The following is a 57,671-nucleotide window of genomic DNA, read 5'->3' as shown; positions in this document are numbered from 1 at the left end:
TAGCATCCACGCTGTCCTGCCCGGGCGCGTTCGGGACGAGACGATCATTGTCAACACCCACACCGATGGGCCGAATGCGTGCGAGGAGAATGGCGCAGCCGGATTGCTTGCCTTGGCCCAGGCCCATCTGCAGCGGCGGGAGAGACGGCGCTCTGTCGTCTTCGTGTTTTCGACCGGACATTTTCAGATTCCCCAGATCGTAAAAGGACACGGGCAGGCGACGCTGGCCTGGCTGCAGCGCCATCGAGAATTGTGGGACGGAAAGGCGGGGCACGCGCGCGCCGTTGCCGGGCTGACGCTCGAGCATCTGGGATGCCTCGAATGGAAGGACCAGGGTCAAGTGCGGCAACCGCAACCGACTGGACGGTTGGAGCGCGAGATCGTCTATACGACCAACCCGGTCATGGAGCAGATTTACCGGGCGTCGGTGCAGGGGCGCTCTAAGTTGCGCAGCTTGACGGTTGCGCCGCGGCTGAGCAGCGTCTTTCTGGGGGAAGGCGCCCCGCTGTATCAGTGCGGCATACCCTCGATCTCGCTGGTCCCGGGGCCGGACTATCTGTGCCAGGAATTGCCGAATGGCGGCATCAACCGGATCGATCCCGATTTTGCATTTCAGCAAGTGAGCGGTTTTTCGAAGGCCCTGACGATCCTCGATGCCCTTACGACGGAGCAGATCGGCAACATCTCTCCCTCGGTCAATCAGATTGGAAGAAAGGTGCGCGGCCTGCTGGGCCTATGAGCATAGCCGGTTCGCGCTCGATCGGAGCGTGGCGACGACGGCGGGTGCCGTTTGGCTCCAGAGAGGTGCCCCGTCGTCGGTCCTCACGCGCCGGGCAACGATATCGCGTTCGAGGTCCGCGCCTTTTTCAGCGACGCGCATGGTCGGCTGGTCGAGGACCCGATCACCGGCAGCCTCAACGCCTCGATCGGCCAGTGGCTCTTCGACAGCGGTCGGGTGCAGGGCGCCTATATCGCGGCGCAGGGCACGCGACTGGGGCGGATCGGGCGTATCCATGTGTCTCGGGACGAAGAAGGGCAGGTGTGGGTCGCGGGCAACGCACGCACGCTATTTTCCGGCCGAAGCGGCGGGTGATGCAGGCCGTGATCCAGACTTTTGAGGGGTTCAACACATGGGGCTCGTTTGTCGGCGCGACGATCTCCTACGGTCTGTGCCTACAGAGCGGGGCGGCGAAGGCCACCGCGCCCAAGAGAGGTTTCGCCGACGAACGGGGTAATCGTGCGGCGCTGGCGGCCGCTTGATTTCCGGGGGGCGGTCGAGCCTATGCCGATCGGCACAGGCACCCTGGCCCGCAGGGTAGCCGCCGGTGCCACGCTGCTCGCGAGCTTGGACCCGATAGACGAGTCTCCCGCCTGTGCCGAACTTGCGACCATATCCTGGGTTATCGAGGGCGGTGTCACCATGCTCAAGCTGCCCGTCGTGGCCCATGGCAATGTCGTCACGGCGGGCGGTTGGCTTGCAGGTGGATTTTAATCGTCTCGACTTCGCATGTGACGCGTCGATCGCCAAAGTGCAGGAGGTGGGGCATGACGTCGCGCCGGTCGGGTAGAAGGTGGTTCATGGCGGCCACGCGCTTAGCGTGATCGTCGCCCACGCCCTGATCGGACTTGGTCAAGAAAAAGCGGCATGACCCCGTCTGATCATTCGGGCTCATGTCACTGCGGCAGCGTGCGTTTCACCCTGGCCTGCCCCATTGAGGAACTCACCACCTGCGATTGCTCGCTCTGCGTCCAGCGGAATGCAGTGGTGGTAAAGATACCAGAAGCAGCGTTGCTCATCTGTCAGGGGCAAAAGCTGCTGACCCTCTACGAATGGAACAGTCGCCGGGCGAAACACTATTTCTGCCGGTGTTGCGGCATCTATGTCTTCCACCGCAAGCGGGCCGTACCGGATCATTTCGGCGTCAACATTTTCTGCCTCGACGAATTCGATCTCAGTCTTCTTCCGGTCCGTGCGACCGAAGGCGCGAGCTGACCATCGTATGCGACGATGCGCAAGCGGAGTGGCCGGGACCTCGCGCGTAATTCACCGGCGGCGGCTGGCGGAGCGGCCTCTTACCGCCTCGCCAGCCGCTTGACTGCTCACTGCGCTGGCGCGCTTCGCGACGCCGCGTCCATAGGCACGGATTGCCATCCTCCTCCCAGTGCCTTGAACAGATCAACGCGCGCAGAGCCGAGCGTTTGGATCGCCTCGCTCCGCGCACTCTCGTTGCTCACGAGCTGGCGCTGGCTGTCGAGCAGTTCGAGGAAGGAAATCGCCCCGGCCCGATAACGCCGGTCGGCGAGCTGGTAGGCGCTGTCAGCGCGGCGCACGGCTTCGCCCAATGCCTCGGAGCGCTGCCCGGCGGCGGCATAGGCGGCAAGCGCCTGGTCGACCTCCTTGAGCGCGGTCAGCACGACACCATCGAATCGAGCCAGCGAGCTATGCGTCTGCGCCTCCGCTTGCGCGATGCGTGCGCGTGCTACCGCCATATTGGGGAAGCTCCATGAAAGTAGCGGGCCGATGAAGAAGCTGAACGAGTCGCTGCCCTTCACCTGATCGTTACGGAAAAACCCGCCCGATCCACCAAGCGAGATGCGCGGGTACAGATCGGCACTGGCTACCCCGATCCGCGCGGTGTCGGCCGCTAGTTGCCGCTCGGCCTCGCGTACGTCCGGCCGGCGTGCGAGCAGTGCCGCGCCATCACCCACTGGGATGGCGGCGACCGGCGCAGGTGGTGCAACGCACCGCCTCGCATCCTCAGGCACCTGCGCCGGCGGCAGCCCGAGCAGCGCCGCGAGTTCGAACAGACGTATTTGCCGCCTGCCCGTGAGGGCGGGTAGGGTTGCCCGCGCCTCGGCCAGTGCGGTTGCCGATCGCTCGACATCGAACTGGGTCGCGGCACCCGCTCCTTTGCGCGTTTGTGTCAGGTCCAGCCCCTGTTGCGCGATGCCGATCGAACGGCGCGCCACCGCCTCCGCCTGGGCGAGCGCGCAGGCATCGGCATAGGCGCGCGTTGTCTCTGCCGCGATCGTCACCGCGACCCGGTCGCGTGCTGCCTCGCTCGCCTGTGCGTCGCCGCGGGCGGCCTCGATCGAGCGACGGAGACGGCCGGACAGATCGACTTCCCATGCGACGTTCAGCGTCGCATTATACGACCATTGGGCATCGCCACCGCCGCCCTGTCCGGGAACAACATTGCCATGGGAGATGCCCCCGCCCAGGCTTGTAGAGGGAAGGCGGCCAGCTGCCGCTTCTCGCAGAACCGCTTGCGCGCGCGCCAGATTGGCGGCGGCGACCCGCAAGTCGGTATTGGCGGCGAACGCCTGTCCGACCAGGCGGTCGAGTGCCGGATCGTCATAGAGCCGCCACCACCGATCCTGTGCCGGATGGGAATCCGTACCGGATGGGGCCGAGACAAAATTTCCTCCGGCGGAAGCTGTCGGAATGGCGGGCGGGCGATAGTCCGGTCCCACCGCGCAGGCGGCGAGCAACAGCGGCAGGGTCGCCGCGCACGGATTGGCCTTACGCATGTGCGATCCCTCCCTCTTCGATCTGGCCTTCTTCGTTTCGGCGTGCCTGTTCTTCCTCGGTCGCCGCGCCGTGGTCTCGCGCGACGAAGCTGTAGATGGTCGGCAATACGAACAGGGTGAACAGTGTGCCGATCAGCATTCCTATGACCACGACGATGCCGATCGCGAAGCGGCTTGCCGCCCCCGCACCGCTGGCGAACAGCAGAGGCACCAGGCCGGCCACCATCGCCGCAGTGGTCATCAGCACCGGCCGCATACGGATCGCGGCTGCCTTGCGGATCGCGGCGATGCGTTCCAGCCCCTCATGGTGCTGAATCTCGTTGGCGAACGACACCATCAATATGCCGTGTTTCGAGATCAGGCCGATCAGCGTCACCAGTCCGATCTGCGTATAGATGTTGAGGGTCGCATAACCGAGATAGAGGGGCAGCAGCGCACCGCAGATAGCGAGCGGGACCGTCACCAGGATGACCAGCGGATCCCGGAAACTCTCGAACTGCGCGGCCAGCACGAGAAAGATCACGACTAGCGCGAAACCGAAGCTGATCGTCAGCCGGTTGCCCTCGTGAACATATTGCCGACTGTCCGAAAGCCAGTCGATCGTCATACCGGGCGGCAGCGGCTGCGCCTGGAGGAAGGCCACCGCCTCACCCATGGTGACGCCCGGCGCAAGCACCGCCGACAGCGTTGCTGCGTTCATCTGGTTGAACTGCGGCAGCCGGTTGGCCTGCGGGCGCATGTCGATGCTGACCAATGTGGCGAGCGGCACCTGCGCACCGGAAGCGGCCTTCACATAGAAGCGCCCCAGATTGTCGGGCGTCACTCGCCGGTTGCGCGGGACCTGCGCGATTACATCATAGGACCGGTCGTGCCAGTTGAAGCGGTTGACGTAATTCTCTCCGACAAGGGTTGCGAGCGTGTCGGCGATCGCCGCCATGGAGACTCCCATCTGGCCTGCCTTGGCACGGTCGATCGCGATATGCGCCTCCGGGCTGTCGAAGGCGAGGTCGCTGTCGACGAAGACGAACAGGCCGCTGCCCCAAGCCGCGCCCTTGATTCCCTCCAGCGCGCGATAGAGCGCCGGGAAATCGTCTGGTGAGCGGATCACCATCTGCACCGGGAGCCCGCCGCTGCCGGCGGGCAGGGGCGCGGGCTGGAACGCGGTGGCATAGACGCCGGTGATACCGCCGCCCTTTCCATTGAGTTCGGCCTGAATGGCGTCGGCGTTGCGTGCGCGCTTTCCCCACTCCTTCAGGATGACGCCGCCGAACCCGTTGTTCAGCCCGTCCATGCCGTTGCCGAAGAAGGAGCCGGTATATTCGGGCAACGACCGGAACATCGCTTCCACGGCGCGGGCATAGCGCGCCGTATATTCGATGTTGGCATATTGCGGGCCCTTGGTCTGGACATAGACATAGCCCTGATCCTCCTGCGGTGCGAGTTCGCGCCGCGCGCCCGCGAACAACAGGACGATCCCAGCCAGCACCGCCACACCCAGCAGTAAGACCGCGCCGCGCGCCGCGAGGGTACGCCCAAGTAATCGGTCGTAACCCGCTGTGATCCGCGCCATATTGTGCTCGATCGCTTGGGACATCCGCCCTTCGGTCAGTTTAGCGTTGAGCAGATACCGGCTCATCATCGGCGACAGGGTGAGCGCGATCACACCCGAGACGATCACCGATCCCGCCAGCGTGAAGGCGAACTCGCGGAACAATGCCCCGGTGAGCCCGCCCATCAGGCCGATCGGCGTATAGACCGCCGCCAGCGTGATCGTCATTGCGATCACCGGCCCGACGATCTCTCGCGCACCCTGTATCGCCGCCCGGAACGGCGACAGCCCTTCCTCGATATGGCGATGGATATTCTCGACCACGACGATCGCGTCGTCGACGACCAGCCCGATCGCCAGCACCATCGCCAGCAGGGTAAGCAGGTTGAGCGAGAAGCCGAAGGCCAGCATCAGAGCCGCCGTGCCGATCAGCGACAGCGGTATGGTCACGACCGGAATGATGACCGCGCGCAGCGACCCAAGGAACAGGAAGATCACGATCACGACGATGACGATCGCCTCGACCAGCGTGTGGATCACCTCCTCGATCGAGGCGTTGACGAAGTGCGCAACATCGAACTGGTTTACGACAGTGACGCCTGGCGGGGCGACACGCTGGATACGCGGCAGCAAATCGTTCACCGCCTTCACGATCGTCAGCGGGTTGCCGTCCGGTGTCGGAGCGATTGCGACATAGACGGTGGTATGGCCGTTGCGCAGGGCGCTGGCGTCGTAATTCTGGCCGCCCAGTTCCACCGTCGCGACATCCCGCAGTCGGACGATACCGTCGGCGGCGGACTTCAGCACCATGTCGCGGAATTCGTCGACACTTCGCAGATCGCTCGCCGCGGTAATGTTGATGGCGGTGTCACTGCCCTTCAACTGGCCCGGCGCTGACTGCACATTGTTGCTGCGCAACGCCTGCGCCACATCGGCGGCGGACAGGCCGCGCGCGGCGAGCTTGTCGGGATCGAGCCAGATGCGCATCGCCAGCGTCTGGCCGCCCATTATGTTCACCGATGCGACACCGGGTACAGCCGTGATCAGTGGCTGCGCGACACGGGACACGAAATCGGTGATCTGCGGGATTGACAGCGTGTCGCTCGTGAAGGCGACATACTGGATTTCCGAGGCGCCGTCGGTGATCTTGGTGATAACGGGATCTGTGGCGCCGGGCGGCAGGCGGAACTTCACCTGCTGCACCTTGGCCAGCACTTCGGTCATCGATCGGTCGGCATCGGCATTGAGCACCAGCTTGGCCTTGATCTGGCTGCGTCCCTGGGTGGAGGTCGAGGTGAGATATTCGATGCCACTGGCCGTCGCGATCGCCTGCGCGATCGGCGTGGTGACGAAGCCTTGCATCACGTCCTGCGTCGCGCCCGGATAGGCCGTGTCGACGACGATCGTTGCACTCTGCATCTCGGGATACTCGCGCACCTGAAGCAGGACCAGCGAGGCCCCGCCGACCAGCAGGATCAGCAGACTGACGACGGTCGACAGAATCGGGCGGCGGATGAAGAGATCGGTAAAGCGCATGGCAGTTACTCTTCCGTCGCCGGAATCATCGCCGGGACCAGCCGGACGACGCGCACCTGGGCACCTGGCTGCACGCGCAATTGTCCCTCGGTTACAACCACGTCGCCTGGCCTGATGCCTTTGGTCACAATGACGGAATTGCCGATCCTGCGTCCGGTCAAGACCGGTACGATTTCCGCCTTGCCGGCCCTGCTTGGTTCACGGCCCCGGATCACGGTCACGCTGTCACCGGATGCCGATGTCTGGATCGCGGTCGCGGGAACCACGAGCGCATTGGGCTGTGGCGGAAGTTCGAGCGCTGAGGTCACATACATTCCCGGGCGCAGTGTCCCGTCGGCGTTGGTGACGAGCGCCTGCACTAGGACGTTGCGGCTGTCCTCACCGATGCGCGGTTCGATCGTCGTTACCCGACCGGAAAAGGTGCGGCCTGGCCAAGCGTCGGAGGCAAGGCGCACGGTCGCGCCGACTCTGAGCTTGCCCAGGTCCTGCTGGGGAACGGTGAAATCGGCGTGGAGCTGATCGATCGCGGTCAGCGTGGCGACGGGATCGCCGGGGTTGAGATACTGCCCCAGATTGATCCTGCGGACACCGAGCTGCCCACTCAAAGGCGCGATGATGCGCTTTTGCGCGATCCGCGCGTCGAGTTGGCGCACGGCGGCGGCGGCCTGGTCATGCTCGGCTTGACGCTGTTGCAGCACCTCCTGCGATTCCGCGCCGCCGGGTACCAGGAAGCGGGTGCGGGCAAGCTGGGCGGCGGCAAGCCTCACCCGCGCGAGCGCGGCGGCGCGGTCGGCCTGCTCCGGCGCATCGTAGAGCTGTACTAGCGCAGTGCCGCGCGATACGTGCGCACCGGGTCGAAAGGCGATGGCCGTGACGCGACCGGCAACTTCCGGGGCAAGCGTCACTTCCTGCACCGCGCGGAGCGAGCCGATTGCTTCGAGGGCGATTGGCACCTCACGGGGGGTCACCGCCGTAGCGACAACCGCGACCGCCGGTGGTGCCGCCTGGGACGGAATGCTCTCGCGTAGCGAACGCCATCCGAAGAAAAGCCCGAATATCAGGCCGACGATTGCCAGTGCGATCAACGCCTGACGCCATGACAAGAACGGGCTGTCGCCCGTCCTTTCCGTCGCATCGTTCAAGAAACTGCTCCCCGTTATAAATCTGGAAAGCCCCCCCTATAGAACCTCAACCATTGTTGAGGTAAAGGGGTTTTTGAGATTGGTTCTCAAAAAATTTGACGAGGCGGACATGGTCGATCAGCAGCATAGGGAACTGAGCGTGGGGGAAGTGGCGCTACGCGCTGGCGTACCCGTGTCGACGCTGCATTTTTATGAGGCGGAAGGGCTGATCGAAAGCCGTCGCACAAAGGGTAACCAGCGGCGCTATACTCGTTCGGTATTGCGCTTGGTTGCGATTATCCGCGTTGCGCAGCGCGCGGGTATTCCGCTTGCCCGTATTCGTGAACGGCTCAATCAATTGCCGCGGGGACGGCCGGTTACCGGCGCCGACTGGTCGCTGCTGTCGGCAGACTGGCGAGCCGAACTCGACGAGCGGATTAAACTGCTTTCGCGATTACGCGATCAGATGGACTCGTGCATCGGTTGCGGCTGCCTTTCCATCTCGGAGTGCCCTTTACGCAATCCCGAGGATATCGCCGGAGACTATGGGGCCGGCGCAAGGGCATTTGACCTTGGTCAGCCGGTTTGATCAAGTGAGATCCGTCAAGGAACGGCTGCATCTGTATTGCATTGAGACGTCAATTAGGTGTTGTTGGATTCAACTGGTCGTCGGAACACCGGGATTTTCCATTTGTGCGAGGCATTGGGCAAGCGCCTCGATCGGTGTTCTCCAACCAAGCGTCTTGCGCGGCCGACCATTGAGGGTTGCGGCAACGGCCGCGAGTGTGTCGGCGCCATGCGCGCTGAGGTCGGTGCCCTTGTTCGCCCACCGGCGCCATGTCGTAGACCTGCTCGTCGAAGCGGTCGGCAATGCCCTTCTCGTGCAGGAAGATGCGCCGGCGTTGAGGGTTTGGGAAGGCGGAGGGGGATGTGAACAGGCGGAACTTCGGGGACTGCGGGGGTATCTGCCGGCTTAGCTGCTGCCCGGGGTTGCTGGTCGGCAATGGAGATATGGTTGGGGCTGGAACCCGGATTTGCGTCTGCATGGATTTGCTGTGCTAGAAGCCCGGCCATGTCGAAATCCCACACGAATGCCGGAACCGTCAGGGTCGATGGCGTCGCCTATGACTGGCACCTGCACAGCGAACCCCACCAGTCGGATGACGAGGGGTGGAAGGGCATGACGATTGCGCTTCTCCAGCAGGATGCCAAGCGCGAAGCCCTGGTCGAATTTCCCCCGCCCAAGCGGCTGTTGAAGGGATTGCCGCGCGGTCGGCTTCAGCTTGACGAGGCGACGATCGCGCGCTGCGTGCGTTCCGCGCTGTCAGCCGGGTGGGAACCCATGTCGCGCGGCAGGCCGGTCGTGGTCATGGTCGACGCCGAGGGTAATTGAGCCGCGGGGATTTGGCTTGTCAGAAACTGTGGAGCGGTCCAATTTCGTCTTCAGATGAGGAATCCACCAGTTTCCGACGACTATGCACGCGGACGGCGCGATGGATTGCGCCTGGCGCTGTCGATCCTCGAGGCGGAGGAGGCCAAGTGGGAAGCGCTGCTCGGCGAAAGCCCATCCTGGCGGACGAATGCAATGCGGGTCATCCGCCACAAGGCGTATCAGGTTGCGCGCAAACGCGTGCAGACGGCGCTTCATCGGCTGCTGCCCAAGTCGGAGGACACATTGCCGAGCGAAGTCGCGCAAAGGATCGATCAGGCCGGCTTGTAGGCCGATCCGCCACGGTCTTGCGCCGGAATGGAGATGGGGGATGCAGTTATACGGAATGCCGGGCTGGGGATCGGCGATTGTCGAGGTGATGCTGGCCCTGGTCGGCGAGCCCTATGACTTTGTCGATGTCGAAGGCTTTGATCGTCCGGGTGAGGCCCAGGACAGGCTTGCGGCGGTCAATCCGCTGCGGCAGGTCCCGACACTGGTGCTGGACGATGGCGAGGTCCTGACCGAGACCGCCGCGATCGCGTTATGGCTGGCCGATCGACATGCCGGGCTTGCGCCACGACCGGGAACGATCGAACACCGTCGCTTCCTGCGCCTGCTGATCTGGATCGTGGCGAATGTCTATCCGTCCTTCACCTATGGCGATTACCCGGCGCGCTGGGCTCCCTCGGCACCGGACGAACTCGTCGCCGCGACCGGCGCCTATCGCGAACGCCTCTACCGGTGGCTCGAGGATCAGGTCGTCGGACCCTATCTGCTCGGCGAGCAGCCATGTGCCCTGGATTGCTACATGGCGGTGATGATCGACTGGCGTCCGGGCTGCGAATGGTTTGCCCGGAATGCACCACGGCTATTGGTCGCCGCCCGACTGATGCGGCGCGATCCGAAGCTGGCGGCCGTGATGGCGCGCAACAGGCTGGCCGTCGACTGACGCCTGGTCTTGGCCGCTGTTCCGCGCCAGCCCGTCGTCGCGGTCGGACACAACTACCGGCCAATGACGATTGCGGATTGTGCCAATGCACGGCGTGAACCATCCCGGGCAATGGCTTAACCCTGCCGCCAAACTGGGCAGAAAGGCGGGGCCACCCCTGGCACCCGCACAATCCTCCCCATCTCAAAATCGATAGTTCAATCCGATTTTGAGCGTATGGAGTTCGAGATTGTTCAAAGCTCTGCGCCCATTGATGATGCTGGACGTGCCCGCCATGGTTGTTTCCTTGTAGATCGGCGTCGGCTCGCACATGAAGGCGGCCCCGGGTTCGCTGCAAATGGGATCGCCCGGTGGCAGGAGCGGTTCGTCATAGCCTTCCAGTTCCCGCCGGATGTAATCACGGCCGACGCCGGATCCCGCCTCGCGGAACGCGTAGCTCTGTTTGCCAAACCTGTCATAGGCATATTCGACCTTGACCGAAAGCCGCCGGGCCAGCGCGTATTCGGCGCCGGCGCCCAGGGTGAAGCCGGTCCGGGTCGCCGACACCTTCTCCTGGGAAAAGGCGATGGTGGTCGGTCCGTATTGCTCCTCGTCCGACAATGTGATCGCCCGATATTGATCGCGGCGCTGGGTTTCCCGCGCCAGCGCAAGTCCACCGGTCACATATGGCAGAAAGCGGCTGCCGGCAGCGTAGCCGAGGCGGCCCCTGAGACTGGAGGTCCATTTCACGTCATAGGCCGTGCGAGCCGCCAATGCGCTGCCGCCGGCAAAGGGGCCTTCGATGGCTGTTGCGTCCTGTGTGCCGCGAAAGAACGTCTTGGCCCAGTCGACTTCCGCGCCGACCACGACGCCCGAGGCAAGCTGGTGATTCCATCCGACCTGAAGGCCGGGAAGCGGACTGGAGAAACCGCGATCGGCTGCTTCGGACCCGGCAATCGCATCCGGGGTTCCGTCGAGCGCCGTCGTCGTGCCCTTCGTCCGCCCGACGCCCGCCCCGGCGTGTATGCCGGCATAGACGCCGGTCCAATCAAGCGGGCCTTGTGCGGACTCGAAAACGAAGGGGCGGGAAACAAGGTGGGGGCCCGGCTCAGCACCGCCGAACTGGTGGCGCATCCCCAGCACGATGTTCCGCCCGCGCAGTGGCGACTGGTTCTTCACGAATGATGTATGCACGAAGGCAAGCTCGTCGAGCAGGTTGCTGGCGCGGGCGTAAAGCTCCACCGACTTGCCGCTGCCAATGTCGAAACGATATGCCAGCGTCGCGTTGAGCATGTCGTACCCCGGGGTCGTCGTTTCGAAGGCCGCGATCCGATCCTGACCAAAGGTGCGATAATATTCGAGGTCGGCGGAGAACGCGTCCCAATTGCCCTCGTAGCGCGCGCCCAGACGCCCTGGCGGAATGCGCGGCAGGTTGTTGTTTCCCCCCGTGCAGTCATATTTGCGGGTGCCGACCCTGACACATAGATCGGCGACACCGCGCCCCTTCATGCGTGCACGGACATAGTCACCGAAGATGGTGATGCGCGATGCCGCATCGAACTGATGGCTGATCTGGCCATCGATGCCGGTAAAGACCGAGTCGGCGGGCGTGTAGGCCAGATAGCGGAAGACCGCGCCACTGCCGAGTTCGGTGCCCACGATGTCGCGCGCGAAGATGTAGTTGTCGATGTCCTGGTGGAACAGTCCGATCTCGAACTGCGTCGCTCCCCTGGTCTTTCGCAAGGTGAGATTGACGGCCTTGGCGGTTTCGATCGTATCGGGGAAGGTGGGCAGCCCCCGCAAGCCGACGATCAAGCCCACTTCGCGGCTTCCGGTCGCGACATTGTTGGCACTGTTGTAGATTTCCCTCACCGTCGGCGCGCGTTCCGAGCGACTGAGCTGAAGCGTTGCGGAATAGGCGTCATTGATGTTCCAGGCCGCCGAGATCGAGGCGGAGAAGGGATTGACCGCGGTGCTCGGAAACCTCCTGGCATGGGCTGCCCGGTTGTATCGCTCCGACCGATCCAGATCTTCCTGCGAGAGCATTCCTGCCGCCAGCCAGGCTAGGTCGCGAGCGGAACTCTCTCGGCCCTTATAGGCAAAATGGTCGTAGGGGACATGCGTGCGGCGCCAGTCCTTGCGCGCTGCGATCTCCAATTCGACCGCGCCGAATGATCTGCGTTCGTTCAGGAACATGCCAGCCATGGTCGTGAGGAACCTGTTGGGCGCGCGCGGATAACTCGGAGCATAGCCGTCAAGCCCGGTAAAATCGCTTCGCGAATATTGACCGCCCCACGTTCCGGTGAAACCGAAAACGGGTGCGTGGGTCAGTTCCAGGCGGCCATCATACACCTCGTTCGTGAACCGCGCGAAGATCGTCCCGCCATCGATCTCGTCGTGCAGATAATCCGTGTAGGACAATCGCAGCCGCGCATGGGCGAGGCCGGAAAGCAGATCGTCATAATCGCCTCGAATATCCGCGCGCGTGCTGCCGAGCCGGATCGATGCCGTGTCGGTGCGATCCCGATCGGGATCGTAACCGACCACCGGGCAGTCCAGATATCCCTTGCCGTCCGGGCCGCCGGGATGGGTGTGGCAACCCAGTCCCTCATGCGAATGGCCGGGCAGGCCATAATCGGCATCGAAACGGCTATAGGCCGCGCCGAGATATCCCTTTGACGAAATCCACGACGCGCCGAAGCTGTAGCTGGACGTACTGGCGAAGGAATCGCGCAATATGTCGGTGCCGAAGGAGTCCGGCACATGATAGTCACCGCTCCGACGCCGGGCGCCCTCGGCATGGACGGCGAAAGACCCCAGTCCGGCGGTAACCCGGCCGACCATCGTCTTTTCCTCGTCGCCGGTGCCGAAGCGGACCTCGGTCGCGCCGGCCAGGCTGCCGTTGGGGAGAGCCTTGGGCACCTTGCTGTCGATCAGATTGATCGCGCCGTTCATGGCGTTGCCGCCATAACGGGTCGCGGCCGGTCCACGCAGCACCTCGATCCCGTCGAGGAGGAGCGGGTCGGTCGTGATCGCATGGTCGGGCGAAAGCGATGACACGTCGAACACATTGGCGCCGTCGGACAGGATCTCGATCCGCGGCACCGTCTGCCCGCGTATGACGGGGCGCGACGCGCCGCCGCCGAAATTGTCGAGATGGACCCCCGGAAGTCCGGCCAGGGTTTCGCCGAGCCCGCCCTGACGGCGGTGCACAAGCTCATCCCCCGCCAGAACCTGTACTGGCGTCGCGGTCGGTACGTCGGGTGTGCTCAGCGAGCGTGAGCCGGTAACGATGATGTCGTCATCGCCGTGGCGACTGCCTGTTCCGCGCTCCTGGGCCATTGCCGCAGCAGACGATAGCACAAGGGTTGAAGCTGCCGAAAAGAGGACAGCCCCCCTCTTGGCGTGATTTCCTATGATATGAACCATGTTCGATCCCCCTGTGCGGCAAGTATGATATAACATAACATTACGCAAGTGCTGGCGGACGAGCGGTTTGATCGCGGACAGGTCGTCGAACCCTCTGCTTCGCATGGCAAAGGGGAGGCAATACGGCGTCGAAAGCTTTGCCGATCAGGAACGGTCATCGAGACGGCCCGGGTTTTCCTGTCAGGATCCAGAAATGACGCAGGACATCAAAGGCAAAGCTCATCCTGCTCTTGGAAAGGCCATTGGCTATGTCGACTTGCCGATCGCCCGTGCTGCGCCTTCGTTTTAGCTGGCTCGGCAATAGGCGAGCACGGTGGCCACTACCTGTTCGCGTCGGCGGGCGGCGGCGTCCTCGCTGGCGGTGTCGGCCTTGAAGATCGCCGCAAAGGTATAGCGATTGGACACATAGTAGAATGCCAGCGCGCTGATCGTCATGTGCAGGTCGACAGCGTCGATACCCTTGCGAAAGCTGCCATCGGCCTCGCCCCGCGCGATCAGCGCACGGGTGTTGGGCAGCACCATGTCGTTGTGCGCCTCCACCACCTCGCCGACATGCGGGGCGTGGCGCATGTTCTCGTCCATCACCAGGCGCACGAGTTCGGGATGGTGGAAGTGGTAGTCGAAGGTCAGAGCCGTCAGTCGCTCAAGAGCGGCGAGGGGAGGCATGGCGTCCAGCCCCGCATCGAGTTCGGCCGAGCGAATACCCTTGTACGCCTCGGTGAGCACCGCCCGATAGAGTGCGTCCTTGCTGCCGAAATGATAATAGATCATCCGCTTCGACGTGGCCGTCGCCGCTGCGATCTCGTCGACCCGCGCGCCGGCAAAGCCCTTGTCGGCGAAATGGGCGGTGGCGATCGCGATGATCTCGCGGCGGTTGCGTTCGGTGAAGCCTTCGTCCTGCATCGTCCGCCTATGGCCATCCGGGAAGCGCGGATGCAATCCCGCTAGAACTGCACCTTGACCTGGACGCCCAACGCCAGGGCATCGTCGACCTTCCGGTTACTGAACGCACCGGGGTCGGCGATATACTGTACGTCGGGGCGGATGTTCAGCCATCGGTTCAACTGCAAGCCATAGGCCATCTCGATCGCGGTCTCGCCTTCGGGCAGCGCCGTATAGCCGTCGATCAGGCCCTGCGCTTCGGCGTGCAGGGCGCGAAGCCGCTCATTCACCTGAGCATGGATGACGCCGATCGCCAGCGTATCGGCATCGCGACCCTTGAAGGTGCCGGTCTTGAGCAGGCCCGCCGCATACCAGCGGGTGATCTGGGCCGACTGCTCTGGATTCGCCGTGAAATGGCCGAAGACCGACAGACCGCGCGTGCTGCTTGCTCCACCGTCGCGAAGGATCATCTGGTCACCCAGTATGTAGCCGCCGTACCGGCCGCCTACCCGGCCACTGCTTCCCTGCCGGGGGGCGTTGGCGGTATCGGAGTAAAAGCCGATCTTGTAGTGGCCGGGAAGCACTTGGCTACCCGGCGTCGTTCCGGGATCATATTCCAGCTCGACGGGCAGCAGCAGCCCGGTGGTATGCCCTGCAAAGGGCCGGAACGCGTTCCTTTCCAGGCCGAGGTCCGGGTTCACCTGATAGACCCCGGTGCGCAGGATCAAATCCGGCCGCAGCTTGTAGCGTACCGCGAGACCCCAGCGCGCGTTCGGATAGTTGTACCAGCCCGTGTTGCCGCTTTCGGAGAGTGGATGCGCGCAGAAGGCCGCGTTGACGAGGTTGCAGCCGATCGCAAGGCCGCCCAGGTCATTGCCCATCGCGAAGAAGCCCACGCGCAGGTTCAGCTTGCCGCCATCGACGTTCTGTTCCCAGGTCAATTCGCTGAGGCGCGTGTAAGGACCGCCTGCCGCTTCCTGGATCGGCAGGCGGTTGCCCACATTTACGGCAGAGATGCCGTCACCCCGGCGATCGTTGACGGTGAGGTGTACGACGCCGCCGGCAAGCCCGGCAATCTTGCCCATGTCGAGGTCGACGCCTGCGCGCACCTGCTGAACATAGGTGCCGCCCCGGCGCTGCCCGCCGTCGACCGCAGAGAAGGTCTCCGAGACATAGTCCGCGCGCACGCTGATGCCCGCGTCCTTGAGGTGCGTTCGAAGACCGCCCCAGTCGCCGCTCAGCGTCTCGCGCGGGTGTGGTGCGGGAAGCGGCGTGGCGGTGGACGCGCCCTGGGTGGCGCCCGGATGAACCCTTGAGGCATCCGCAGCCTGCTGGGCCTGGGCGGGCCGTGCGACGACGAGCGGGCCGCCTGCGGCAAGGGTGGCAAATATGAGAGCGCGGAGGCTCATGGCCCCTCCTTTTGCGCGCGGTGCGCCGGTACGCTGACGCCGCAGCGGCTATGGTTTTCGGAAGCGGAAGGAAAGGGGAGGGGCAGACTACGGCCCCTCCCGGTCATCTCACGGCAGCTTGTAGGCGATCACATAGTCGCCGCGCTGCGGAGACTGGCGGGCTCCCCCGGCGGTGACGATCACATACTGCTTGCCGGTGCGTGGCGACTTGTAGCTCATCGGTCCGCCCTGGCTGCCAACGGGGAGGCGTGCCTTCCACAGTTCCTTGCCGGTGCCCGAGTTGAAGGCGCGCAGATAGAAATCCTGCGTGCCGGCGATGAACACCAGGCCGCCCTGTGTGGCCAGGGTTCCGCCCAGCGTCGGCATGCCGATCGGGATGGGCATGCCCATGCGGATACCGAGCGGGCCGGTATCCTCGACGGTGCCGACCGGAACCTGCCACTTCACCTTGCGGGTGTTCATGTCGATCGCGGTCAGCGTGCCGAAGGGCGGCGCCTGACAGGGGATGCCCAAGGCCGAAAGGAAGCGGTCCTTGGTCACCGAATAGGGCGTACCCTTCAGCGGAACCGCGCCCATGCCGGTATTGACCGCCTCGCCGCCCGAGGTGGCGAGCGCCTTTTTCTCGTGCGTCTGCGGGAACATCGTCACCCACAGGCCGAGGCGCATGTCGTTGGCGAAGATGGTGTTCGTGGTGGGATCGACCGAGAGGCCGCCCCAGTTCATCCCACCCAGCGAACCGGGGAAGCTCAGCGACTTGTCCAAGCCCGGCGCGGTGTAGAGCCCGTCATAGCGCATACCCTTGAAGGCGATACGGCACAGAAGCTGATCGAACGGCGTGGCGCCCCACATATCCGCTTCCGTCAGCGTCTGCGCGCCGATCTGCGGCATGCCCACCGACCTGGGCTGGGTGCGCGCATAGGGTTCGTTCGGGATGTCGGCGGCCTTCACGGGTGTCTCCACGACCTTGGTCAGCGGCCTGCCGGTCTGGCGGTCGAGCACATAGAGTTGGCCCGCCTTGGTGCCGACGACCAGTGCCGCCACGTTGCCGCGGCCCTTCACCGGGACCGTGATGAAGCTCGGCTGCATCGGTACGTCGAAGTCCCACAGGTCGTTGTGGACGGTCTGGAAGTGCCACTTCTCCTTGCCGGTCGTGGCGTCGAGCGCCAGGATCGAGGCGCCGTATTTGTGGTCGAGCGGGGTGCGCGTCACGCCGAACAGATCGACCGAGGAACTGCCCACCGGCATGAACACGGTGTTGGAGGCGGGATCATAGGACATGGCCGACCACACGTTCGGCGTCGAACGGGTATAGGACTGGCCCTTGGGGGGCATTCCGGTGATCGCCGGATTGCCGGGGTCGAACGCCCAGCGCAGCTTGCCGGTGGCGACATCGAAGCCACGCATCACGCCGCCGGGCATGTCGACCTGGACGTTGTCGGCAACGCGCCCGCCGACGACGATGGTGGTGCCCGCCAGTGTCGGCGCGGCGGTCAACTGGTATTGGGGGTCCGGCGCATCGCCCAGGCCCGCCTTGAGGTCGACGACGCCATTGCTGCCGAAGCCAGGGCAGAATTGGCCGGTATCGGCGTCCATCGCGATCAGGCGCGCGTCGATGGTGTTCATCAGGATGCGGCGCTGGCACGACGCGCCCTCAGGAACCGACACGGCCGTCACCGGGGTCGAGCCGGGCAGGCTGGGCTGCTGCAGCGGAGCCCTGGCGTCGAAATAGGCGAGACCGCGGCAGCGCATCCAGACCGAGGCGTGGGCGTTCACCAGCGTCTTCCACTTCTCCTTGCCGGTATCGGCGTCGAGAGCGATGACGTTGTTGTGCGGGGTGCAGATATAGACCGTGTCGCCCACTTGGAGCGGGGTGTCCTGGTCCTCGGCGCCGTTGCCGTCGCTGGTCGCGATGTCGCCGGTGCGGTAGGTCCAGGCGACCGCAAGATTCTTCACATTGTCGCGGTTGATCTGGTCCAGGGCAACGAAGCGGCTCCCCCCGGTCGTATTGCCATAGGCTTCCCAGTTCTTCTGCTCATGCGCCGGGTCGACCGCGAGCAGGGGCGCCTCGGTGCCGGTGAAGGGGACGGTGGGATGCGGTACGAACATGGCGGCGAAACCGGCGGCCGTTGCAAGCCCGACCACGGCCGCACCGCCAAGGGCGGGGCGCCAGGCCGGTGCCAGACCCTGGGCGCGGCGTAGCAAGGGCCACGACAGGGCGACCACCGTCATGCCGACGCCAAGCGCAAGCAGACGCGAAACCAGCGGCCAGAACGCGATCCCCACGTCCCATAGCGACCACAAGATGGTGGCCGCGAACGTCGCCGCGAATATCGCCGCACCACTGGGCCGTCGCCGCGCGACGAGCACGCCGGACGCCACCAACGCCAGGCCAGCGAGCAGGAAGTAGAAGCTGCCCCCCAGGCTCACGAGTCGGGCGCCGCCGATGACGAAGAACAGGCCTGCGGCCAAGATCACGATGCCAAGCAGCGCCAGCCATATCCGGGCCGGCAGCGTACCCTTTCCAATGGAGCCGGACATGCGGCTTCTCCTTGTTTTCGCACAGGAGCGTAAGTCCATCTCATCGACGGAGAACCCACCGCCATCCTGCAGCGCTGATCAATGCGGGCCGTAACAGGGCGGCCCAATGTATGTACTATCTAGTACATAAGTAGTGTTGCGGCAAGATGCGGCGGGTGAAGGTGTTTGAGACGGAGAATGTCGGGTTCAGCGGCGGGTGGCCGGCCCGACCCTGAGCCGCGGCGCTGGGTTCATCTCGACGGATTACGATCCATGGGCGTGTCGGCATGATCTGGTACCGCCCGCCGCCCAGCGGATAGCGCCATCGAACATATGGCGACCATCCTCGGTCATCGCGCCGAACGTGTTGTTTTCCAGGCCGATGAACACGCGCCGGGCGGGGGCGACGAAGTCATAATCCATGGTCGATCCCGTCTCATAGCCGAACAGCATCGCCTGGTCGGGCTCGCCCGGCCGCACCATGACGATGTCCGCGCCGAGCCCAGGCTTGCCCCAACCAGCCGGTTGCCGTGCTTGTGTCCATGTCGTCATGCCCGCGGGCACGCCGCCGGCCATGGGATGCGACGCACGCACCACCCAGGCATAATGGCCCGTCTCCGCCTCGCCGAAATCGCTGCCGATCCGGCGGCCGGTGAGGCGGAGATCGTCGAGCAGGTCGTTCTCCCAGGTGAGCAATGGCACCCCCATATCCCGCCAGCGGGCGATGGCGGCACGGTCGGCGGTGAAGCGGTTGGACTGGACGGTCGACGACATCACCACCAGATCGAAACCGCATGGATCGGGCACGTTCGTCAGACCATCGCTGGATGTCACCTTGTAGCCCATCTCCTCCAGATGCGTGACGATGGCGGGATCGGCCGATCCGCCGGGGGGATTGGGGCGATGGAGAAACAGGATCTTTCCCGTCTCGATCGATGCGATCGCCGGGGCACCGAGGATGGACGACATGGCGAGCATGGCAACGGCCAGACGTGGGAACAGCATCAGAAATTCCCGGCAAGTCCGATCAGGAAGGTCCGTCCCGCCGCCGGCGTGATCTGGGCGCGCGAGACCGAAGAATCGCTATAATGGTCGTCGTTCAGGTTCTTGACGTTCAGCGTCAGCCGCAACCGCTGATCGACCATGTACCAGAGGCTGGCGTCGACCCGCGTATAGCCGCCCAAGGAAAAGGAATTCTGCAGGTCGCCCTGGCGATCGCTTGCCGCATAGACGCCGCTGCCCAGGCCAAAGCCCTTGAGCGGCCCGGCCACCGGCTCGACGGTCATCCACAGGCTCCCGCTCCAGCGCGGTACGCCGATCAGCCGATTGCCCGCGACATATTCGGTGGATTGGGTGACTTGGGCGTCGGTATAGGTGCCGCTGGCGATCAGTTTGACGCCGGGGCGGATCGCGCCCGCGATATCCGCCTCCACCCCGCGCGATCGCTGCCGCCCCGCATTGAGGTTGAACCCGACATTGTTCGGATCCTGCTGGGTCACGTTGTTCCGTGTCAGTTGATAGACCGCGAGCGTGGCCGACAGCCGGTCTTCGAACGCGCTGGCCTTGACCCCAGCCTCATATTGCGCGCCCGTTTCGGGCGGTAGCGGTCGGCCCGTCAGGGTCGGTTCGGGCTTGGACTGGAAGGATTTGGTGTAGTCGGCGAACAGCGACAGCGTAGACGATGGCTTCAGGACGATCCCGACACGCGGCGACCAGGCCTTGTCGTTCGAGGCATATTGGGTGACGCCCTGATCCGATTGCCGCGCATGGTCGAAACGGATCCCGGCAAGCAGATCGACATGATCGCCGACCGAAATCTGATCCTGCAGATAGGCCGAGTTGGACCGGGCGCGCACGGTCCGATCGGCGCGCGGTACGAATGTTCCGGGACGCGCACCATAGACGGGCCGGTCGATGTCGATCCCCGCCAGCGACGCCTGCCCGAAAGTCCGAAAGCGGAAGGACGTGACCCGCTCACCCCCGAAGACCAGGGTATGGGCAAGCGGCCCGGTTGCGAAACGCGCGACCAGATCGGCCTGGAAATCCCAATTGTGGTTGCGCTCGTCCTGCCGAACGGCAGTGCGGGTGACGGTCCGTCGCCCGGTCGTACGATTGACCGTGACGCTGCTGCCGTAGTTGACGCCGAAGAGGTCGAGCAACCCGCGGTCATGATGCCCGATCTGGCGGATGGTCAGCCAATCGGTCAGTTGGTGTTCGAATCGATAGTTGAACTCGGCCCGGTGCGAGTCCGTCCGGGCGAAGGCCTCGCCCAGAAAGCGCTCGCGGGGCAGATCGATGCGCAGGCCGCCCCGACCATCGGGCGTCGCGACGATCCCGCGATCGGTCTGGTTGTTCTGGTGCGCATAGGTCGCGCTGGCGATCAGGCGCGTGCGGTCGCTGGGCTGCCACAGGAACGCGGCCGAGGCGAACTGCCGCTTGTACGGCACGAAGATGTCGCGGAACGTGTCGCCATATTGCGCGGCGCCGATCACGCGGAACGCCAGGGTATGCGCGGCGTCGATCGGCCCGGTGACGTCCGCCTGTCCGCGCACGAAGCCATCGCTGCCCCCTTGCATCGAGACATTGGCGGCGCGTGTGAACTTCGGCTGCTTGGTGACGATGTTGATGAGGCCGCCGGGGTCGCCGCGCCCGTAGAGCACCGATGCCGGACCTTTCAGGACCTCGATCCGCTCGACATTGGCCAGGTCGCGGAAACTGTCATTGGTCTCGATCGCCGGGCTCAGCATGATGCTGTCGATGGCGTAATAGGAGGAACGGAAACCGCGGATGACGAAGCTTTCGGAGCGATTGCCTGCGGTCGTGCCGGGCTGGATACCGCTGACGTTGAGCAACGCGCCGGTCAGGTCGATCCTCTGCTGGTCGTCGATGACGTCGCGCGTCACGACCTGGATCGATTGCGGCACGTCCATCAGGTCAGTGCCGGTGCGCGTCGCGGTGGTCAGTTCGTCGACCTTATAGCCCTTGCTGCGGGTGCCCAGCACGACGATCTCGGACGACTTGGTGTCCTGGGCCTCGTCCTCAGCGGCGGGCGTCATTGCCGTGGCCGGTGCGGCCAGCGCGGTGAAGAAAGCCGTCAGTCCGGTTGAGACGGCCTTGAACTGATGCACGGTAATGATCCCCCTGGCTGATGCGCAGTCGCGCCGCGGCGGGGACGGTTGTCCTCTTCCCGCGCGGTTTTCCCCACGGGCCTATCCAGCGTCCCGTCACACCGCAGGCGACTAGCGACAATAGCTATTGCTAGTCAATCGCAATTAGGCGTGGATGCTCGTTTGCTCCAGAAGGGCACGATGGCACGGGCGCTAGCCAACCTTGTCGGCGCGCCTGAGTGACGGGAAGGGGGCAGGCATGGCTTGTGCGGCGGATCACGCCTGACAGACGCGGTCCGGCAGCGAGAGGCGCAGGATCGTACCCGACGAAGAACCGCTTTCGATACGAATTTGGGCACCCATCTGCTTGGCCAGGCTTCGCACGAGCTTCAGGCCGAGACTGTCCGAACGTTCGAGGTCGAACCCTGGCGGCAAGCCCGCCCCATTGTCGATCACACACAGCTCGATGACATTGTCTTTCAGGGTCAGGGTGACAACAATCTCGCCAAATTCCCGATCGGCAAAGCCGTGCTCCATCGCATTGGCAATACCTTCGGCCATGATCAGGGCAAGCGGGATCGCCGAATCGGGCGAGAGACGGATCCCGGGAACGGCCTCGATCCGGTGCATGATCCCCGGCTTGTTGTCGGCGGCAAAAAGGTCTGCCATCAAATCCTTGAGGAAGATGTCCAGCGGCATCTGCTCGCCCGTCGTCGAGTAGAGTTGTCGCTGAATGCGGCCGATAAGCTGAAGCTTCGTCGAAGCATCCGCCAGAACCATGTGAGCGATCGGATCGGTGACCTGCCGCTTCTGCAGGGACAGCATGCCGCCGACCATCTGGATATTGTTGGATACCCGGTGCTGCAGTTCGCTGAAAAGCAGCTCCGTTCGTTCGGCGAGCTGCCGTTGCTCGGCCGCCAGACGCGACGAGCGCCGATTGGCGCGCTGCATGGCATCGACCAGGACGATATCGACGGCCACGACTCCGGCGTAGAAACCGATAGCGACGAGGGTGCGCGCGTCGACGCTGAAGCTGTGGGTCGGAGGTATGAAAAAATACCAGGCGAGAAGACCGCAGACGACAGCCGACAGCGTGCCCGGACCGCGTCCGAACAAGAAGGAGGAGATGATGACGGCGGGAAAGAATGTCAGATAGGGAAATCCCGGCGGGAAGGCCGGGTCGAGCGCCCACCGTATCCACCAGGCGACGGCAGAGAGCAGAAGTGCGGCCGAATAGGCCAGGGCTCTGCGCTCACGAAGCAGCGGTAGCTGCTCGAAGACCCGCTGCTGTGCCCGCATGTTCCGTCTAACGCCCCCTTTGTGGCGCCCCCCTTGCGCGATCATGCGAGCGGTTGCAAATCCAGGTTAAGTCTTTCCCGCATTAATATTATTTTGCGGCCCATCAAAGGGATGGTCCGGCGTTGGGCATCGGGGACGGGCCCCGGAATGACTGGTCTGGCGCAAGCGGGTCAAGGCTGAGCATGACAGGCTGTCAGACGTCGGCCGGCTTCCGGTTGGAAAGACCGTGCGCAGGTAGACCGTGCTACGGTGTGCAGGTCGTCCCGTCCTTGCCTCGGCGGCTCGTCATGAGCGGTTGGATGCGCGTCCCGAATGCTTCGACGCCCTCCAGGAAATCGTCGAAGGTCAGCAGGACGCCGCCGGTGTTGGGCACTTCGGCCATTTCATCGAGCATTCGCGCAATGCTGGCATAGCTGCCGACCAGTGTCCCCATGTTGATGTTCACGGCACCCTCCGGCGCGGCGAGCTGGCGGACATTGGTGGTGGCGTTCACCTTGTCGGCGGCGCCCTGGTCCTTCAGCCAGGCGATCGCGTCATGATCGACGCCGGCATTATAGTGCCGCCACTTGGCCATCGCCTCTTCGTCGGTTTCGGCGGCGATGATCATGACCAGCACGAACACCGACACGTCGCGACCCGTTTTGGCCGTGGCGGCAGCGAGGCGTTCGTTGTTGAAGGCGAAGGCGGTCGGCGTGTTGACACCCTTGCCCAGGCAAAAGGCATAGTCCGCCCATTTGGCGGAGAAGGCCAGCCCCTCGTCCGAACTGCCCGCGCAGATGATCTTCATTTCGCCCGCCGGCTGAGGGCGGACGAGGCAATCGTCCATCTGGTAATAGTCGCCCTTGAAATCGGAGCGTCCCGTCTCCCACAGGTCGCGCAGGATATGGGCATATTCGTCGAGCATCTTGTAGCGGTTGCGGAAATGCTCCTCGCCCGGCCACAGCCCCATCTGGCTGTATTCGGGCTTCTGCCAGCCGGTGATGAGGTTCAGCCCGAAGCGCCCATGGCTGATCGAGTCGATGGTGTTGCACATCCGCGCGGCAAAGGCGGGCGGAATGATTAGCGTCGGGCAGGTCGCATAAATCTTGATCCGCTCGGTCACCGCCGCGAGGCCGGCCATCAGCGTGAAGCTCTCCAGGCCATATTCCCAGAATTCGGTCTTGCCGCCGAACCCGCGCAGCTTGATCATCGACAGCAGGAAATCGAGCCCGTGCTCCTCGGCCTTCCGGGCGATGGCCTTGTTGAGGTCGAACGACGGTTTGTATTGCGGAGCGTTCTCGCTGATCAGCCAGCCATTGTTGTTGATGGGGACGAAGACGCCGACCTGCATGGCTTAGCTCCTCAGGAATTCGAGCACGAGATGGTTGAAAAGCTCGGGCTCGGTGACGTTGCAGGCATGGCCGCCGCGGGGCATCGATTTCATCCAGCGGCCCGCCAGTTCCGCATGAAGCCGGTCGCCAGCCGAGGACGGGACCAGCATGTCGTCGTCCGCCACGACTATGAAGACCTTCTCCGAAAGCGCGCCCAGGCGTCCGGTGACGTCGAACGCGGCGAGCGCGGCGATGCGTTTCTCCATCGTCGCAGCGCCCGGAAAGCCCGCGATCTGGTGCGGTAGCTCGGCGTCGAGTTCGGCGGTGTGCGCGCTGACCCAGTCGGCGGGATAGAGGAAGATGGGCTGCGCCCGCAGGAACGGCTCGACGCCGCTGTGTCGGAGCAGGTTCAGCCGTGCCTCGAAACAGCGCAGGAAGTGCGGGTCGGCCTTGGCCCAGCCATTGACGACGACCAGCCTGTCGAGCCGCTCGGGCGCTTTGAGCCCGAGGGCCAGTCCGGCGACGCCGCCCGCCGCATGGCCGATGATATGCGCACGCCGCCAGCCCATCGCGTCCATCAGCGCCAGCATGTCGTCGGCGAAGTCGTCGACCGTGACGATGTCGGGCAGTGCTCTGTCGCTCCGTCCCGTGCCGCGATGATCGTAGACGAGGATGCGGTGGTGCACCGCGAGAGCGGGCAGGTTTGGCCCCCAGTAGCTCGCCGAGCCGCCCAGCCCGCTCGACAGGATCAGGGGCGGGGCATCCTCCGGCCCGTGCAGTTCGTAGTAAAGCCCCGCGGCCTCAGCCAAGGTGCGCGACCGAGGCGATCTCGACCAGGCAATCGGGCTTCACCAGCTCGCATTTTATGCAGTAGCGCGCGGGTTTGTCCCCGGGGAAATATTCGGCATAAATCTGGTTGAAGACCGGATAATCGGCAAGGTCCTTCAGGAAGATATGGTTCATCGCGACATCGGCCATGGTGGCGCCGGCGGCGGCGAGGGTGGTCTTGATGACCTCCAGCACATGGCGCGTCTGCGCCGCCGCGTCGCCGACGTGCAGCACCACGCCGCCCTCGCCGAGCGCGAGCACGCCCGAGACATAGACGGTATCGCCCGCCTTGGCGCCCGCCGAATAGGGGGCGATCGGGGTCGGGAATTCGGGCGGGTTGATCGGTTCGAAGGGCATCAGGCCTCCTTGGTCGCCAGTTGGCCCAGCGCGCCGCAGAAATCGGCCACGGTGGACACCCAGCCGAAGAATTTTTCGACGTTGTAGACGGTCGCCTGCTGGATGAAGTCAGGGCCGAGATGGTGGGTCGCGTCCTCCAGCATCACCCCGAAATATTCGAGATGGAAGCCATCGCGCAGCGTCGATTCGACGCACACGTTGCTGGCGATCCCGACGAAGACGATCGTCCTGATCCCGCGCGCGCGCAGGATGCTGTCGAGTTGCGAGTTGAAGAAGGCGGAGTAGCGGGTCTTGTGGACGCGTATGTCACCCGGTTCGGGCTTCAACCCATCGACCAGCTCATAATCCCAGCCGCCCCGCGCCAGCAACTGGCCGGCAAGGTCGGGGCGGGCCCGCATCGTCTTCAGCGCATTCGACTTGTGCCAATTGGGGGAGGCGGGCGTCCCCGCCTCGACATAATCCGCGTCCCAACCGTTCTGGAGGTAGATCACCGGCATGTTCGCTGCGCGCGCGGTCTTCAGCACCTGGGCTATCCGCCCGATCACGCTGGCCGCCCCGGTGATGTCGAAGCCCGCGAGATCGACATAGCCGCCCTCACTCGCATAGGCGTTCTGCATGTCGATCACGACGACGGCGGTATCGGCAGGAGAGAGGCGGATCGCTTCGGGCCGGGCGCTCAGCACGACCGTGTCGGTGGCTTCCGGGCTACGATGATCAACGATCGGTGAAGCGCTCATGACGCATCGTTGCGCATCCTGATCGCCAGGGCAAGCGATCATGGCAAGAGTCGCATCAAAGGAAATGCAGCGGTTCCAGGCGGGGCGGGGCGGGGCGGGGCGGGGGCGTCCCGCGCCTCGCTATCGCCCTTGTCAGCGCTCGGGCCGCACGACGACCTCGCCACCCTTCATGATGAAGGGCACATGTTCCAGAACGCGCACATCCGTCAGTGGATCGCCGTCAACCGCAATGATATCGCCATAGCGGCCGACCGCGATCGCACCGACGTCTGCGGTGCGGTCCAGCGCCTGCGCCGCGCTACTGGTGGCCGACTGGATGGCCTCGATCGGGGTCATGCCCCATTCGACCATCTTGGCGAATTGCCGGGCATTGTCGCCATTGGGATAGACGCCGCCATCGGTGCCGAACAGCATCTTGACGCCCGCGGCATGCGCGGCGCGGAAGGTTTCCCGCTGCTTGCGGCCGATCTGACGTTCCTTCTCCAGGCTCTCGGCAAAGACGCCGTTCTTCGCGCCCTCCGAAAGGATATAGTCGTCATTGTAGATATCCATGTCGAACCAGGCGCCATGCTCCTTGGCGAGCTTGAACGACGTCTCGTCCGCGAGGCTGGCGTGTTCGATCGTGTCGACGCCCGCGCGCAGGCCGGTGTTGATCCCGTCCGTGCCGTGCGCATGGATGGCGACGCGCATGCCGAGCATATGGGCTTCGTCGACGATCGCCTTGATCTCGTCATAGCTGAGCTGCTGGGCACCGACCGAATCGGTCTTGGACAGCACGCCGCCGGTCATGCACACCTTGATGACCTCCGCGCCATATTTGCGCACGGTGCGCACCGCCGCGCGAAAGCCTTCGGGGGAGTTGGCGATCTGGGGGTGGGGGACGCTGATCGATGGCGGAAACTCGGTCGCGTCGCAATGTCCGCCGGTGACCCCCAGCGCATAGGTCGCGGGCACGATGCGCGGCCCCGGAATGTCGCCGTGCTCGATCCCCTGCTTCAACCCGACATCGGCATAGTCGCTCGATCCCACGTTGCGCACCGTCGTAAATCCGGCGTCGAGCGTCCTGCGCGCATTGGCCACGCCGACGACGGTCCAGAAACTGTCGGTGAATTCAAGTGCCTTGTACCCGCTGAGCGTCGGGTCGCTGGTCAGATGGACGTGCATGTCGATCAGGCCGGGCAGCAAGGTGCGGTTGCCCACATCGACCTGTTCCGCGCCCGCCGGCACCCGATCGCCGCGGCGGCCGATCGCGGTGATCCGCCCGTCGACGATCGTCACCTGCGGATTGTCGATGCGTTTGCCCGAGAGGACGTCGACCATATGTGCTCCGGTGACGACGACGGTTTTCGCTTCCGCCGGTGCCGCGGACAGCATGAGCGCCAGCGACAGAAAGGACAGCATGCGCATGAACGAACTTTCGGAAGAGATCAGAAACGAGCGCCGGCACGGATGCCGATCGTTCGCGGTGTGTTCGTAACGGCAAATGGCCGCTGGTCGCAACTGCCATGTTCCTGATCGCATCTCCGTCTTGTCGGTCGAGCGTTATCCATGATCAGAAGGCTCGACCTCGCGGGTGCGAAGATATTGCAACAAGTCGGACTCAGGCACAGGGCGCGCCAGGTAATAGCCCTGGAACAGGTGTCCGCCCAGTCCCTGTATCATGACATAGTCCTCGAAGGTCTCGATGCCTTCGATCACGACCTCGATATCGAATTTGCGACCGTAATCGATGATGGCGCTGACCAGATGCTGGTCTTCGGGGGACCGGGTGATGTTGGATACGAAGCTTCGGTCGATCTTGATGCGATTGACGCGGCGATGGCGCAAAGCTTCAAGCGATGAATAGCCCACGCCGAAATCATCCAGGCTGATCGTCACGCCCGCCCTGGCGAGGGATTGGATCTTGTGCTGGATGGCCTTGGCTTCAAAGGCGGTTTCTTCGGTGATTTCGACATCCAGCGAGGGGGGCGCGAGGCCAAGCGCCTCGAAATGGTCCAGAATGATGGTGTCGACCGACAATTGCGCCATTTCCCGCGGCGATATGTTGATCGCGACCTTGATCGCTTTCAAGTCGGCGCGGACCAAGGCTTCCAGAAGTCGGCTTACCCGTTGCAGAACGAAACGGAGAAGGGGTTCGGCATGACCGTTGATCGCGGCCAGGCGGACAAGGTTTTCGGGCGAGATCCAGCCATGCTGTGGGTGCTTCCAGCGTAGCAGGGCCTCGATCGTGTCCGGCATGCTGTGGCCAAGCGCGAAGATCGGCTGGAACCAGACATCAAGGCACCCGTCTTCGAGATGGCGCGGAAGATCACGTTCAAGATCGCGACGTATCTCCAGTCGTTCGCGCAGCGCGTTGTCGAAGACGTGATAGCGGTTCCGGCCCCCATTCTTGGCGGCGTAAAGGGCTTCGTCGGCATAGGCCAGGATATCGGTCAGGTCGGCCTGAAGGTTCATGACGATCCCGATGCTGGCCCCCAGCGCGCCTGTATCAACGCCGTCCATGTGGATCGATATGGCACCAATAATGGCCTGTGCGAGGTCGGTGGCCTCTTGGAATGCTGTCACGGGGAAGAAGATGGCGAATTCATCGCCCCCCATGCGAGCCAGAAGGCTTTCGCCGCTGATCTCCGCCTGAAGACGCTTCGCCGCTTCGATCAGCACCTGGTCGCCCTTGCGGTGACCATAGACGTCGTTGACAGCCTTGAAGCCATCAAGGTCGATGAACATCAGGCAATAGGCGTCCTGCCCCGCCTTCATGCGCGCTTCAACCTCGGTGAGAAAACCCGATCGGTTGAGCAGGCCCGTCAGGTCGTCATGGGTTGCGCGGTAACGCATGATGTCGATGACCTCGAGCGAATGCGCATGCGCTGCGGAAAGGGCATTGGCGTTCGTGGTGGCTTCGTTCTTGGCGCGGCTAAGCGCTTTGAACGTTCGTTCGGCGCGAATGGCGCTGCGGGAGAGCGCGGCCATGTAAACGATTGTGGTGAAGGCTATGCAAGCCCGCTCGAACCCTCCTGCCACGGACAGGCAGATGACGACGGATGCCAAAGCTGGCAGCATGAAGCACAAGGGCGTGCGGGCGTCGGGCGTGCCATGGGTGACGGCGCCCGCAGTGACGCCGCATACGACCGTCAGATAGAAGAGCGCCTGCGGCGCGGTATAGCCGGCGCACAGGATCGGAACCCAGGCCCACACTATTCCAGACAGCAGCGCGCCGGTCCAGATCAGATATCTCTGCACGGCGATCGATCGCAGCGGTGATCGGCGGGAGGACGCGTGTCCCATGTCCGGGGCCGGGAGATAGCAAAGATAGAGGCGGCCGAGATTCACGGTGAGCGATGCGACGAACCAGCCGATGCCAAGGATCGCGATGTCGCTCTGGATCGCGACCAGAAGGTTGACCGCCCCGAGCACCATGTTGACAGGTATGGCGACACGGACGCAGCTTTTGATTTCGGCAATCTGGTCCAGAACGATATGCGCAGAAAGCCCGTCTGGAAGCTCCGCGACGGATAGGTCACAGGGCGCGCGGGATGGGGAGGGCATGGGCAATCACCGTGACGAACTCGTAATAGGTCCGTCCTCTTGCACTGGCCAAGGTATATGCCGTGCTAATGGGCGTCGAGCCTGGGCAGAATATTCGTAGTTACCTTCTTTGCTTAACGGGTTTTGGTTGGGAGTGGCGAGCTGCATCCTGCCTCTTCCCGGGGATGGATGGCGATCTCGTCACCATAGGAGCCGAAGGCGCGATGGGCATAGGCGAACGGCCCGCCCGCCTGCGGAATGGCCGTCATCGGTTCGGTGAAGGAGAAGATGACGGCGATGTACATCGCCGCGACGATCGCGGTGACGACGAGGAAACCCAGCGTGCCCGTCGTCCCCCAGCCATAGCTCCACCCGAAATACTGGCCTGAAATGACGAGGCCGACCGCGATCCCCCAGAGGTGGAAGGGGTTGGGCGATTTCTTGAGATGCGGCTCCGAACCCTGCGTCATGTGCCCCCTTGTGATGGTCGCCCCGCGATCGACGACACGGTCATCGGGGCTTCGAGGACGGTGGTGCCCCGTTCTTCCTTCAGCGCGACGCCCGACAGCGACCGACGCAGCGCCTCCCGCACGAGCCAGGTCAGCGTTTGCGCCGCCTGCTCATAGCTCTGGCCGCCATGGTCATGGACGTTGGAGATGCAGTTGCGCTCGGAATCCCGCCGCCCGGGACGCGGATCATGGGTCAGGTACAGGCCCAGGCTGTCCGATACGGTAAGGCCCGGCCGCTCGCCGATCAGGATGACGCTGATCCGCGCGCCGAGCGCTGCGCCGATCGGGTCGGCGATGGCGACGCGGGCCTGTCGCGCAATAACGATCGGCGCGATCGACAGGTCTGGCAGGGTCCGGTGGCAGGCGTGGAGGACCGGAGCGGCATGGTGCAGCACCGCCGTCGCGGACAGTCCGTCGCCGACGACGAACACGATATCGAAAGGGCCGCCGACCGCCTTGAGGCGATCCGCATCGCCCGGCGTCAGCAGGCGGCCCATGTCCGGCCGCCGCAGATAGGTCGCCCGTTCCGGCGCCATGCTGGACACCGTGATGGTGGCGAGGGGGGCCAATGCCTGCTCCAGTATCGTCACGTCGAGCCCGGCATGGACCGCGTCGCGCGCCAGGGCGTGTGCGGCCTGGAACCGCAGGACTTCGTCCATCGGAATGGCGTTGCCCGCGCGACCGAGGCCGACACGTGCCCTCGTCGCCTGGCGGAGCACCGCCCAGGGATCGGATGGGTTGGGATCGGAGAGACTGGGATCGGAGAGAATGGGATCGACCGGCTGCTCCGGGCGCCCGGTCAGGTCGCGATCGTCGCTCATGGACGCATCGTCCCCGCGTCCGCCAGCGACAGAAGCCGGGACGTCTCCGGGCGAAGGGCGCGGACGGTGCCATCCGGTGCGAGCATGTCCATGCGATCGAGCCATGCCTCGAACTCCGGGGCCGCGCGCACGCCCAGCACCGAGCGGAGGTACAGAAGGTCGTGATAGGCCAGGCTCTGGTAATTGAGCATGATGTCGTCGGCACCGGGCACCATGATGAGGAAGGTGCAGCCCGCGTTGGTCAGCACCGTCATCAGAATGTCCATATCATCCTGATCCGCCTCGGCATGGTTGGTGTAGCACACGTCACACCCCATCGGCAGGCCGAGCAGCTTGCCGCAGAAATGATCCTCCAGCCCGGCGCGGACGATCTGCTTGCCGTCGTACAGATATTCCGGGCCGATGAAGCCGACGACGCTATTGACCAGCAGGGGATCGAATGCGCGGGCCACCGCATAGGCGCGCACCTCCATCGTCTGCTGGTCGACGCCGTGATGCGCATCCGCCGACAAGGCGGCCCCCTGGCCGGTTTCGAAATACATCACATGATCGCCGATGGTCCCGCGCCGGAGCGAACGCGCGGCATCATGCGCCTCGCGCAGGACGGCCAGATCGATGCCGAAGCCGCGATTGGCCGCCTCGCTGCCCGCAACGGACTGAAAGACGAGATCGACAGGAGCGCCCCGCGCGATGATGTCGATCGCGTTGGTGACATGGGTCAGGACGCAGGTCTGTGTCGGGATGTCGTAGCGCAGGCGCAGATCGTCGAGCATCTTCATCAGCTCGATCGCATTGGGTATGTTGTCGGTCGCCGGGTTGATGCCGATCGTCGCGTCGCCGACCCCGAACAGCAAGCCGTCGAGCACGCTGGCGGCGATACCGCGGGGATCGTCCGTCGGATGGTTGGGCTGCAAACGCGTCGAGAGCCGCCCCGGCAACCCGATGGTGGTGCGGAACGCCGTGACGACCCGGATCTTGCGCGCCACCGCGATCAGGTCCTGATTGCGCATCAGCTTGGATACCGCGGCGACCATTTCCGGGGTCAGGCCGGGGGCGATGGCGGCCAGCGCGGCTTCGTCCGCCTGTTCGGACAGCAGCCAGTCCCGGAAGCCTCCGACGGTCAGATGCGCGATGGGCGCGAAGGCCGATCGATCATGGCCATCGATGATGAGGCGCGTCACCTCATCCTCCTCATATGGCACCAACGCTTCGTGGAGGAAGCGGCCGAGCGGCAGATCGGCCAGGACATGCCGCGCCGCGATGCGTTGGGCGGCGCTCTCCGCGGCCAGACCGGCCAGTTCATCGCCCGAACGCAGCGGGGACGCACAGGACAGGACCTGTTTCAGGTCACGAAAGACGAAGCGCTGGCCGCCGACCTGGGACGCATATGCCAAATTCCACCTCTTGATCGCCGTGCCCCATGGCGCGCCGGTGTGGAGAGCCCGCCATTGACCTGCTGCCAGGAAGGTCGCGGGCGTGGCCCTTCATCCCGCCGCTCCCGGATCATGCGACGTGATCCCGGTCCAGTCCACCGACCAATCATGGCTGCGGCGGATCGATGCCACGGCAGGCCGCCTATTCCATCGGTCGCAGCGTGAACCGCGTGATCTCGGACGGTACGCCAAGCCTGAGGGCGAAGCCCGGCCACAGGCCGGTGCCGTTGCTGACATAGAGCGTCATGCTGCCGACCGCGTACCGTCCCGATACGAACCCGGCATTGCCGCGCGCGACGAGGCCATCGAGCCCGCGGATCATGCCGCCATGGGTGTGCCCGGACAATTGCAGCGCGACGCCGCGCGCGGCGGCATCGCCCGCCTTGCGGGGCTGATGGTCGAGAAGGATGATTGGTGCGCCGGCAGGCGCGCCACGCAGTGCAAGGGGAAGATCGGGCCCGGCCTCGCCGACGCTCGGCGCCGACAGGTCGGTGACCCCGGCGACGACCAGCCGGTCACCGCCGCGTTCGATCACCGCATGCGCGTTGGTCAGCATGTGGAAACCCATGCCCGACAGGTGTCGCATCCATGCCCCGTAATCGAAGAAATACTCGTGATTGCCCGGAATGGCATAGACCCCGTCCGGCGCGCGCAAATGCTGCAAAGGCGCCACGTCGTTGCGTCGCATCTCGACCGACCCGTCGATGAAGTCGCCGGTCACGACGATCAGGTCGGCACCGGCCGCGTTCGTGCGATCGACCACCGCCTGCGCCCATTCGGGCGTGAAGAGCCGGCTGATATGCAGGTCCGTGAGCTGAACGATACGGTATCCGTCGAAGGACGGTGGCAGGTCACGGATCGCCACCGTCACGTCCTTGACCGGCGGGACGCGCAGGGCGTTGGCGACGCCGATCCCGGCGAGCAGCGCCGCCAGCCCGGCGATCGCGTAGCGAAGCGCGGCCGGTTCCCGGATCATCTCGCGGCGAACGGCCATCGTCAGCAGCGCACCCAGGTCGACGACGAGCTGGAAGACAGCGAGCAGCAGCAGCGCGCCGAACGCCCAGTTGAAGAGGATCACGACCGGCTGCGGGAATTCGGGCGCGAAGACCGAACCCGACGAGAGGCGGCTCCACAGGTGAAACTGCGACGCGACGAGCATCAGCAGCCCGACCGGCATCTTGAGCCAGAGCGGCAGCGGCAAGGGCCATAGCCAGCGGCTCACGACGATCAGCGCGGGCACGGCGAAGAAGAGGTTCAAGATGGCCGGACTCCGGTTTTCGCGGGCGATACCGCCTGTGAACGAGGCGCGGGCGGCAAATGTCCACCGAATGGCACGCGCCATTGCCGAAAGGAACCCGGCGGACAACCGGGGGCGAGATACGCTCGACCCTCGACTTCGCGTGACGACGATGCCACCGGCCCGCCGCGGGAGCCGAGGGGTCTTGCGAAATCAGGAATGCGGGGCTTGCGTGGGAAGGCGGAAAGGGTGGCGGGGGGAGGTGACGTGCCTTTCTCCGGTCCTCAGGACTCCAGGCCCAATGCCGCGCGGTCGGCGGTGGCCGCCGCCAGTTCGGCGCGGGCCGCCGCGATCCGGGCCTGGGCATCGATCAGGCGTACTCGGGCGTCGTTCGCCGTCTCCTCGCGTTGGTTGACCAGAAAGAAGTCGCTGGATCCCAACTCGAACCGACGCCTTTCGGCTGCGGCAAGCCGCTCGGCAAGCAGGCGCTCCTGCTCTGCGATCATCGCCAGCTTTTCGGCCGCCTCGACGCCGATGGCGATGCCCTCCACTTCGACCGTGATCTGATCCCGCAGGAAGCGGCTGCGCGCGCCCAGCGCATCGATTTCGGCGCGCGCCTCGACGATACGTCCCTTCGCCGCGCGGTTCTGAAGCGGCACGGAGAAGCGGAAGCCGACCGCGGCTTCGAGCGGCGTGCGGGACGGCCCGCCCAGGCCCACGGGGCCGATATCCTTCCCGACCTCGCCACGCAGGTCGAGCCGGGGGCGGAGTTCATTCTCCGCCAGTGCCAGACGCGCCGCCCCCTGATCGATCCGCGCCAGCAGCATTTGCAGGTCGGGACGCCGCCTTGCGAAATCGTCGCGGGCCCTGGCGGCGACACCCGCCAGCGCATCGGTATCGCTGGGCAGCCGCTCCGGTCCCACCGTCATGGGATCCCCCGCCGCGTCGCGGAAATAGAGCGAGAGGCTATTGGCCGCCGCCTGAAAATCGCCTTCGGCCCGCACGACCAGGGCGCGGCGGCGGACCAGATTCTGGTCGTTCTCGGCCAGCAATATGTCTGGCCGCGCTCCGAGCTGCACCTGACGGGCAAGGCCGCCACGCCGACTTTCCGATAGGGCCAGAAGGTCGCGATAGGCACGCAGCCGCAACCCCGCCGCGACCCAGTTCTGATAGGCGTCGATCGCGCGCCGCTGCACCCCGATCGCGACCGCCTGCCGCTCGAATTGCGCGATGTCGATATCGCCGGAGGCCAGCGTGCGGCGCGTGCGGCGCTCATCCACCAATCGGTCGCGCAACAGCGCATAGAGCGCGCCGACCTTCACCTCGCCCAGACGGTTGGTATAATTCTGATTTTCATAGACCGGAAAGTCGCCCCGGCTGACGCGGTAGCCGCCATAGACATAGCCGCCATTGTCGCCGAGCGGGCGGGTCGCACCCGCCGAGGCGACGGTTCCGTCATAATAGCCCAAGGCGCGCGACCGGCCTTCCGCCTCGAACACCGTATCGAAGGCGCCGCTGGCGGTCAGGGCGCGGCCCTCGGCGGCGCGGACCTTGGCCAGCGCCTCGACGATCTGCGGCGCGGCGCGGGCGGACGCGCGCAGCACCTCATCCAGGGTCAGCGGCGCGGCATCGGGCGTCGCTGCGGGTGCCGGGTTCGCCCGGATGCGCTGCGCCGCGGCGGGCGTGAACGCGACGGGCGCGGCGATCAGCGTCGAGAGGAGCAGAAAGGACCGGATCATTTCGGCTTGCCCGCCTTGGCCGCGATCTTCTTGTCATCCTCCTTGTCCGCATTCTTGTCGGTCGCGCTCTGCCCGAATTCCAGCGGGAAGTCGTTGAGCTGGCGCCAGAGTTCATAGCCGACCGTGACGGTCTCCCCCTGGACCCAGCCTTGTACCTTGCCGCCCAGACGGACGAAGCGGCGTTCCGGCCAGGCGGGCTTGCCGGGCGTCGGCTCGACCAGGATGCGAAACAGGCCCTGGGCATTCGCGTTCGGATCGATGGTGCGGACGCGACCGTCGAAGAAGCCATAGGCGACCGATGGCCAGCCGCTGAACTGGATGGCGGGCCAGCCCTCGAACTCCAGCCGCACCGGGCGACCAGGGCGCAACAGCGGCACGTCGCGGCCATCGATCATCAGCTCGACCGCGCGTTCGACCTGCTCTGGCGCGACCACGGCGAGCGCGGTACCGGCGGATACCAGCGCGCCGCCGGCCGCCCCATTGAGGTTCTGGATGCGGCCGTCACGCGGTGCGCGGACCAGCTGCGCCGACTGGCGGTTGAGCTGGACCTCGATCCGGTTGAGCTTGGCGCGCGACTCCGCGAGCTTGGCCCCCGAATCCGCAACCTTGATCTGCGCCTGTTCATAATCGCGCCGCGAGGCGAGGCCCTCGGTGAACAACTGGCGGGTGCGGTTGACGTCGAGCTGGGCGACGGCCTGGGACTGGCGGACGGATGCGATCTCGGCCTCGACCTGCGCGCGCTCGGCGGCCAGGCGGGACAGGAGGTTGGGATCGAGATCGACGATGCGCGCGATCGGGTCGCCGCGGTTCACATGCTGGCCGTCCTGGACGTACCAGCGCTCGACGCGTCCCGGCACCAGCGCCGTCACGTCCTGCGCACGGTCCTGCGGATCCAGCGAGACGACCTGTCCGCGCCCTTGCGCGGTCTGCAGCCATGGCACGCAGAACAGGATGACCAAGGTCGCCGCGATACCCGCAGTCAGGATCCAGGCGATGGCGACGATGACCCGTGGCGGGCGCAGCGAGGCGAGGGTGCGGAAATGGGCGAGATGTTCAGGCGGATGCGACATCGGTGTCCTCCCGGCTGATCGCGCGCTGAAGGTCGGCGAGGCGCTCGAAACGGCGCTGCTCGGTCAGGCCCAGATGGAGATATCCATCCAGTTCCAGGTCTTCCGGGCGTCCGGTGCACAGAAGGACGGTGGTGCCGTAGACCTTGAGACGGCGCAGGGCCGCCAGCAACCGTTCGGGTGGCAACAGGTCGTATAGCTGCCCCAGGAGCAGGAGCTTGGGCCGGACCAGCAGCGCATTGGCGAGCTTGAGCGCCATGGTCTCACCGACACTGAGCGGATGGCCGGTCGAGCCCAGCAGGGTATCCAGCCCCTGCGGCAGGCTCGCCAGTCGGCGTTCCAGCCCGACGATCGCCAGTGCCTCCATCGCGTCCTCGGCAAGCTCCCCGGATGCCAGGCGGAGATATTCGCGGATCGTGACCTCGACGATCGTCGAGCGGTCCAGCACGGTGACATCCGAGCGGAGATGATACATGTCGAACGAGCCCAGATCGGCCCCGCCGATCCGTACCAGACCGCGGCTCGGCAAGGCGTGCCGCTTCAGCAACATGGCCAGGCGACGCTCGGCACCCGGTTCGGCGACGGTGACGAGCTGCTCTCCGGCGGCGAGGGCCAGCGTATAGCGGGCATCGTCGAACACGACGTCGGTGAGCTTGACCGATCCGTCGCCGGGGCCTTTCTCCCCGCGAACCTTCGGCTCCTGCGGAATGGCGAACAGCAGCGACAGCTCCTCGGAACTGGCGACCAGATCGTAGAAGGTGTCGAGATACCAGCCGAATTGCGAGATGCCGTAGAAGACCCCCGACAGGATCAGCTCGGCCGCGACAAGCTGCCCCAGCGACAATTGCCCCCGCAGGATCAGCATGCCGCCCAGCAGCAGCAGTCCGGCGCTGGCAAAGGCGTAGATCAGCAGGAACGCGACCGTCTGCGCGAACTGGTAGCGGAAATAGCGCCGATGGGTATCGACATAGCTGGCCGTCATCGCCTCCGACCGGGTCATGGCGAAGTCGAGATGGCGCAGGGACTTGTAGAAGCCGTTCGACCCGCCGACGCTTTCCAGCCAGCGGGCGGCATTGTGCTTGGCGTGGCTCAGCGCCACGGCGCCGCTTATCGCACCGCGCCGCCATAACAGCCACACGAACAACACCGCGGCGACCAGGACGACGTTGAAGGCCAGGAAGACCGGGTGATAGAAGCTGGTGATGGTCAGGCCGATCACCGCCTGCAGGACGATCGTGAAGGCGCCGATGACCAGGCTGGGCACCGACTTCTGAACGACCACCAGATCGAAATAGCGATTGAACAGATCGCCGCGATTGCCGTCTGCGAAGAACGGGTCCTGCGCGTGCACCGCGCGCAGCGTGACCTCTGCCACGACGCGCGAGAACAGGCGTCGCTCGAACCCGGCCATGATCCAGACGCGAAGCGCACTGAGGCCCGCGACCATGAGCAGCAGCATCAACAGCACGCCCGCCAACGCCCATAGCGGTGCGGGCATGGCCGTGTTCGCCACGCTGTTGATCAGCAACTGCACCGAGATGGGCGTCGCCAGTGCCAGCAGGCTGATCGCGATGGTATAGACGATGCCGAGCCGCACATAGGCGGCATCCGGGCCGATGATCTGCACCAGCCAGCCCACCGCGTCCCGAAATCCCAATCGCTCGGATGCCAAGATTGTCCCCCTTTAGACTTGGGGCGAGGCGATACTGGCCGATTTTTGCTGGATCTTTGCTGGACGTTTATAAAATGTGATAGGAAGATTGATCCATGTGATGCTGTCGTGGCGACATATCATTGCTGTGCCCGATCGCAATTCCAGTGTTCGGGCAATCGTCAGCAGCTCTGGAGGCGTTGGCCAGAGGCGTGCGGGCTTCCATCTGGCAAGCGCAGCCGAAAGGTGGCGGGGGTCAGGGCCAGCAGATTCAGCGTTCCTCCATGCGCCTGCGCGATCTGGCGGGCGAGGCTGAGGCCGATGCCGGTGCCGCTGGCCTTGGTCGTGGCGAAGGGGCGGAATATGACGCTTGCCTGCTCGGGCGGCACGCCTGGTCCGTTGTCGGTGATGTCGATCGACAGGGCGCCCTCTTGGCGCATTACCGATAGGTCGACAAGGGCAGCGGCGCCGGCGGCTTCGACCGCGTTCTGCAGCAACGCCCAGATCGCCTGATTGAGCTGGTCGCGGTCAATCATCCCCGTCAGTCCGCGGGGTATCGCGACGGTCAGCACCGCTTCGGGCCATCGGACTGCGAACAGTCGCTCCAGATCGGCGATCAGCGCGCCCATGTCGACTGGCTGCTTCATCGGAGGCGGCAAGCGCGCGAGCGATCGATAGGCCTCGGTGAAACGCTGCAACCCCTCGGCACGGCGGGCCAGCGTCGTCAGGATTTCCGCGAGCAACTCGGGGTCGCCATCCTTCGCCTCGGCGGCGGCGAGGCCGCATTCGGCAAGTGAGACTATGGGGACGAGGCCGTTCAGCATCTCGTGCCCGAGCACCTGGATCATCTCCGCGCTGGCTCGCGCTTCCGCCGTCCGCTCCTCGCCTTCGACGTCGATCAGCGCGATGACGACCCGTGCGCCGACATCGACGCGATCCGCGCGCCAGCTTCGCCCGGCATGGCGAAGATGCGTGGCGTCGTGGTCGAGGAGCGTGGTAGGGGCGGGCAACACCCGGTCGTCGGTGGCGAACAGGCGTCGCGCGGCACGGTTCAACGCTCGAACCACCGTGCCATCGACCAACAGCAGCGGCGTGGGCGACGCATCCAGTAGCATCCGGTGGATCGCTTCCTCCCGTTCGGCGGTGATCGTCGGGGCGGCGGACATGGCGATCGGACGTCCTGCCGTCTCCAGGTTGCTGAGGATGAGCCACGCGATGGCCAGCAACGCTCCGGCCAGCGCGAGCCAGAGCCCATATGACGAGGCCAGCCCAGCCGCGCCACCCGCCACGGCCAGGCTCAGGCCGATCATGACGGCGTGACGGCGCGGGCTAGAGGCCATGCTGCGCCATGCGCCGATACAACGTGCCCCGGCTGATCCCCAGGGCTGCGGCGGCGCGTGAGATGTTGTGGCGATGCTCCTTCAGCGCAGCCTCGATCATCAGGCGTTCGGCATCATCGAGCCTGAAGGGGAGGGCATCGGACCCGCTCGGGAGCGGCGTGGTGGTATAGGGCCGGATCGCCGCCGCATCGATCACTCCATCATCGGACAACAGGACCGCCCGCTCGATCGCCGCGGCCAGCCCGCGCACCTCGTCCGGCCAGTCGGTCGCGGTGACGATCGCTTCGGCTGCCGGCGTCAGCCGGACCGACGCGCGGCCATAGGTCTCGCCCGCGATCTGGGCGAAGTGGCGGGCGAGGGGGACGGCATCCTCTCGCCGCGCAGCCAAGGGCGGCATGGCGATTTCCAGCGTGCAGAGACGGCGGCGCAGCGCGGGCGACAGCGGCTCGACGCTTTCCGCCACGCTGATGCAGCGAAGACCCGGTAGCAATCGGTCGAGCAGCCGGGCCTGTGATATGGTGTCCAGCCGGTCGGGATAGCGCAACATGATGGTTCCGTGCGCCGCGTCGAGCAACCGCCATTGCTCGCTATCGCGCAGGTCGATCCGTGACGGAGATATGTCCGTGTTGCCCGATGCGGCATGGACTGCCCCCGCCGCCAGGCTCCGTCCCGATCCCGAACGCCCGGTGATGCAGATATTGGCGACCGTCGGGCCGACCCGGTGGATCAGCGCCCGGACCTCCGCCATGGCGCGCGAGTCGCCCAGCAGCATGGGGACGCCACTCGGTCGGCGCGACGACGCGCGGCGCTCGCCCGGTGGTGCGATCACGGCCGCGCATTTGGCGAGCAGATCGTCCTTGCGCCAAGGCTTCATCACGAAGTCGCGCGCGCCCGCCTGCATCGCGGTGACGGCGATGCGGATGCCGCTATGCGCGGTGATGACGATCACCGGGGTCGCGGGATGGTCCGCCATGATGCGCGCGATACAGGCCAACCCCTCTTCCCCGTTCGACCGACCAGGGGTGAAGTTCATGTCGAGCAGGATCGCGTCGTAATGCCGCCGGGCCAGCAGGGAATAGGCCGTCCCCGGATCGGTGGCGATGTCGAGCCGGTGTCCGGCCAGCCGGAACAGGATTTCCGTCGTCCGCGCCACTGCCGGATCGTCCTCGATCAACAGGATATCCCAGGTGCTTGACACGTCCTGCGACTGTTCGGGGATGGACACACTGTTCCATCCCGCTCCGCCCTCCGCTGGCATCGGCAGAGATAAGTCTTTGTTCATAGCGTGTTGGCGTTTCCGGCGCTGGACAGTGACACTATGACCATGATGACCGAACAGCCGAACCGTGCAAGTACCGAGCCCTGTCCTGCGTCGAGCGGGCCAGCCAGAGCCTCGTCGGGCTGGGGCCCGGATTGCGAAAAGAGGGCATGATGATGAACAGCTTCGCCCTGACCACGCTCTATCGCTCGCTGACCCGTCACAAGCTGCATGCCGCACTCAACATCGGCGGGTTGGCGGTCGGCATCGCGGTGTTCTTCGTCCTGTCGCTCTATGTCCGGTTCGAGACGAGCTTCGAACAATGGCTGCCGCATTATGATCAGGTCTATCTGGTCCAGACGCACTGGAAACGCAGCGACGGTCCCTATGTCGGTCGCTGGTCCCAGACGATGGGCGGCCTGCTCGACGAGATGCGGCAGGACTTTCCCGGTCTGGTCGGCACACGGTTCATGGGCGGCAGGAATGGCGGCAGCGTCATTCGCGGCGGCATCGCGACCTTCGACGATATCGCTCAGGTCGATTCCGATTTCTTCAAGGTCTTCGACCTGCCGATGACGGCAGGGGACAAGGCGACCGCGCTGTCCGATCCGACGAGCGTGGTCATCAGCCGTTCGGCGGCGCGCCGCTATTTCGGCGATAGCGATCCGATCGGCCAGACCCTGACTCTGGTCCTCGACGAGAAGTCGACCCGGCGCGTGACCGGCGTGTTCGAGGATTTGCCCGAGACCACCGATTTCCAGTTTTCCATCCTGACCCGCCTGTCGACCAACCATCCAGAACCGTGGTGGCGCAATTGGGGCAGCAGTTCGCTCGTCACCTATCTGCGATTTCCCGACAAGGGAGCGGCCCAGGCTTTCGAGGGCCGGATGCCCAGCTTTATCCAGCGACACGGCGCGCGCGATCTGGGCAGCGACGCCGCCCAGAAGATGGGGCTGCCGCTGTTGCCGATCGACCGTGCGCATCTGGAGCCCGTCGGTGGGGAGAGCGCGGGCCGCAAGACGACCGTCGTGACGCTCGGGCTGGTCGGGGCGCTGACCCTGCTGATCGCCATCGTGAACTACGTCAACCTGGCGAGCGCACGGGCGGGGCTTCGCGCGCGCGAGGTCGCGATGCGCAAGGTGCTCGGCGCCAGCCGGAGCGCGCTGATCCGCCAGTTCCTGGGCGAGGCGATCCTGGCGGTCGCGCTGGCGGCGCTGCTGGGGCTGATCCTGGCGGAGATCGGATTGCCGTTGATCAATGCCGCGGGCGGGTTGTCGCTGACCATGCCCTATGCGCTCGTCATCCCCGTGCTGGTGGTGGTGTCGGTGGTCGTCGGTACGGCCGCAGGCTTTTATCCGGCGGTCCTGCTGTCGGGCTTCCCGGCGGCCTCGGTGCTGGCGTCGGCACGTGCACCGGGTGGCGGCCGGGCGGGTGCGCGGGCGCGCGAGGCGCTGGTCGTGCTCCAGTTCTCGCTCGTCATCGCCTTTCTGATCGGAACGTCGGTGCTGGTGGCGCAGACGCATCATGTTCGGACCGCCGATCTCGGATTCCGGCGCGATGGCCTGATGGTCGTGCCCTGGCTGGGCTATGTCGACCAGCCCAGGCGGCCGGCGCTGATGGCCGCCTTCAAGGCCGTGCCAGGCGTCGCGATGGCCGCCACGGCCGACACCGCGGTGGGCGGGCAGGGGAACAACAATGCATACAACATCCCCGTCCCGGGGCGGCCCGGCGCGGGCCCTTCGGTGCGGTTCATCAATGTCGGCACCGACTTCTTCCGCCTCTATGAGCCCCGGCTGCTGGCGGGCCGCCTGTTCGACGACGCGCACCGGGCGGATGACACGACCGCGCAACTGCCGGGCGATGCCCGCAACATCGTCATCAACCGAAAGGCGGTGACGGCGCTGGGCTTCGGATCACCGGAACAGGCGATCGGCAGGATCGTCGGGGTGGAGCGGCCGATGACCATCATCGGCGTGATCGACCAACTGCGCTTCTTCTCGCCCCGCTCACCGGCCGAGCCGACCCTCTATTTCTACACGCGGGGCATCGTGCCCTATCCGTCGGTGACGATCCGCTTCACCGGCGATCCGCGCCAGGTGATGGCCGGCGTGCGCGCGGCGTGGCAGCGGGTCGCCCCCGAAGCGCCTTTCAAGGGCGATGTCGGCGTGCAACTGCTCCAGGGCTTTTACGAAGACGATGACCGCGCCACGCGGTTGTTCGCGATCGGCGCGGGACTGGCCGTGGTGATCGGCTGCATCGGCCTATGGGGTCTGGCCTCGTTCAACACCGCGCGGCGGGTGAAGGAGATCGGCATCCGCAAGACGCTGGGCGCGTCATCGACTGATATCGTCAAGCTGCTGGTCGGCCAGTTCCTGCGGCCGGTGCTGATCGCGAACCTGATCGCCTGGCCGCTGGCATTCGTCGCCATGCGGACCTGGCTGGCGGGGTTTGAGGATCGCGTCACCCTGTCGCCGCTCTATTTCGCGGGCGCGGGGCTGCTCGCGGTGCTGATCGCCGTGCTGACCGTGCTGGGTCAGGCCCTGCGCGCCAGTCGTGCCGCCCCCGCCTGGGCGCTGCGCCATGATTAGGCGAGCGCTTCGGCGGGCTTCGATACAGTGTCGGCCGTCCCTCGCCGAGCTCCCCACCGCTTCGCCGATCAGCAGCAGGGCAGGGTCCCTGTCACCGATGGTACGGGTCAGGAAGCCCAGCGCGTCGAGGCGGCCGGTGATCAGTCGCTCGTTGGGAAGCGAGACGTTGACCGCGATCATCACCGGCGTTTGCGGCGGCATGCCCGCCGCCATCAGTTCACGGGCGATGACGGGGGCGGCGGCGCGGCCCATATAGACCGCCAGCGTTCCCTCCGGCGTCGCGAGCGCCGGCCAGTCGAGTGCGAGCGTCTCGCCCTCGCGCCAGTGCGCGGTGACCAGCGTCAACCGGCGCGACAGGCCGCGCAGGGTCAGCGAGATCGTTCCCGAAGCTGCCGCCGCGCTCGCCGCGGTGATGCCGGGGCAGATGCGGACGGCGATCCCGGCGGCGCGGCAGGCGTCGATCTCCTCGGTCGAACGGCCGAAGATCGACGGGTCGCCGCCCTTCAGGCGGACCACGCGCCGCCCGGACAGCGCCGCCTCCACGATCAGGCTGTCGATCGTGCCCTGGTCCTTGGAGTGACGGCCCGAGCGTTTGCCGACGCTCAGCCTCTCGGTGGCGGCGGGGACGAGCGCGAGCACCTCGGGGCCGACCAGGGCGTCGTAGAAGACGATATCGGCGGTGGCGATCAGTCGCTCGGCCTTGCGGGTCAGCAGTTCGGGGTCGCCCGGACCCGCACCGACCAGCCAGACCGATCCAGCGGGGAAATCATCCATGGGCATGGGCAGGCTCCTGGGTCTCGGCGATCAGGCGGGCAAGGGCAGGGCGGCACGATCCGCAGTTCGTGCCCGCGCCGATCGCCGCGCCGATCGCGGCGACGTCGGCGAGTTGCTGGTCGCGGATCGCCGCGACGATGGTCCGAACGCCGATGTCGAAACAGGCGCAGACGATCGCGCCGCGCTCCACCTGCGCGCCCGGCGCACGCCCGGCAAGGACGGTGGGGGCGACCTCCGATGCGCTCAGTTGCGCGATCAGCCAGTCGCGGCCCGGCAGTTCGCCGCGCTCGGTCACGAACAGGACGGCCGCGAGCCGATCGTCCGCGATGACCGCGACACGGCGCGATCCCCGCGCGGGATCGCTGGCCTCGATCCGCTGACCCTTGGGCAACATCGCCTCCAGTGCCGCCGGATCGCCATCGCCCGCCACTTCCCACAGCCAGCCGCCGGGAATGGCGACCCGCGTAGCCCAGAGGCAATCGGGTGCAGGGCTCGCGTCACCCGACAGGATGACAAAGCCGCGCCAGCGGGTCGCGACGGCGGCGATGCTGGCCGGGGTGCGCTTGAAGCCGGGCTGGCCCGAATGGGGATCGGTCAGCGGGCGTGGGAGCAGGCCGGTGCGCCCGCCGGTCGCGGTCCGGTCGGTCCAGTGGATGGGGACGAACAACTCGCCCGGCCGCTGGCCGGTGCTGACCGAAACGCGGTAGAGGCTCGATCCCTGCGGCGTATCGACCCGTGCCAACCCGCCATCGGTCAGGCCGAGGCGACTTGCGTCTTCGGGGTGCACCTCGACCAGCGGTTCCTCGCGGTGGCGCGCCAGCTTCGGGGCCAGGCCGGTACGGGTCATCGTATGCCAGTGGTCGCGATAGCGGCCGGTGTTCAGCGTCATCGGCCAGTCACGCAAGGGCGCGGGAAGCGTCTTCTGCACGACCGTCACCAGCCGCGCTCGGCCATCCGGCGTCGGGAAACGGCCATCCGCGAAGGGCGCGCCGCCCCAGCGGAACGGCTGCATCGCGTCATAATCGGCATTGCCGCTGCTCGACTGGCCGGGCAGCGTGAAAATACGCGAACCGTCGTTTTCATAATAGGATAGGCGGCAATGCTCGCGCCAGATCTCGGCCGCGCGATCATAGGCGAAGGCGGTCTTCCAGCCCATGCGGCGACCGACCTCCTTGACGATCCACCAGTCGGGTTTCGCCTCACCGGGCAGCGGGAAGAGCGCGCGCTGGCGGCTGATCGTGCGGTCGCTGTTGGTGACGGTGCCGTCCTTCTCGCCCCATGCGGCGGCGGGCAGGCGGACATGGGCGTGGGTCGAACTGTCGGTTTCGGCGATCACGTCGCTGACTACCACGAAGGGGCAGGCGGCCAGGGCCTCGCGCACCGATCCCGCGTCGGGCATCGAGACGGCGGGGTTGGTCGCCATGATCCACAGCGCCTTGATGCGGCCCTGGCCCAGTTCGCGGAACAGGTCGACCGCCTTCAGCCCCGGCTTGGGCGCGATGCTGGGGGAGGCCCAGAAGCGCTGCACGCGGGCGCGGTTTTCGGGCGCGAAGTCCATATGCGCGGCCAGGGTGGAGGCGAGGCCACCGACCTCGCGCCCTCCCATCGCATTGGGCTGGCCGGTGATCGAGAAGGGGGCCGCACCCGGCTTGCCGATCCGTCCCGTCGCGAGGTGCAGGTTGAGGATCGCATTGACCTGATCGGTGCCGGTGGTCGACTGGTTGATACCCTGGCTGAATAGCGTGACAGTACGTGGTGTTGCGGCGAATAGCTCATAGAACTGGCGAAGATCGGCGGGGGCGATGTCGCACGTCTTGGCGACCGACCAGAGGTCGTTGCCGTCCTCCAGTGCTGTCCAGAAATCCTCCGGCACCGAGATCGATGCGGCGAGGAAGTCGTCGTCCACCACGCCTGCCGCGCGCGCCCAGGCCAGCGCCCCGTTCATCAGCGCCACGTCGCTGCCCGGTCGGATGGCGAGGTGGAGGTCGGCCTGTTCCGCCGTCTCGGTGCGGCGCGGGTCGATGACGACCAGCTTGGCGCCCGCATCGCATCGCGCCCGGATGCGCTGATAGACGATCGGGTGGCACCAGGCGGTGTTGCTGCCGACCAGCACGATCAGGTCGGCGGCGTCGATGTCTTCATAGGTGGCGGGGACGATATCCTCGCCGAATGCGCGATTGTGGCCAGCGACCGCGCTCGACATGCAGAGGCGCGAATTGGTGTCGATATTGGCCGAGCCGATGAACCCCTTCATCAGCTTGTTGGCGACATAATAATCCTCGGTCAGCAACTGGCCGGAGACGTAGAAGGCGACGCTGTCGGGGCCATATTGGGCGATGGTGTCGCGGAAGCGCTTGGCGACGAGGTCGAGCGCCTTGTCCCACGACGCGCGGCGCTTGCCGATCATGGGGTGGAGCAGGCGTCCCTCCAGGCCGACCGTCTCGCCCAGATGCGTGCCCTTCGAACACAGCCTGCCGCGATTGGCGGGGTGGTCGGGATCGCCCTCGATACGGACCGCGCGCTCGCCGGTGACGGTCGCGCGGATGCCGCAGCCGACACCGCAATAGGCGCAGGTGGTGCGGATCATAAGCCCTCTCCCCCTCGGGGAGAGGGTGGGGTGAGGGGGCCGGGTCTCGCAGAGACGGCGTTCTTGGTGAGACACCTGCCCCTCCCCCCGACCCGTACCCCGGTGGGGAGATGGAGGTGGCTGCTCCTCACGCCGCCGCCTTCAGGGTCGAGGCGCGGCAGATCAGTACGCGGCCGCCGCTGATCTTCACCGGCACGGTGGGAGTGCAGCCCTTGTCCTCACCCAGCGCCTCGCCAGTGCTAAGCGAAATCCGCCAGTTGTGCAGCGGGCAGGCCACCGCACCGCCATGGACGATGCCCTGGCTCAGCCGCCCATGCTTGTGCGGGCAGCGGTCGAGCAGCGCGAAGACGCTATTCTCGCCGGTGCGGAAGACGGCGATGTCGTCGCCGCCCTCGACCTGCACCGTGCGGCTGCCGCGCAGCGGGATTTCCTCGACCCAGCCGATATCGAGCCATTCGCCGATCATGCCATCTCTCCGACAGGTTGGAAGCGCGCCATCGGCGCATGGATTTCGCGCTCTGCCCCGGCGACGCGCTCCGCCCAGGGATCGTCCTGCGAGAATTGCTGCGAGAAGAAGAAGCGGCGTGCGAGTTCGGCCCGCTCCTCCTCGTCCGGCAGGAGGCGCGACTGGATATAGGCCAGCCCGACCCGCTCGATCCACGGCGCGGTCCGCTCCAGATAGCGGGCCTCCTCGCGATAGAGCTGGATGAAGGCGGCGCACATCTCCATCGCCTCGGCTTCGGTCGCGACCTTGCAGAGCAGGTCGGTGGCGCGGACCTTGATCCCGCCATTGCCGCCGACATGGAGTTCATAGCCGCTGTCGACGCAGACGACGCCGAAATCCTTGATCGTCGCCTCGGCACAGTTGCGCGGACAGCCCGACACCGCGATCTTGAACTTGTGCGGCATCCACGACCCCCAGGTCGCGCGCTCCAGCTTGACGCCCAGGCCGGTCGAATCCTGCGTGCCGAAGCGACACCATTCGGAGCCGACACAGGTCTTTACGGTGCGCAGCGACTTGCCATAGGCGTGGCCCGAAACCATGCCCGCCGCGTTCAGATCGGCCCAGACGGCGGGCAGGTCCTCCTTCCTGATGCCGAAGATGTCGAGCCGCTGGCCACCCGTCACCTTGACCATCGGGGCGTTGAACTTCTCGACCACATCGGCGATCGCGCGCAGTTCCTTCGGGCTGGTGATCCCGCCCCACATGCGCGGCACGACCGAATAGGTGCCGTCCTTCTGGATGTTGGCGTGCATCCGCTCGTTGACGAAGCGGCTCTGCTGGTCGTCGACATATTCGCCGGGCAGCGCGCAGAGCAGATAGTAATTGAGCGCCGGGCGGCAGGACGAACAGCCGTCGGGGGTCGACCAGTGCAGCTTCTGCATCACCTCGGGGATCGAACGCATATTCTGCGCGACGATCTCGCGGCGGACATCGTCGTGACCGAAGCTGGTGCATTTGCACATCGTCTTCGGCCCCGCCTCGACCTCGCCGCCCAGGCGGATCGCCAACAGGCTCTCGACGATGCCGGTGCACGAGCCGCAGCTCGCCGACGCCTTGCAGCCCGCGCGGACCGCGTCCAGGCTGTGCGCGCCGCCGTCGATGCAGGCGAAGACCTTGCCCTTGGACACGCCGTTGCAGCCGCAGATTTCCGCATCGTCGGAAAGCGCCGCAACGGCCGCCTTAGGGTCCGCGGAGGCGCCCCCCTGGGCAAAGGCCTGTCCGAAGATCAGGGCGTCGCGAATATCGCCGACGCTCTCGCCCTTTTTGAGCAGGTCGAAATACCAATTGCCATCGGCGGTATCGCCATAGAGCACCGCGCCGACGATCCGGTCCTCCTTGACCACGACGCGCTTGTAGATGCCGCGGCTTGCGTCGCGCAGCACGATGTCCTCCGCACCGTCGCCGCCGCCGAAATCGCCCGCCGAGAAGACGTCGAGCCCGGCGACCTTCAGCTTGGTCGCGGTGGCGGTGGGGCGATAGCCCGAGGGCGCGCCGGTCAGTGCATCGGCAAGGCTGCGGCACATGTCCCAGAGCGGCGCGACCAGGCCGTAAACCTGCCCGTCATGCTCGACGCACTCGCCGACCGCCAGGATGCGCGGGTCGGAGGTGACCATATGGTCGTCCACCTTGATCCCGCGCCCGACCTCAAGGCCCGCCGCACGGGCGAGCGCGACCGAGGGGCGGATGCCCACCGCCATCACCACCAGATCGGCGGGGATCTCGCGGCCGTCCTTCAGGCGGATCGCCTCCACCTTGCCGTCGCCGACGATCGCGGCGGTGTCGGCACCGCACAACACGGTCTGGCCACGGGCTTCGAGCGCCTGCTTCAATAGCCAGCCCGCCGCCTCGTCGAGCTGCCGCTCCATCAGCGTCGGCATCAGGTGGAGGACCGTGACCTTCATCCCCCGAAGCGACAGGCCATGCGCCGCCTCCAGCCCGAGCAGGCCGCCGCCGATCACCACCGCGCTGCCGCCCCGCTCGGCCGCGGCGAGCATATGCTCGACATCCTTCATGTCGCGGAAGCTGATGACGCCGGGCAGGTCATGGCCGGGCACCGGGATGATGAAGGGATCGGAGCCGGTCGCGATCAGCAGCCGGTCATAGTCCAGCACCATGCCGCTCCTGGCGGTCACCGTCCGCGTTTCGCGGTCGATCGCGGTGACGGGATCGCCGCTGACCAGCGTGATGCCGTTGTCGGCATACCAGTCGAGGCCGTTGATGACGATCTCGTCGAACGTCTTTTCCCCCGCCAGCACCGGCGACAGCATGATCCGGTTATAGTTCACCAGCGGCTCGGCGCCGAAGATGGTGATACGATAACGGCCGGGATCACGGGCCAGAAGTTCCTCGATCGCGCGACAACCGGCCATGCCGTTGCCGATGACGATCAGGTGCTCGCGGGTATCGGTCGCCGCGATGACGGGGGTGAGTTCCATCAGATGGTCCAGTCCAATTGCAGCCAGAGTTTTTGGGTGTCCGCGCCGAAGCGATCGGCCTGATAATCGGCGTAGCGCAGCGAGGCGGTGGTGCGGCCGACTTTCCCTTGCGCCAGCAAGTCGATCTCGTTGCCATAGTGACGGATCAGCCGGTCGCTCTCGAACCGGTGCCAGATGGCGGACAGGCTGACCGCCTTGACCGCGCCAATCTGCTTCCAGCCCCAGCCGGTGCTGGCATACAGGTCGCGAATGCCGTCGGGCGGCGTGGTGGTGAATTTGTCGGCCCAGCCCTGGAACTTGAAGATCGAGGACAGCGGCGTCTGGAAGCTGGTCAGGGCCTGGCCCTTATCCGCGCCGAGCACTTCGTAACCGCCGCCCAAGCGTGGACCGTTCAGGTCGAGCGCGACATCGGCCAGCCAGTAATCGACCGCATAGCGGTTGGGATTGCGGTGATAGTCGGACTGGCGCGCCCAACTGGCCTGATAGGCGAGCTTGGCCTTGCCGATCGGCTTCGCGCCCGCCAGCCGCGTGCCATAGGTCTGGCTCGACAGGCGGAAGCCCTGAAGCGCGGCCTCGTCCTCGTCGATCAGATAGGCGAAACCGCTCAGCGTGCCGATCGGCGAGGCCCAGCCCAGATTGGCGAGTACCGTATTCCCGCCGATCGAGCGGGGGCGGATGCCGTTGCCGTCGATGCCCCAGACGGTGCGGATGCCCCAGACATAGCTGACATCCGCCTTCAGGCCCTTTACGGGGACCAGCTCGGCGCGCACCGCGTCGAAGGTCTGGGCGTTGTTACGGAACTGGGCGCCCCCCACGAAACGCTCGTCGTCCAATATGATACGCTGCCGCCCGATGGTCAGGGTCAGGGGAGCCGACCGGTACTGCAACTGTGCGCGGTACAGGCCGATGCTCTGCGGATCGGCGATCAGCGGCCGGTTGGGATCGGGGTGAGCGCCGTCGAAATAGTCGGGGACGATGGCCAGGTTGCCCTGCGCCTCCGCCAGGGCAGACCAGTGGCCGGAGGTCGCGACCATCCCGGTTCGGATGCGGGCGGTGACCGCATCCGATTTTTGGGGAAGGCCGTCCTGATCGACCTGCTCCCAGCGCAGCCGGGCTTCGGCCAGGGGCTTCAGCGTCACCGTCTGCGCGGCGGCGGGCGTCACCACCAGAGCGGAGGCCGACACGAGCAGGAAGGAGGAGAGGGCGCGCATAATTCAGATCCGTACCGTTCCGGCGGTCGCCCAATCGCGACGCCAACGGGCCTTCACTAGCGTCAGTCCGGTTACCGCCAGGATACCGAGCGCCGCGAAGATCAGGAAACCGGGCGAGAAGCTGCCGGTCCACTGCTTGGCGAAGCCAAGCGAGGAGGCGAGGTAGAAACCGCCGATCCCGCCCGCCATGCCGACCAATCCGGTCATCACGCCGATCTCGGCGGCGAAACGCTGCGGCACCAGTTGGAAGACCGCTCCGTTGCCGACACCCAGCGCCAGCATCGACAGCACGAACAGCGCGAGCGAGGGGGCAAAGCCATCGACCAGCGCCACGCCGGTCAGCGTCAGGGCGGCGGCCAGGAAAACGCCGGTCAGCGCCTTCACGCCGCCGATCGCGTCGGCCAGCGCCCCGCCCATCGGCCGCACCAGCGACCCCGCAAAGACGCAGGCGGCGGTGGCGTAGCCCGCCTGGATCGGGGTCAGGCCGAACCGATCGGTGAAATAGATGGGCAGGCTGGCGGCAAGACCCACGAACCCGCCAAAGGTGACGGCATAGAAGCCCATCAGCCACCATGCATCCGCCTGGCGCAGCGGCGCCAGATACTCGACGAAGCGGCGCGGCGGCGGCGCGCCGGGCGCGTCCTTGGCCATGACCATATAGGCGATGAAGACGATGCTAAGCGGAAGGCAGGCCAGGCCCAGCACCGCATTCCAGCCGAACAGCTTGGCGAGCGCAGGGGCGAAGAGCGCGGCCAGCACCGTGCCCGAATTGCCCATGCCCGCCAGACCCATGGCCTTGCCCTGATGCTCGGGCGGATACCAGCGGCTGGCGAGCGGCAGCGCAATGGCGAAGCTGGCCCCGGCAAAGCCGAGAATGACACCCAGCGCGAGCGTACCGCCAAAGCTGGTCACGCCGAGCATCCAGGCGGAGAAAAGCCCGGCGATCACGATGATCTGGCTGATCGCGCCGGCCCGCTTCGGCCCTATCCGGTCGACCAGCAGGCCGTTGACGACGCGCAGGACCGCGCCCGCCAGCGTCGGCACCGCGACCATCACGCCCTTTTGCGCCGGGGTGAGGGCGAGGGTGGTCGCGATCTGCGGGGCGAGCGGGCCCAGCAATACCCAGACCATGAAGGCGAGGTCGAAATACAGAAATGCCGCGATCAGGGTCGGCACATGGCCGCTCGACCAGAAGCCGCCGTCATCGGTCGCCTTCCGCTTTTTGGTGTCATCCCAGAATGCCGTCGCCATCGTGCCTCCCCGAGGGCCAATCGCCCAAACAGAAAAAGCCGCCAGGACGTGGACCCGTGGGTCACATCCTGGCGGCTTCGTTGCCTCCAAGCAGAATGCGAGAGTGATCCCGCTTCCGCCAGCGTGCTACCCCGTCGTTGGAGCGGCGTTCGCTGCTATCTCGTGTCCGACGCCATTGCCGAACGATTCGAAAATTGCCTTAAATATGGCGATCGCACAAGCCCCTTTCGCAATCGCAGCAAAATGACAGGTATTCCGTCTGTCAGGGGAGATCGGCCAGATAGCCCGCAATGTCATCGGGGTCGAAGGCGCGCCCGTCGAAGAAGCGGTCGCTTCCCAACACCAGTCTGCCCTGGGTCGATCCCGCACCGATCGGTTCGACCAGCGCCCCCTCCAGCTTGGAGCTTGCGCCCGGCAGCGGCGCGCCCGAGCCCGCCAGTGCGGCGCGGTAGAGGTCGGGGCGGAACACCGCCTGCGCGGTCGCGGCATCGTCGGGGGAGAAGGGCAGCCCCTCCCACCGCACCATTTGCGCATAGAGCCACCCCGCCTGGCTGCGCCACGGGAAGTTCGCCGCCTCGCGATACTGGAACATGAAATCAGGATAATGGACCGGCTCCCCGCCAGGGACGAGGCGGATGCGATCGGTGATCGCGCGCAGAACCGCATCGACCGGCGCATCGAGATATTCGGGACGCGCCAGAATGGCCGCGCTGTCCTCCACGGTCGCGGGATCGACGAAATGCGCCGCCGCCGCATGCAGCGCCCGGATCAGCCGCAGCACGCCGTCGCGGCGCTCCTCGACCCGGTCGCCGCGCAGGGCCAGCACCTTCTCCACGCCACGCCGCCAGATCTGCGCGGTGGCGAGCGCGATCCGGCCGACGCCGCGATCGACCGCGATCGAGTTCCACGGCTCGCCGACGCAGATCCCGTCCACCTCCCCGGCGGCGAGCGCATCGGCCGCAAAAGGCGGGCTGGTCACGACGATCTCGATATCGCTGTCGGGACGGATGCCGACTCCGGCCAGCCAGTAGCGAAGCATGTAATTATGGCTGGAATGGCGATGCACCACGCCGAAACGCAGCGGCCGTCCGGCCTGTCGTCGTTCCTCCGCCACCTGCTTCAGGGCGATGCCGATCTCCACGGGATCGCCCAGCGTCTCGCCCAGTCCCACCGCCTCGCCCAGCGCGGTCGAGAAGGTGATCGCGTTGCCGTTCAGTCCCAGTACGAAGGGCACGGCCATCGGTACGGCAGGACGATCGCGGCCCAGCGCGGTTGAGATGGCGAGCGGTGCGACCAGATGCGCGGCATCGGTATGCCCATAGAGCAGCCTGTCGCGCACCGCCGCCCAGGTCATGTCGCGAACCAGCTCGATCGCGACGCCCGCTTCCTCGGCAAAACCCCGTTCACGCGCCAGAATGGGCAGCGCGGCGTCGACCAGCGGCAGGAAGCCGATGCGGAAGGTGTCCTGGCTCATGGCAGATCTCCCATCAGCTGCTCGCTGGTCACGATCGCCTCCGCCACGTCGGCGATACGGCGGTTGCTGGTCATGGCGTGGCTGCGCAGCAGGCCATAGGCGGCGGGTTCGTCCAGCCCGCGTCGCCGCATGAGGATCGCCTTGGCCCGGTCGATCACCTGCCGGTCGGCCAGCGCCGTCTTCGCCTCGGCCAGTTCGGTCTGGAGCCGCGAGAAGGCCTGGAAACGCCGAACGGCGAGGTCGAGTATCGGCTTGATCCGCTGCTTGGCGAGGCCGTCGACCACATAGGCCGAAACGCCCGCATCGACCGCCGCCATGGTCGCCTCGGCATCCGACTGGTCGACGAACATCGCGATCGGCCGGTCCAGCGCGCGCGACATGGCGAAGAAATCCTCCAGCACGTCGCGACTGGGATTCTCCAGATTGATCAGCACGACTTCGGGCGCGGCGCGTTCGACCTGCGCGGCGAGCGGCCCGGCGGGATCGATCACCACCAGGTCGGTCAGCCCCGCCTCGCGCAGGCCGTCCGAAATGATCGCCGCGCGCGTGCTGCTGGTATCGATGATCGCGATCCGCATGGCGGCCTGATGCCGCGTCATTCGCCCGCCGACAAGGGGAAGCATTTCGCGACCGCGATACCCCGGTCGATGGCGGCGCATTGCCAGGCGGTCATGGTCCGGCGCATGGTCCGGCGCATGGAAAGGAACAGGCCGTGACGAACAACGAGATGACCCGGCGCATGTTGATGGTCGGCGGTGCCGCGTTCGCCGTCGCCCCCGGACTGGCGCGGACCGCACTGACGGCGGCGGGGCGTCGCGAGCAGGCGGCCAATCCCCTGATCCGCCAGCGCGCCGATCCGCAGATCGCGCTTCAGGAGGACGGGCTCTATACCTTCATGGCCTCGGTCCCCGAATATGACCGGGTGGTGCTGCGCCGGGCGAGGAGTATCGCTGAGCTTGCGAGCGCGCCGGAGGTGGTGTTGTGGCGGCGGCCCGCGTCGGGAACGATGGCGGGGCACATCTGGGCACCCGAGATTCACCGCATTGACGGACGCTGGTATGTCTATGTCGCCGCCGGGGACGGTGGCGACGTGTTCCATATCCGCACCTATGTCCTCCAATGCGACGGTGCCGACCCGCTGACCGGGCGCTGGTCGGTGCTGGGGCAACTGGAGACGCCGTGGGACACATTCACGCTCGATTCGACCAGCTTCGTCCATCGCGGCATCCGCTATCTTGCCTGGGCTCAGAAGGAGCCGGGGATCGACACCAACTCAAACCTCTATCTCGCGCCGCTGGCGACGCCGACGACGCTGGCGGCGCGGCCGACGCGGTTGACCGTGCCGACGCTGCCCTGGGAGGTGCAGGGCTTCAAGGTCGCGGAAGGGCCGGCGCCGCTGATCCGCAACGGCCGCGTCTTCATGACCTATTCGGCCAGCGCCACCGATGCGCGCTATTGCATGGGAATGCTGACCGCGCGCGACGATGCCGACCTGATGGACCCCGCCGCCTGGACCAAATCGCCCGAGCCGGTTTTCCGAACCGATGCCGCGCGGCATATCTACGGCCCTGGACATAACAGCTTCACCGTCGACCGGGCGGGCCGCGACGTCCTGGTCTATCATGCCCGCGACTATGAGAAGATCACGGGCGATCCGCTTTACGATCCCAATCGCGATACCCGCGTCCAGCGTTTCGGCTATCGCGCCGATGGGACGCCCGATTTCGGGCGGCCACCGCCCAATAGCCCGACCCTGATCTGAGTCCGTCGTCTAATCGCGCTGGTTGCAAGACAAATCTGAGGTATCGTTGCCGGAAGCATGGTCGTCTTCGCGGTCGGCATGGGCCGCCGCATGATGGGGCTTCGCGGATGACCCTTCCTATGTTTTCGACGCACTGGACCGCCGGCAGGCGACTGGTGCAACGAACGGCACGGAATGGGTCAGCCTACGTCCCGGCAGGACGCCTCGTAAGCGCCTTGCAGCGCCAGCGAGCTCTTGGTCAGGCGGGAGCGGTCGTGCTGCGGAAGGGTTCGCCGGTGGTCAGCATGGTGTGCATGATGACGGCGAGCTTGCGGGCGACGGCCACTGCGGCGCGCTTGAAGCCGAGTCGCTCCCGCAGCGTCAGACCCCAGCTACGCAGATCGGACTCTGTCCGGCTGCGGGTCAGCAACGATGTCGCGGCCTCATAGAGCAGCCCGCGCAGGTGACTGTCACCCCGACGGGAGATGTGCCCGTCATAGTCGACCTCACCGGACTGGTAGCGGCGGGTCGTCAAGCCGAGCCACGCTCCTACCGATCGCGAGCGCCTGAAGTTGCCAGGCTCCTCGATCGCCGCGAGAAAGGACGTGGCGGTCACGACGCCAACGCCCGGAATGGACATTAGGAGTTGGCAGGCATCGCTGCGTCGGGCGTCCGCCAACAGCGTGCGGCTCAACTCCGCTGCGCGCAGGCGAACGGCCCGCCAGGCTTCCATCAGCGGGCGGACGATCCGGCCCAGGTCCGCATTGTCGATCAGCAGCGCCTCGACCTGGCGCTCGAACTTGCCACCGGTGACCAGCGGCACGACGAGGCCGAACGTCTTCATCAGGCCGCGGATCTGGTTCGACAGCTCCGTCCCGATGCGCACCAGCCGGGTCCGCGCCGCCACCAATGTGCGCGTCAGCATGCTGTCGAAGCTCTTGACCCGCACCACCTTGTAGAAGCCGACCTCGGCAAGGTGAGCCAGGCCATCGGCGTCGTTGGCGTCGGTCTTGTTCGCCGCCATGTCGAGCGCCGCCTTGGCATGGCGCGCGTCGATGCAGATCGCCGGTACTCCTTGCGCGGTGAGCGCGTGGAAGAACCAGACGGACAGGGGTCCGGTTTCGAACACCACTCGTTTGGCCGCGGGCGCACGCTCGCGGACCAGCGCCGCAATCGCCTGCGGATCCGACGGGCACTTGCCGCGCCAGACCCGCTTGCCGCCGCGCCGAATGGATACCGCCGTCTCTTTCAGCGAAACGTCGAGCCCGATATACTCGTCCATGGCTGTTCTCCATCAGATGCCTGGGCCCGGCTTCCTGTCGTGAGCCCGTTCTTCCATCTTATCGGGGAACAGCCACCAGCATCTATCTCGTGACAGACCGGAGTACCGCTCCCGCGATTACCCCATGTTTTCGGAGGATCCGTCGTCGCGTGGGCGTCCGATCCAGCCTATTAGACGGACAAATCGGTGTCATGTCGGTGCGCGCGCGCCCTGGCAGGGGCGGTGGATAGCTTGTCGCAAGAATAAGCGATTATCCAAATGTTTGCGCTAACAATCGAGAAGCTGGGCAGCATCCTGGTGTTGTAGAAAATCAACATATGAAGACGTTATACATCTTTCTGTCATCCACGGATTGACGGCCGTATGAGATAGTCAGACAAATAACCCGCACATGGCACTGAAAATTCAGGTCGGGTCAGGGGAGTGGTTATGAAGCATCGCATTCTGTTGCTGTCGGTTGCACCATGGGCATTGATGGCGGGATCCGCCCATGCGCAGATGGGGACGACCCCGCAAAAAGGTTAGGCGGCCGATCCCAATGCTCCGATCGAAACGCAGACAACGGCAGGAATCCAGCAGGATATCGCCGAGGTTCCGGGCCGTAGTCCTGTTCAGGCATCGACCACCGGCCTGGAGGAGGAACAGGGTGATCCGCGCGACATTGTCGTCACCGGCTATCGCGCCAGCCTGGGGAGTGCGCAATCGATCAAGCGCAATTCGGATGCGATCCTGGAGGCGATCGTCGCGCAGGACATCGGAAAATTGCCCGACAATACGGCGGCGGAGTCGCTGGCGCGCGTGACGGGTATTCAGGTCACCCGATATAGCGACGAAGTGACCGGGGTATTGGTGCGCGGCCTGCCCGATGTTGCCACCACCTTCAACGGCCGGGACATCTTCACCGCCGAGAACCGCCGCGCCGCGCTTCAGGATTTTCCGGCCGGCGCGCTGGCCGGGCTGGAGGTCTATAAGTCGGGCACGGCCGACCTGCTGGAGCCCGGTCTGGCGGGGCTCATCAACGTCCGGTCGCGCCGGCCCTTCGACTTCGAAAAGGGCTTTACGGTCGCCGGCGGCGTACGCGGCACCTATAACGACCAGAGCAAAAAGTTCGACCCGCTCGGCAATCTGCTCATCAGCCAGCGGGCCGAGACTGAGAGCCCGACTCATAATTCGATCTTGGCGATGCGGCGTGTCATTCGCCTGATGGAGGCGATGAGGAGCCATGCTTCGGCGGATGCGATGGAGGCCTCCCAGTCCTTGGCGAGGCGGCGGCA

Annotated in this window: 43 protein-coding genes and 5 pseudogenes (1 of these 48 running past the window's edge); 12 read left to right on the top strand and 36 right to left on the bottom strand. The window is 65.6% G+C overall.

The annotated features are described in order from the left end of the window. The 5 genes from ABDV78_RS11610 to ABDV78_RS11590 form a co-directional block, all read left to right on the top strand. Nucleotides 1-739, top strand: partial view of a hypothetical protein gene (locus tag ABDV78_RS11610; RefSeq protein ID WP_343527583.1) — the end only. The gene continues 836 nt to the left of window position 1, outside the view; the window shows 739 of its 1,575 coding nt (coding positions 837-1,575); its start codon lies off the left edge, out of view; it ends in the stop codon at nucleotides 737-739. Nucleotides 740-790: 51 nt separating this feature from the next. Continuing rightward, complete coding sequence (locus ABDV78_RS11605) at nucleotides 791-1,093, top strand: PhzF family phenazine biosynthesis protein (RefSeq protein WP_343527582.1); 303 nt, start codon at nucleotides 791-793, stop codon at nucleotides 1,091-1,093. Between the two features lie 8 nt (nucleotides 1,094-1,101). Next, on the top strand, nucleotides 1,102-1,260 hold the full coding sequence (locus ABDV78_RS11600) for a hypothetical protein (RefSeq protein ID WP_343527581.1): 159 nt from the start codon (nucleotides 1,102-1,104) through the stop codon (nucleotides 1,258-1,260). 22 nt (nucleotides 1,261-1,282) lie between these two features. Then, a complete protein-coding gene (locus ABDV78_RS11595; RefSeq protein WP_343527580.1) occupies nucleotides 1,283-1,492 on the top strand; it encodes a hypothetical protein in 210 nt (69 codons plus the stop codon). A 195-nt stretch (nucleotides 1,493-1,687) separates the two neighbouring features. Beyond that, nucleotides 1,688-1,993, top strand: coding sequence for a GFA family protein (locus ABDV78_RS11590; RefSeq protein WP_343527579.1), 306 nt, complete (start codon nucleotides 1,688-1,690; stop codon nucleotides 1,991-1,993). Nucleotides 1,994-2,100: 107 nt separating this feature from the next. On the opposite strand, the gene ABDV78_RS11585 is transcribed toward ABDV78_RS11590, so the two are convergent. The 3 genes from ABDV78_RS11585 to ABDV78_RS11575 are packed head-to-tail and all read right to left on the bottom strand — an operon-like array spanning nucleotide 2,101 to nucleotide 7,758. Then, nucleotides 2,101-3,531, bottom strand: a complete 1,431-nt coding sequence (locus ABDV78_RS11585) for a TolC family protein (RefSeq protein ID WP_343527578.1) — start codon at nucleotides 3,529-3,531, stop codon at nucleotides 2,101-2,103. Further along, complete coding sequence (locus tag ABDV78_RS11580; RefSeq protein WP_343527577.1) at nucleotides 3,524-6,616, bottom strand: efflux RND transporter permease subunit; 3,093 nt, start codon at nucleotides 6,614-6,616, stop codon at nucleotides 3,524-3,526. The genes ABDV78_RS11585 and ABDV78_RS11580 overlap by 8 nt, the downstream gene beginning before the upstream one ends. A 5-nt stretch (nucleotides 6,617-6,621) precedes the next feature. Continuing rightward, nucleotides 6,622-7,758, bottom strand: a complete 1,137-nt coding sequence (locus ABDV78_RS11575; protein ID WP_343527576.1) for an efflux RND transporter periplasmic adaptor subunit — start codon at nucleotides 7,756-7,758, stop codon at nucleotides 6,622-6,624. A gap of 109 nt (nucleotides 7,759-7,867) precedes the next feature. Here ABDV78_RS11575 and soxR point away from each other — a divergent pair, with 109 nt between their 5' ends. Further along, the gene (soxR, locus tag ABDV78_RS11570) at nucleotides 7,868-8,326 is read left to right on the top strand and encodes a redox-sensitive transcriptional activator SoxR (RefSeq protein ID WP_343527598.1); all 459 of its coding nucleotides are present in this window, start codon (nucleotides 7,868-7,870) and stop codon (nucleotides 8,324-8,326) included. A gap of 69 nt (nucleotides 8,327-8,395) precedes the next feature. On the opposite strand, the pseudogene ABDV78_RS11565 reads toward soxR, so the two are convergent. Next, nucleotides 8,396-8,572 (bottom strand): annotated as a pseudogene (locus ABDV78_RS11565) (IS30 family transposase); the annotation flags it as partial. A 237-nt stretch (nucleotides 8,573-8,809) separates the two neighbouring features. Here ABDV78_RS11565 and ABDV78_RS11560 point away from each other — a divergent pair. From ABDV78_RS11560 to ABDV78_RS11550, 3 genes are read left to right on the top strand one after another with little or no spacing between them, the layout of a single operon-like run. Beyond that, nucleotides 8,810-9,130, top strand: coding sequence for a hypothetical protein (locus ABDV78_RS11560; protein WP_343527574.1), 321 nt, complete (start codon nucleotides 8,810-8,812; stop codon nucleotides 9,128-9,130). Nucleotides 9,131-9,184: 54 nt separating this feature from the next. Continuing rightward, nucleotides 9,185-9,457 carry a hypothetical protein gene (locus ABDV78_RS11555; protein ID WP_343527573.1) on the top strand — a complete coding sequence of 91 codons (273 nt, stop codon included), beginning with the start codon at nucleotides 9,185-9,187 and terminating at the stop codon, nucleotides 9,455-9,457. 40 nt (nucleotides 9,458-9,497) lie between these two features. Beyond that, nucleotides 9,498-10,115 (top strand): glutathione S-transferase, encoded by a 618-nt coding sequence (locus ABDV78_RS11550; protein ID WP_343527572.1) that lies wholly within the window; start codon nucleotides 9,498-9,500, stop codon nucleotides 10,113-10,115. A 183-nt stretch (nucleotides 10,116-10,298) separates the two neighbouring features. Here ABDV78_RS11550 and ABDV78_RS11545 read toward each other — a convergent pair whose 3' ends face one another. From ABDV78_RS11545 to ABDV78_RS11440, 22 genes and pseudogenes are all read right to left on the bottom strand, one after another. Continuing rightward, complete coding sequence (locus ABDV78_RS11545; RefSeq protein WP_343527570.1) at nucleotides 10,299-13,436, bottom strand: TonB-dependent receptor; 3,138 nt, start codon at nucleotides 13,434-13,436, stop codon at nucleotides 10,299-10,301. 372 nt (nucleotides 13,437-13,808) lie between these two features. Next, on the bottom strand, nucleotides 13,809-14,426 hold the full coding sequence (locus tag ABDV78_RS11540; RefSeq protein WP_343527568.1) for a TetR family transcriptional regulator: 618 nt from the start codon (nucleotides 14,424-14,426) through the stop codon (nucleotides 13,809-13,811). Between the two features lie 41 nt (nucleotides 14,427-14,467). Then, on the bottom strand, nucleotides 14,468-15,814 hold the full coding sequence (locus ABDV78_RS11535; protein WP_343527566.1) for a carbohydrate porin: 1,347 nt from the start codon (nucleotides 15,812-15,814) through the stop codon (nucleotides 14,468-14,470). A gap of 108 nt (nucleotides 15,815-15,922) precedes the next feature. After that, complete coding sequence (locus ABDV78_RS11530; protein ID WP_343527565.1) at nucleotides 15,923-18,352, bottom strand: membrane-bound PQQ-dependent dehydrogenase, glucose/quinate/shikimate family; 2,430 nt, start codon at nucleotides 18,350-18,352, stop codon at nucleotides 15,923-15,925. A gap of 243 nt (nucleotides 18,353-18,595) precedes the next feature. Continuing rightward, complete coding sequence (locus tag ABDV78_RS11525) at nucleotides 18,596-19,336, bottom strand: hypothetical protein (protein WP_343527564.1); 741 nt, start codon at nucleotides 19,334-19,336, stop codon at nucleotides 18,596-18,598. Beyond that, the gene (locus tag ABDV78_RS11520) at nucleotides 19,336-21,459 is read right to left on the bottom strand and encodes a TonB-dependent siderophore receptor (RefSeq protein ID WP_343527563.1); all 2,124 of its coding nucleotides are present in this window, start codon (nucleotides 21,457-21,459) and stop codon (nucleotides 19,336-19,338) included. The genes ABDV78_RS11525 and ABDV78_RS11520 overlap by 1 nt, the downstream gene beginning before the upstream one ends. 255 nt (nucleotides 21,460-21,714) lie before the next feature. Beyond that, nucleotides 21,715-22,737, bottom strand: coding sequence for a DUF4118 domain-containing protein (locus ABDV78_RS11515; protein WP_343527562.1), 1,023 nt, complete (start codon nucleotides 22,735-22,737; stop codon nucleotides 21,715-21,717). A 244-nt stretch (nucleotides 22,738-22,981) separates the two neighbouring features. Further along, nucleotides 22,982-24,067 carry a pyrimidine utilization protein A gene (rutA, locus tag ABDV78_RS11510; RefSeq protein WP_343527561.1) on the bottom strand — a complete coding sequence of 362 codons (1,086 nt, stop codon included), beginning with the start codon at nucleotides 24,065-24,067 and terminating at the stop codon, nucleotides 22,982-22,984. 3 nt (nucleotides 24,068-24,070) lie between these two features. Next, entirely contained in the window at nucleotides 24,071-24,856 is a 786-nt protein-coding gene (gene rutD, locus ABDV78_RS11505) for a pyrimidine utilization protein D (protein ID WP_343527560.1), read from the bottom strand. Further along, nucleotides 24,849-25,232, bottom strand: a complete 384-nt coding sequence (gene rutC / locus ABDV78_RS11500; RefSeq protein ID WP_343527559.1) for a pyrimidine utilization protein C — start codon at nucleotides 25,230-25,232, stop codon at nucleotides 24,849-24,851. Before rutC ends, rutD begins: the two co-directional genes overlap by 8 nt. Further along, nucleotides 25,232-25,969, bottom strand: a complete 738-nt coding sequence (gene rutB / locus ABDV78_RS11495) for a pyrimidine utilization protein B (RefSeq protein WP_343527558.1) — start codon at nucleotides 25,967-25,969, stop codon at nucleotides 25,232-25,234. Before rutB ends, rutC begins: the two co-directional genes overlap by 1 nt. Before the next feature lie 132 nt (nucleotides 25,970-26,101). Then, nucleotides 26,102-27,376 (bottom strand): amidohydrolase family protein, encoded by a 1,275-nt coding sequence (locus tag ABDV78_RS11490; protein WP_343527556.1) that lies wholly within the window; start codon nucleotides 27,374-27,376, stop codon nucleotides 26,102-26,104. 135 nt (nucleotides 27,377-27,511) lie between these two features. Continuing rightward, complete coding sequence (locus tag ABDV78_RS11485) at nucleotides 27,512-29,515, bottom strand: EAL domain-containing protein (protein ID WP_343527555.1); 2,004 nt, start codon at nucleotides 29,513-29,515, stop codon at nucleotides 27,512-27,514. Between the two features lie 191 nt (nucleotides 29,516-29,706). Then, nucleotides 29,707-29,964: pseudogene (locus ABDV78_RS11480) on the bottom strand (ethanolamine permease); the annotation flags it as partial. Continuing rightward, nucleotides 29,961-30,824, bottom strand: a complete 864-nt coding sequence (eutC, locus tag ABDV78_RS11475) for an ethanolamine ammonia-lyase subunit EutC (protein WP_343527554.1) — start codon at nucleotides 30,822-30,824, stop codon at nucleotides 29,961-29,963. The pseudogene ABDV78_RS11480 and the gene eutC, both read right to left, overlap by 4 nt. Further along, on the bottom strand, nucleotides 30,821-32,218 hold the full coding sequence (locus ABDV78_RS11470; RefSeq protein WP_343527553.1) for an ethanolamine ammonia-lyase subunit EutB: 1,398 nt from the start codon (nucleotides 32,216-32,218) through the stop codon (nucleotides 30,821-30,823). The genes eutC and ABDV78_RS11470 overlap by 4 nt, the downstream gene beginning before the upstream one ends. A gap of 181 nt (nucleotides 32,219-32,399) precedes the next feature. Then, nucleotides 32,400-33,515, bottom strand: coding sequence for a metallophosphoesterase (locus tag ABDV78_RS11465; RefSeq protein ID WP_343527552.1), 1,116 nt, complete (start codon nucleotides 33,513-33,515; stop codon nucleotides 32,400-32,402). A 263-nt stretch (nucleotides 33,516-33,778) separates the two neighbouring features. Continuing rightward, nucleotides 33,779-35,233 carry a TolC family protein gene (locus ABDV78_RS11460; protein WP_343527551.1) on the bottom strand — a complete coding sequence of 485 codons (1,455 nt, stop codon included), beginning with the start codon at nucleotides 35,231-35,233 and terminating at the stop codon, nucleotides 33,779-33,781. Beyond that, entirely contained in the window at nucleotides 35,230-36,303 is a 1,074-nt protein-coding gene (locus ABDV78_RS11455) for an HlyD family efflux transporter periplasmic adaptor subunit (protein WP_343527550.1), read from the bottom strand. The genes ABDV78_RS11460 and ABDV78_RS11455 overlap by 4 nt, the downstream gene beginning before the upstream one ends. Then, entirely contained in the window at nucleotides 36,287-37,972 is a 1,686-nt protein-coding gene (locus ABDV78_RS11450; RefSeq protein ID WP_343527549.1) for an ABC transporter ATP-binding protein, read from the bottom strand. The genes ABDV78_RS11455 and ABDV78_RS11450 overlap by 17 nt, the downstream gene beginning before the upstream one ends. Nucleotides 37,973-38,133: 161 nt before the next feature. Further along, the gene (locus ABDV78_RS11445; RefSeq protein ID WP_343527548.1) at nucleotides 38,134-39,261 is read right to left on the bottom strand and encodes a HAMP domain-containing sensor histidine kinase; all 1,128 of its coding nucleotides are present in this window, start codon (nucleotides 39,259-39,261) and stop codon (nucleotides 38,134-38,136) included. Nucleotides 39,262-39,280: 19 nt separating this feature from the next. Then, nucleotides 39,281-40,489 (bottom strand): response regulator, encoded by a 1,209-nt coding sequence (locus ABDV78_RS11440; RefSeq protein ID WP_343527546.1) that lies wholly within the window; start codon nucleotides 40,487-40,489, stop codon nucleotides 39,281-39,283. 230 nt (nucleotides 40,490-40,719) lie between these two features. Between ABDV78_RS11440 and ABDV78_RS11435 the strand changes: the two genes are divergently transcribed. Beyond that, the gene (locus ABDV78_RS11435; protein WP_343527544.1) at nucleotides 40,720-43,137 is read left to right on the top strand and encodes an ABC transporter permease; all 2,418 of its coding nucleotides are present in this window, start codon (nucleotides 40,720-40,722) and stop codon (nucleotides 43,135-43,137) included. A gap of 54 nt (nucleotides 43,138-43,191) precedes the next feature. Here the strand turns inward: ABDV78_RS11435 and cobA are convergent. From cobA to ABDV78_RS11395, 8 genes and pseudogenes are all read right to left on the bottom strand, one after another. Continuing rightward, nucleotides 43,192-43,917, bottom strand: a pseudogene (gene cobA, locus ABDV78_RS11430) (uroporphyrinogen-III C-methyltransferase); the annotation flags it as partial. Then, nucleotides 43,904-46,498, bottom strand: a complete 2,595-nt coding sequence (locus tag ABDV78_RS11425) for a molybdopterin-dependent oxidoreductase (RefSeq protein ID WP_343527542.1) — start codon at nucleotides 46,496-46,498, stop codon at nucleotides 43,904-43,906. The pseudogene cobA and the gene ABDV78_RS11425, both read right to left, overlap by 14 nt. 127 nt (nucleotides 46,499-46,625) lie before the next feature. Then, nucleotides 46,626-46,964, bottom strand: a complete 339-nt coding sequence (gene nirD / locus ABDV78_RS11420) for a nitrite reductase small subunit NirD (protein ID WP_230482309.1) — start codon at nucleotides 46,962-46,964, stop codon at nucleotides 46,626-46,628. Then, nucleotides 46,961-49,438, bottom strand: coding sequence for a nitrite reductase large subunit NirB (nirB, locus tag ABDV78_RS11415; RefSeq protein ID WP_343527541.1), 2,478 nt, complete (start codon nucleotides 49,436-49,438; stop codon nucleotides 46,961-46,963). The genes nirD and nirB overlap by 4 nt, the downstream gene beginning before the upstream one ends. Beyond that, a complete protein-coding gene (locus ABDV78_RS11410; RefSeq protein ID WP_343527540.1) occupies nucleotides 49,438-50,649 on the bottom strand; it encodes an alginate export family protein in 1,212 nt (403 codons plus the stop codon). Before ABDV78_RS11410 ends, nirB begins: the two co-directional genes overlap by 1 nt. Nucleotides 50,650-50,652: 3 nt before the next feature. Beyond that, nucleotides 50,653-51,900, bottom strand: a complete 1,248-nt coding sequence (locus ABDV78_RS11405; protein ID WP_343527539.1) for a nitrate/nitrite transporter — start codon at nucleotides 51,898-51,900, stop codon at nucleotides 50,653-50,655. Nucleotides 51,901-52,162: 262 nt separating this feature from the next. Then, the gene (locus ABDV78_RS11400; protein WP_343527538.1) at nucleotides 52,163-53,374 is read right to left on the bottom strand and encodes a CmpA/NrtA family ABC transporter substrate-binding protein; all 1,212 of its coding nucleotides are present in this window, start codon (nucleotides 53,372-53,374) and stop codon (nucleotides 52,163-52,165) included. Beyond that, nucleotides 53,371-53,952: an ANTAR domain-containing protein gene (locus tag ABDV78_RS11395; RefSeq protein ID WP_343527597.1), complete on the bottom strand. Its 582-nt coding sequence runs from the start codon at nucleotides 53,950-53,952 to the stop codon at nucleotides 53,371-53,373. Before ABDV78_RS11395 ends, ABDV78_RS11400 begins: the two co-directional genes overlap by 4 nt. Nucleotides 53,953-54,086: 134 nt before the next feature. Here ABDV78_RS11395 and ABDV78_RS11390 point away from each other — a divergent pair, with 134 nt between their 5' ends. Next, nucleotides 54,087-55,136, top strand: coding sequence for a glycoside hydrolase family 43 protein (locus tag ABDV78_RS11390; protein WP_343527537.1), 1,050 nt, complete (start codon nucleotides 54,087-54,089; stop codon nucleotides 55,134-55,136). Between the two features lie 238 nt (nucleotides 55,137-55,374). On the opposite strand, the gene ABDV78_RS11385 is transcribed toward ABDV78_RS11390, so the two are convergent. Beyond that, on the bottom strand, nucleotides 55,375-56,397 hold the full coding sequence (locus ABDV78_RS11385) for an IS110 family transposase (protein WP_343527535.1): 1,023 nt from the start codon (nucleotides 56,395-56,397) through the stop codon (nucleotides 55,375-55,377). A gap of 762 nt (nucleotides 56,398-57,159) precedes the next feature. Here ABDV78_RS11385 and ABDV78_RS11380 point away from each other — a divergent pair. Then, nucleotides 57,160-57,330 (top strand): annotated as a pseudogene (locus ABDV78_RS11380) (hypothetical protein); the annotation flags it as partial. Between the two features lie 230 nt (nucleotides 57,331-57,560). Here ABDV78_RS11380 and ABDV78_RS11375 read toward each other — a convergent pair. Continuing rightward, nucleotides 57,561-57,671, bottom strand: a pseudogene (locus tag ABDV78_RS11375) (IS5/IS1182 family transposase); the annotation flags it as partial.

The sequence above is a fragment of the Sphingomonas sp. genome (assembly GCF_039594485.1).
GTDB lineage: Bacteria > Pseudomonadota > Alphaproteobacteria > Sphingomonadales > Sphingomonadaceae > Sphingomonas.
This window is presented reverse-complemented; position numbering and strand designations above follow the sequence as displayed.

What these genes read in the sequence shown, in the direction of transcription:
- ABDV78_RS11560 (WP_343527574.1), top strand. Translation starts at nt 8,810, where the DNA reads ATGTCGAAATCCCACACGAATGCCGGAACCGTCAGGGTCGATGGCGTC.
- ABDV78_RS11535 (WP_343527566.1), bottom strand. Translation starts at nt 15,814, where the DNA reads ATGAGCCTCCGCGCTCTCATATTTGCCACCCTTGCCGCAGGCGGCCCG.
- ABDV78_RS11550 (WP_343527572.1), top strand. Translation starts at nt 9,498, where the DNA reads ATGCAGTTATACGGAATGCCGGGCTGGGGATCGGCGATTGTCGAGGTG.
- ABDV78_RS11585 (WP_343527578.1), bottom strand. Translation starts at nt 3,531, where the DNA reads ATGCGTAAGGCCAATCCGTGCGCGGCGACCCTGCCGCTGTTGCTCGCC.
- rutB (WP_343527558.1), bottom strand. Translation starts at nt 25,969, where the DNA reads ATGAGCGCTTCACCGATCGTTGATCATCGTAGCCCGGAAGCCACCGAC.
- ABDV78_RS11595 (WP_343527580.1), top strand. Translation starts at nt 1,283, where the DNA reads ATGCCGATCGGCACAGGCACCCTGGCCCGCAGGGTAGCCGCCGGTGCC.
- ABDV78_RS11485 (WP_343527555.1), bottom strand. Translation starts at nt 29,515, where the DNA reads ATGCCCTCCCCATCCCGCGCGCCCTGTGACCTATCCGTCGCGGAGCTT.
- ABDV78_RS11580 (WP_343527577.1), bottom strand. Translation starts at nt 6,616, where the DNA reads ATGCGCTTTACCGATCTCTTCATCCGCCGCCCGATTCTGTCGACCGTC.
- ABDV78_RS11555 (WP_343527573.1), top strand. Translation starts at nt 9,185, where the DNA reads ATGAGGAATCCACCAGTTTCCGACGACTATGCACGCGGACGGCGCGAT.
- rutC (WP_343527559.1), bottom strand. Translation starts at nt 25,232, where the DNA reads ATGCCCTTCGAACCGATCAACCCGCCCGAATTCCCGACCCCGATCGCC.
- ABDV78_RS11460 (WP_343527551.1), bottom strand. Translation starts at nt 35,233, where the DNA reads ATGATCCGGTCCTTTCTGCTCCTCTCGACGCTGATCGCCGCGCCCGTC.
- ABDV78_RS11490 (WP_343527556.1), bottom strand. Translation starts at nt 27,376, where the DNA reads ATGCGCATGCTGTCCTTTCTGTCGCTGGCGCTCATGCTGTCCGCGGCA.
- ABDV78_RS11400 (WP_343527538.1), bottom strand. Translation starts at nt 53,374, where the DNA reads ATGAGCCAGGACACCTTCCGCATCGGCTTCCTGCCGCTGGTCGACGCC.
- ABDV78_RS11435 (WP_343527544.1), top strand. Translation starts at nt 40,720, where the DNA reads ATGATGATGAACAGCTTCGCCCTGACCACGCTCTATCGCTCGCTGACC.
- ABDV78_RS11515 (WP_343527562.1), bottom strand. Translation starts at nt 22,737, where the DNA reads ATGCGGGCACAGCAGCGGGTCTTCGAGCAGCTACCGCTGCTTCGTGAG.
- rutA (WP_343527561.1), bottom strand. Translation starts at nt 24,067, where the DNA reads ATGCAGGTCGGCGTCTTCGTCCCCATCAACAACAATGGCTGGCTGATC.
- ABDV78_RS11530 (WP_343527565.1), bottom strand. Translation starts at nt 18,352, where the DNA reads ATGTCCGGCTCCATTGGAAAGGGTACGCTGCCGGCCCGGATATGGCTG.
- ABDV78_RS11395 (WP_343527597.1), bottom strand. Translation starts at nt 53,952, where the DNA reads ATGCGGATCGCGATCATCGATACCAGCAGCACGCGCGCGGCGATCATT.
- ABDV78_RS11525 (WP_343527564.1), bottom strand. Translation starts at nt 19,336, where the DNA reads ATGCTGTTCCCACGTCTGGCCGTTGCCATGCTCGCCATGTCGTCCATC.
- soxR (WP_343527598.1), top strand. Translation starts at nt 7,868, where the DNA reads ATGGTCGATCAGCAGCATAGGGAACTGAGCGTGGGGGAAGTGGCGCTA.
- ABDV78_RS11540 (WP_343527568.1), bottom strand. Translation starts at nt 14,426, where the DNA reads ATGCAGGACGAAGGCTTCACCGAACGCAACCGCCGCGAGATCATCGCG.
- ABDV78_RS11455 (WP_343527550.1), bottom strand. Translation starts at nt 36,303, where the DNA reads ATGTCGCATCCGCCTGAACATCTCGCCCATTTCCGCACCCTCGCCTCG.
- ABDV78_RS11410 (WP_343527540.1), bottom strand. Translation starts at nt 50,649, where the DNA reads ATGCGCGCCCTCTCCTCCTTCCTGCTCGTGTCGGCCTCCGCTCTGGTG.
- nirB (WP_343527541.1), bottom strand. Translation starts at nt 49,438, where the DNA reads ATGGAACTCACCCCCGTCATCGCGGCGACCGATACCCGCGAGCACCTG.
- ABDV78_RS11405 (WP_343527539.1), bottom strand. Translation starts at nt 51,900, where the DNA reads ATGGCGACGGCATTCTGGGATGACACCAAAAAGCGGAAGGCGACCGAT.
- nirD (WP_230482309.1), bottom strand. Translation starts at nt 46,964, where the DNA reads ATGATCGGCGAATGGCTCGATATCGGCTGGGTCGAGGAAATCCCGCTG.
- ABDV78_RS11445 (WP_343527548.1), bottom strand. Translation starts at nt 39,261, where the DNA reads ATGATCGGCCTGAGCCTGGCCGTGGCGGGTGGCGCGGCTGGGCTGGCC.
- ABDV78_RS11545 (WP_343527570.1), bottom strand. Translation starts at nt 13,436, where the DNA reads ATGGCCCAGGAGCGCGGAACAGGCAGTCGCCACGGCGATGACGACATC.
- ABDV78_RS11385 (WP_343527535.1), bottom strand. Translation starts at nt 56,397, where the DNA reads ATGGACGAGTATATCGGGCTCGACGTTTCGCTGAAAGAGACGGCGGTA.
- eutC (WP_343527554.1), bottom strand. Translation starts at nt 30,824, where the DNA reads ATGAGCGACGATCGCGACCTGACCGGGCGCCCGGAGCAGCCGGTCGAT.
- ABDV78_RS11425 (WP_343527542.1), bottom strand. Translation starts at nt 46,498, where the DNA reads ATGATCCGCACCACCTGCGCCTATTGCGGTGTCGGCTGCGGCATCCGC.